The 56,130-nt window shown below is 52.0% G+C and carries 61 protein-coding genes and 1 tRNA gene (1 of these 62 only partly in view); 36 read left to right on the top strand and 26 right to left on the bottom strand.

Translation table 11 applies throughout. From position 1 onward, the window contains the following. Positions 1 to 21 precede the first annotated feature (21 nt). A tRNA-Ser gene (locus AAIG39_RS20720) sits at positions 22 to 109 on the bottom strand. Between the two features lie 271 nt (positions 110 to 380). Between AAIG39_RS20720 and ghrA the strand changes: the two genes are divergently transcribed. From ghrA to AAIG39_RS20740, 4 genes are all read left to right on the top strand, one after another. Next, positions 381 to 1,319 (top strand): glyoxylate/hydroxypyruvate reductase GhrA, encoded by a 939-nt coding sequence (gene ghrA / locus AAIG39_RS20725; protein WP_343194634.1) that lies wholly within the window; start codon positions 381 to 383, stop codon positions 1,317 to 1,319. A gap of 83 nt (positions 1,320 to 1,402) precedes the next feature. Beyond that, a complete protein-coding gene (locus AAIG39_RS20730) occupies positions 1,403 to 2,140 on the top strand; it encodes a phosphatase (RefSeq protein ID WP_343194635.1) in 738 nt (245 codons plus the stop codon). Positions 2,141 to 2,160: 20 nt separating this feature from the next. Beyond that, on the top strand, positions 2,161 to 2,715 hold the full coding sequence (locus AAIG39_RS20735; RefSeq protein ID WP_090087991.1) for a TorD/DmsD family molecular chaperone: 555 nt from the start codon (positions 2,161 to 2,163) through the stop codon (positions 2,713 to 2,715). Positions 2,716 to 2,817: 102 nt separating this feature from the next. Beyond that, positions 2,818 to 3,300: a DUF1097 domain-containing protein gene (locus AAIG39_RS20740; RefSeq protein ID WP_139223075.1), complete on the top strand. Its 483-nt coding sequence runs from the start codon at positions 2,818 to 2,820 to the stop codon at positions 3,298 to 3,300. A gap of 36 nt (positions 3,301 to 3,336) precedes the next feature. Here AAIG39_RS20740 and csgG read toward each other — a convergent pair whose 3' ends face one another. Genes csgG through csgD form a run of 4 tightly spaced genes read right to left on the bottom strand, consistent with a single transcriptional unit; the run spans position 3,337 to position 5,683 of the window. Beyond that, positions 3,337 to 4,173: a curli production assembly/transport protein CsgG gene (csgG, locus tag AAIG39_RS20745; RefSeq protein ID WP_090087988.1), complete on the bottom strand. Its 837-nt coding sequence runs from the start codon at positions 4,171 to 4,173 to the stop codon at positions 3,337 to 3,339. Between the two features lie 26 nt (positions 4,174 to 4,199). After that, on the bottom strand, positions 4,200 to 4,613 hold the full coding sequence (csgF, locus tag AAIG39_RS20750) for a curli production assembly/transport protein CsgF (protein WP_090087986.1): 414 nt from the start codon (positions 4,611 to 4,613) through the stop codon (positions 4,200 to 4,202). Positions 4,614 to 4,639: 26 nt separating this feature from the next. Then, on the bottom strand, positions 4,640 to 5,029 hold the full coding sequence (gene csgE / locus AAIG39_RS20755; protein ID WP_047369817.1) for a curli production assembly/transport protein CsgE: 390 nt from the start codon (positions 5,027 to 5,029) through the stop codon (positions 4,640 to 4,642). A gap of 3 nt (positions 5,030 to 5,032) precedes the next feature. Then, complete coding sequence (csgD, locus tag AAIG39_RS20760; RefSeq protein WP_090087985.1) at positions 5,033 to 5,683, bottom strand: biofilm master transcriptional regulator CsgD; 651 nt, start codon at positions 5,681 to 5,683, stop codon at positions 5,033 to 5,035. Positions 5,684 to 6,447: 764 nt separating this feature from the next. On the opposite strand from csgD, the gene csgB reads away from it, so the two are divergent. The 6 genes from csgB to AAIG39_RS20790 all read left to right on the top strand — a co-directional run bounded on the left by csgB (position 6,448) and on the right by AAIG39_RS20790 (position 10,659). Next, on the top strand, positions 6,448 to 6,903 hold the full coding sequence (gene csgB / locus AAIG39_RS20765) for a curli minor subunit CsgB (RefSeq protein ID WP_343194636.1): 456 nt from the start codon (positions 6,448 to 6,450) through the stop codon (positions 6,901 to 6,903). Positions 6,904 to 6,943: 40 nt separating this feature from the next. Then, positions 6,944 to 7,387, top strand: a complete 444-nt coding sequence (gene csgA, locus AAIG39_RS20770; RefSeq protein WP_090087981.1) for a curli major subunit CsgA — start codon at positions 6,944 to 6,946, stop codon at positions 7,385 to 7,387. A 56-nt stretch (positions 7,388 to 7,443) separates the two neighbouring features. After that, on the top strand, positions 7,444 to 7,773 hold the full coding sequence (csgC, locus tag AAIG39_RS20775; RefSeq protein ID WP_139223074.1) for a curli assembly chaperone CsgC: 330 nt from the start codon (positions 7,444 to 7,446) through the stop codon (positions 7,771 to 7,773). 160 nt (positions 7,774 to 7,933) lie between these two features. Next, positions 7,934 to 8,242 (top strand): hypothetical protein, encoded by a 309-nt coding sequence (locus AAIG39_RS20780; protein WP_343194637.1) that lies wholly within the window; start codon positions 7,934 to 7,936, stop codon positions 8,240 to 8,242. A gap of 103 nt (positions 8,243 to 8,345) precedes the next feature. Then, a complete protein-coding gene (ymdB, locus tag AAIG39_RS20785) occupies positions 8,346 to 8,888 on the top strand; it encodes an O-acetyl-ADP-ribose deacetylase (protein ID WP_343194638.1) in 543 nt (180 codons plus the stop codon). A gap of 286 nt (positions 8,889 to 9,174) precedes the next feature. Next, positions 9,175 to 10,659, top strand: coding sequence for a phospholipase D family protein (locus tag AAIG39_RS20790; RefSeq protein WP_343194639.1), 1,485 nt, complete (start codon positions 9,175 to 9,177; stop codon positions 10,657 to 10,659). A gap of 22 nt (positions 10,660 to 10,681) precedes the next feature. On the opposite strand, the gene mdoC is transcribed toward AAIG39_RS20790, so the two are convergent. Beyond that, positions 10,682 to 11,830, bottom strand: coding sequence for a glucans biosynthesis protein MdoC (mdoC, locus tag AAIG39_RS20795; RefSeq protein ID WP_249572158.1), 1,149 nt, complete (start codon positions 11,828 to 11,830; stop codon positions 10,682 to 10,684). 273 nt (positions 11,831 to 12,103) lie between these two features. On the opposite strand from mdoC, the gene mdoG reads away from it, so the two are divergent. The 3 genes from mdoG (at position 12,104) to AAIG39_RS20810 (ending at position 16,461) form a co-directional block, all read left to right on the top strand. Continuing rightward, the gene (mdoG, locus tag AAIG39_RS20800; protein WP_090087973.1) at positions 12,104 to 13,639 is read left to right on the top strand and encodes a glucans biosynthesis protein MdoG; all 1,536 of its coding nucleotides are present in this window, start codon (positions 12,104 to 12,106) and stop codon (positions 13,637 to 13,639) included. Further along, positions 13,632 to 16,160 (top strand): glucans biosynthesis glucosyltransferase MdoH, encoded by a 2,529-nt coding sequence (gene mdoH / locus AAIG39_RS20805; protein WP_090087972.1) that lies wholly within the window; start codon positions 13,632 to 13,634, stop codon positions 16,158 to 16,160. The genes mdoG and mdoH overlap by 8 nt, the downstream gene beginning before the upstream one ends. Positions 16,161 to 16,233: 73 nt before the next feature. Further along, positions 16,234 to 16,461 carry a YceK/YidQ family lipoprotein gene (locus AAIG39_RS20810; RefSeq protein WP_249572160.1) on the top strand — a complete coding sequence of 76 codons (228 nt, stop codon included), beginning with the start codon at positions 16,234 to 16,236 and terminating at the stop codon, positions 16,459 to 16,461. Here AAIG39_RS20810 and AAIG39_RS20815 read toward each other — a convergent pair whose 3' ends face one another. The 3 genes from AAIG39_RS20815 to AAIG39_RS20825 all read right to left on the bottom strand — a co-directional run bounded on the left by AAIG39_RS20815 (position 16,462) and on the right by AAIG39_RS20825 (position 19,234). After that, positions 16,462 to 16,836, bottom strand: coding sequence for a MysB family protein (locus AAIG39_RS20815; protein WP_047369826.1), 375 nt, complete (start codon positions 16,834 to 16,836; stop codon positions 16,462 to 16,464). A gap of 94 nt (positions 16,837 to 16,930) precedes the next feature. Beyond that, a complete protein-coding gene (mdtG, locus tag AAIG39_RS20820) occupies positions 16,931 to 18,163 on the bottom strand; it encodes a multidrug efflux MFS transporter MdtG (RefSeq protein WP_343194640.1) in 1,233 nt (410 codons plus the stop codon). Positions 18,164 to 18,313: 150 nt separating this feature from the next. Beyond that, positions 18,314 to 19,234, bottom strand: coding sequence for a Kdo(2)-lipid IV(A) acyltransferase (locus tag AAIG39_RS20825; RefSeq protein ID WP_090087966.1), 921 nt, complete (start codon positions 19,232 to 19,234; stop codon positions 18,314 to 18,316). Positions 19,235 to 19,453: 219 nt separating this feature from the next. Between AAIG39_RS20825 and trhO the strand changes: the two genes are divergently transcribed. Beyond that, on the top strand, positions 19,454 to 20,503 hold the full coding sequence (trhO, locus tag AAIG39_RS20830) for an oxygen-dependent tRNA uridine(34) hydroxylase TrhO (protein WP_343194641.1): 1,050 nt from the start codon (positions 19,454 to 19,456) through the stop codon (positions 20,501 to 20,503). A 92-nt stretch (positions 20,504 to 20,595) separates the two neighbouring features. On the opposite strand, the gene AAIG39_RS20835 is transcribed toward trhO, so the two are convergent. The 10 genes from AAIG39_RS20835 to mdtH all read right to left on the bottom strand — a co-directional run bounded on the left by AAIG39_RS20835 (position 20,596) and on the right by mdtH (position 28,145). Continuing rightward, positions 20,596 to 21,171, bottom strand: a complete 576-nt coding sequence (locus AAIG39_RS20835; RefSeq protein ID WP_343194642.1) for a YceI family protein — start codon at positions 21,169 to 21,171, stop codon at positions 20,596 to 20,598. Position 21,172: 1 nt separating this feature from the next. Next, positions 21,173 to 21,739 (bottom strand): cytochrome b, encoded by a 567-nt coding sequence (locus AAIG39_RS20840; protein ID WP_343194643.1) that lies wholly within the window; start codon positions 21,737 to 21,739, stop codon positions 21,173 to 21,175. A 269-nt stretch (positions 21,740 to 22,008) separates the two neighbouring features. Next, positions 22,009 to 22,125 (bottom strand): YceO family protein, encoded by a 117-nt coding sequence (locus tag AAIG39_RS20845; protein WP_090087960.1) that lies wholly within the window; start codon positions 22,123 to 22,125, stop codon positions 22,009 to 22,011. 59 nt (positions 22,126 to 22,184) lie between these two features. Further along, the gene (gene solA / locus AAIG39_RS20850; RefSeq protein WP_343194644.1) at positions 22,185 to 23,303 is read right to left on the bottom strand and encodes an N-methyl-L-tryptophan oxidase; all 1,119 of its coding nucleotides are present in this window, start codon (positions 23,301 to 23,303) and stop codon (positions 22,185 to 22,187) included. Between the two features lie 116 nt (positions 23,304 to 23,419). After that, positions 23,420 to 23,674 (bottom strand): biofilm formation regulator BssS, encoded by a 255-nt coding sequence (gene bssS / locus AAIG39_RS20855; protein ID WP_041851759.1) that lies wholly within the window; start codon positions 23,672 to 23,674, stop codon positions 23,420 to 23,422. 270 nt (positions 23,675 to 23,944) lie between these two features. Continuing rightward, the gene (dinI, locus tag AAIG39_RS20860; protein WP_090087956.1) at positions 23,945 to 24,190 is read right to left on the bottom strand and encodes a DNA damage-inducible protein I; all 246 of its coding nucleotides are present in this window, start codon (positions 24,188 to 24,190) and stop codon (positions 23,945 to 23,947) included. A 76-nt stretch (positions 24,191 to 24,266) separates the two neighbouring features. Then, entirely contained in the window at positions 24,267 to 25,313 is a 1,047-nt protein-coding gene (gene pyrC / locus AAIG39_RS20865) for a dihydroorotase (RefSeq protein ID WP_343194645.1), read from the bottom strand. A gap of 235 nt (positions 25,314 to 25,548) precedes the next feature. Then, positions 25,549 to 26,109: a lipoprotein gene (locus AAIG39_RS20870; RefSeq protein ID WP_249572164.1), complete on the bottom strand. Its 561-nt coding sequence runs from the start codon at positions 26,107 to 26,109 to the stop codon at positions 25,549 to 25,551. A 115-nt stretch (positions 26,110 to 26,224) separates the two neighbouring features. Next, positions 26,225 to 26,872, bottom strand: a complete 648-nt coding sequence (gene grxB, locus AAIG39_RS20875; protein ID WP_343194646.1) for a glutaredoxin 2 — start codon at positions 26,870 to 26,872, stop codon at positions 26,225 to 26,227. A gap of 64 nt (positions 26,873 to 26,936) precedes the next feature. Continuing rightward, entirely contained in the window at positions 26,937 to 28,145 is a 1,209-nt protein-coding gene (mdtH, locus tag AAIG39_RS20880; protein WP_090087949.1) for a multidrug efflux MFS transporter MdtH, read from the bottom strand. 232 nt (positions 28,146 to 28,377) lie between these two features. On the opposite strand from mdtH, the gene rimJ reads away from it, so the two are divergent. From rimJ to murJ, 4 genes are all read left to right on the top strand, one after another. Continuing rightward, on the top strand, positions 28,378 to 28,962 hold the full coding sequence (gene rimJ, locus AAIG39_RS20885; RefSeq protein ID WP_041851753.1) for a ribosomal protein S5-alanine N-acetyltransferase: 585 nt from the start codon (positions 28,378 to 28,380) through the stop codon (positions 28,960 to 28,962). Positions 28,963 to 28,971: 9 nt separating this feature from the next. Beyond that, complete coding sequence (locus AAIG39_RS20890; protein WP_090087946.1) at positions 28,972 to 29,625, top strand: YceH family protein; 654 nt, start codon at positions 28,972 to 28,974, stop codon at positions 29,623 to 29,625. A gap of 2 nt (positions 29,626 to 29,627) precedes the next feature. Beyond that, positions 29,628 to 30,551, top strand: coding sequence for a Gfo/Idh/MocA family protein (locus tag AAIG39_RS20895; protein ID WP_249572168.1), 924 nt, complete (start codon positions 29,628 to 29,630; stop codon positions 30,549 to 30,551). 106 nt (positions 30,552 to 30,657) lie between these two features. After that, complete coding sequence (gene murJ / locus AAIG39_RS20900) at positions 30,658 to 32,193, top strand: murein biosynthesis integral membrane protein MurJ (RefSeq protein WP_090087943.1); 1,536 nt, start codon at positions 30,658 to 30,660, stop codon at positions 32,191 to 32,193. 60 nt (positions 32,194 to 32,253) lie between these two features. Here murJ and flgN read toward each other — a convergent pair whose 3' ends face one another. The 3 genes from flgN to flgA all read right to left on the bottom strand — a co-directional run bounded on the left by flgN (position 32,254) and on the right by flgA (position 33,732). After that, entirely contained in the window at positions 32,254 to 32,676 is a 423-nt protein-coding gene (flgN, locus tag AAIG39_RS20905; RefSeq protein WP_047369841.1) for a flagella biosynthesis chaperone FlgN, read from the bottom strand. Positions 32,677 to 32,679: 3 nt separating this feature from the next. Further along, positions 32,680 to 32,970, bottom strand: a complete 291-nt coding sequence (gene flgM / locus AAIG39_RS20910) for a flagellar biosynthesis anti-sigma factor FlgM (RefSeq protein WP_090087941.1) — start codon at positions 32,968 to 32,970, stop codon at positions 32,680 to 32,682. Between the two features lie 96 nt (positions 32,971 to 33,066). Continuing rightward, positions 33,067 to 33,732: a flagellar basal body P-ring formation chaperone FlgA gene (gene flgA, locus AAIG39_RS20915; RefSeq protein WP_343194647.1), complete on the bottom strand. Its 666-nt coding sequence runs from the start codon at positions 33,730 to 33,732 to the stop codon at positions 33,067 to 33,069. A gap of 165 nt (positions 33,733 to 33,897) precedes the next feature. Between flgA and flgB the strand changes: the two genes are divergently transcribed. The 11 genes from flgB (at position 33,898) to flgL (ending at position 43,783) form a co-directional block, all read left to right on the top strand. After that, complete coding sequence (gene flgB / locus AAIG39_RS20920) at positions 33,898 to 34,314, top strand: flagellar basal body rod protein FlgB (RefSeq protein ID WP_249572170.1); 417 nt, start codon at positions 33,898 to 33,900, stop codon at positions 34,312 to 34,314. Between the two features lie 2 nt (positions 34,315 to 34,316). Next, complete coding sequence (gene flgC / locus AAIG39_RS20925) at positions 34,317 to 34,721, top strand: flagellar basal body rod protein FlgC (RefSeq protein WP_090087938.1); 405 nt, start codon at positions 34,317 to 34,319, stop codon at positions 34,719 to 34,721. A gap of 12 nt (positions 34,722 to 34,733) precedes the next feature. Further along, the gene (gene flgD, locus AAIG39_RS20930) at positions 34,734 to 35,417 is read left to right on the top strand and encodes a flagellar hook assembly protein FlgD (protein ID WP_090087936.1); all 684 of its coding nucleotides are present in this window, start codon (positions 34,734 to 34,736) and stop codon (positions 35,415 to 35,417) included. 26 nt (positions 35,418 to 35,443) lie between these two features. Beyond that, positions 35,444 to 36,709: a flagellar hook protein FlgE gene (gene flgE, locus AAIG39_RS20935; RefSeq protein WP_090087934.1), complete on the top strand. Its 1,266-nt coding sequence runs from the start codon at positions 35,444 to 35,446 to the stop codon at positions 36,707 to 36,709. A gap of 20 nt (positions 36,710 to 36,729) precedes the next feature. Further along, positions 36,730 to 37,485 carry a flagellar basal body rod protein FlgF gene (locus AAIG39_RS20940; RefSeq protein WP_090087933.1) on the top strand — a complete coding sequence of 252 codons (756 nt, stop codon included), beginning with the start codon at positions 36,730 to 36,732 and terminating at the stop codon, positions 37,483 to 37,485. Between the two features lie 15 nt (positions 37,486 to 37,500). Next, a complete protein-coding gene (gene flgG / locus AAIG39_RS20945) occupies positions 37,501 to 38,283 on the top strand; it encodes a flagellar basal-body rod protein FlgG (RefSeq protein ID WP_041851741.1) in 783 nt (260 codons plus the stop codon). 57 nt (positions 38,284 to 38,340) lie between these two features. Further along, positions 38,341 to 39,039 carry a flagellar basal body L-ring protein FlgH gene (locus AAIG39_RS20950; protein ID WP_090088006.1) on the top strand — a complete coding sequence of 233 codons (699 nt, stop codon included), beginning with the start codon at positions 38,341 to 38,343 and terminating at the stop codon, positions 39,037 to 39,039. Positions 39,040 to 39,051: 12 nt separating this feature from the next. After that, positions 39,052 to 40,146: a flagellar basal body P-ring protein FlgI gene (locus AAIG39_RS20955; protein WP_090087931.1), complete on the top strand. Its 1,095-nt coding sequence runs from the start codon at positions 39,052 to 39,054 to the stop codon at positions 40,144 to 40,146. Next, positions 40,146 to 41,102, top strand: a complete 957-nt coding sequence (gene flgJ / locus AAIG39_RS20960) for a flagellar assembly peptidoglycan hydrolase FlgJ (protein ID WP_343194648.1) — start codon at positions 40,146 to 40,148, stop codon at positions 41,100 to 41,102. The genes AAIG39_RS20955 and flgJ overlap by 1 nt, the downstream gene beginning before the upstream one ends. Positions 41,103 to 41,177: 75 nt before the next feature. Then, on the top strand, positions 41,178 to 42,818 hold the full coding sequence (gene flgK, locus AAIG39_RS20965; protein WP_090087927.1) for a flagellar hook-associated protein FlgK: 1,641 nt from the start codon (positions 41,178 to 41,180) through the stop codon (positions 42,816 to 42,818). A 14-nt stretch (positions 42,819 to 42,832) separates the two neighbouring features. Further along, positions 42,833 to 43,783, top strand: a complete 951-nt coding sequence (flgL, locus tag AAIG39_RS20970) for a flagellar hook-associated protein FlgL (RefSeq protein ID WP_090087926.1) — start codon at positions 42,833 to 42,835, stop codon at positions 43,781 to 43,783. Between the two features lie 76 nt (positions 43,784 to 43,859). On the opposite strand, the gene AAIG39_RS20975 is transcribed toward flgL, so the two are convergent. After that, a complete protein-coding gene (locus AAIG39_RS20975; RefSeq protein ID WP_249572171.1) occupies positions 43,860 to 45,074 on the bottom strand; it encodes an MFS transporter in 1,215 nt (404 codons plus the stop codon). 118 nt (positions 45,075 to 45,192) lie between these two features. Here AAIG39_RS20975 and AAIG39_RS20980 point away from each other — a divergent pair, with 118 nt between their 5' ends. Further along, positions 45,193 to 46,131, top strand: coding sequence for a LysR family transcriptional regulator (locus AAIG39_RS20980; RefSeq protein ID WP_090087922.1), 939 nt, complete (start codon positions 45,193 to 45,195; stop codon positions 46,129 to 46,131). 40 nt (positions 46,132 to 46,171) lie between these two features. Here the strand turns inward: AAIG39_RS20980 and rne are convergent, their stop codons facing one another. Next, the gene (gene rne, locus AAIG39_RS20985) at positions 46,172 to 49,384 is read right to left on the bottom strand and encodes a ribonuclease E (protein ID WP_343194649.1); all 3,213 of its coding nucleotides are present in this window, start codon (positions 49,382 to 49,384) and stop codon (positions 46,172 to 46,174) included. A 571-nt stretch (positions 49,385 to 49,955) separates the two neighbouring features. Between rne and rluC the strand changes: the two genes are divergently transcribed. Then, positions 49,956 to 50,912: a 23S rRNA pseudouridine(955/2504/2580) synthase RluC gene (gene rluC / locus AAIG39_RS20990; protein WP_249572174.1), complete on the top strand. Its 957-nt coding sequence runs from the start codon at positions 49,956 to 49,958 to the stop codon at positions 50,910 to 50,912. Between the two features lie 31 nt (positions 50,913 to 50,943). Here the strand turns inward: rluC and AAIG39_RS20995 are convergent, their stop codons facing one another. Then, complete coding sequence (locus AAIG39_RS20995; RefSeq protein WP_343194650.1) at positions 50,944 to 52,191, bottom strand: MFS transporter; 1,248 nt, start codon at positions 52,189 to 52,191, stop codon at positions 50,944 to 50,946. Positions 52,192 to 52,231: 40 nt separating this feature from the next. Then, entirely contained in the window at positions 52,232 to 52,816 is a 585-nt protein-coding gene (locus AAIG39_RS21000; RefSeq protein ID WP_343194651.1) for a Maf family protein, read from the bottom strand. A 141-nt stretch (positions 52,817 to 52,957) separates the two neighbouring features. Here AAIG39_RS21000 and yceD point away from each other — a divergent pair, with 141 nt between their 5' ends. The 5 genes from yceD to fabD form a co-directional block, all read left to right on the top strand. Beyond that, positions 52,958 to 53,479, top strand: a complete 522-nt coding sequence (gene yceD / locus AAIG39_RS21005; RefSeq protein WP_041851730.1) for a 23S rRNA accumulation protein YceD — start codon at positions 52,958 to 52,960, stop codon at positions 53,477 to 53,479. 51 nt (positions 53,480 to 53,530) lie between these two features. Further along, positions 53,531 to 53,704, top strand: a complete 174-nt coding sequence (gene rpmF, locus AAIG39_RS21010) for a 50S ribosomal protein L32 (protein ID WP_020457446.1) — start codon at positions 53,531 to 53,533, stop codon at positions 53,702 to 53,704. A gap of 64 nt (positions 53,705 to 53,768) precedes the next feature. Next, complete coding sequence (gene plsX / locus AAIG39_RS21015) at positions 53,769 to 54,803, top strand: phosphate acyltransferase PlsX (RefSeq protein WP_090087915.1); 1,035 nt, start codon at positions 53,769 to 53,771, stop codon at positions 54,801 to 54,803. Positions 54,804 to 54,809: 6 nt separating this feature from the next. Continuing rightward, positions 54,810 to 55,763 (top strand): beta-ketoacyl-ACP synthase III, encoded by a 954-nt coding sequence (locus tag AAIG39_RS21020; protein WP_090087913.1) that lies wholly within the window; start codon positions 54,810 to 54,812, stop codon positions 55,761 to 55,763. A gap of 16 nt (positions 55,764 to 55,779) precedes the next feature. Continuing rightward, positions 55,780 to 56,130, top strand: partial view of an ACP S-malonyltransferase gene (gene fabD / locus AAIG39_RS21025; RefSeq protein ID WP_249572176.1) — the 5' portion only. It continues 579 nt past the right edge of the window; only the first 351 of its 930 coding nucleotides appear in the window; its start codon is at positions 55,780 to 55,782; its stop codon lies off the right edge, out of view.

Consider the following 56,130-nt stretch of genomic DNA (forward strand, 5'->3'; position numbering starts at 1 on the left):
ACAGGCTCTTATCTGAAATGATGGCGGTGAGGGGGGGATTCGAACCCCCGATACGTTGCCGTATACACACTTTCCAGGCGTGCTCCTTCAGCCACTCGGACACCTCACCACATTGTCTTCCCGATGTTGTCGGGACGGGCGCTAATGTAGGGAAAACCGGGACTTCCGTCAATCTTCTTTTTCAATAAATTAGTGCGTTTAGACAAACTTGCATCAACTTGCTTCTTAAATGTCCTGAAACTGTCTTTTTTTCCGACGAGACACTTTTCTGAATACTTTCAGTGATATTTGCTAAGGTGATGTGTGGACATAACTGTCCGACAAAGTGACAGATAACCCCGAAGTTGACCGGGAAATCACACCATCAATCTGGAGCAGAAATGGAGATTATTTTTTATCACCCGACCTTTGATCCCGCCTGTTGGCTACCGGGACTACGCAACGCAATACCTGGTGCGAATGTACGTGCATGGCGCAAGGGTGATGATGGCCCTGCCGATTATGCGCTGGTCTGGCATCCTCCTGTTGAGATGCTGCGTGGCCGCGAGTTGAAAGGGGTGTTTGCGTTGGGGGCCGGGGTCGACTCTATTCTGAGTCAACTCCATGCACATCCCGGGATGCTGGCACAGCATATCCCATTATTTCGTCTGGAAGACACCGGCATGGGGCTTCAGATGCAGGAATATGCAGTGAGCCAGGTATTGCACTGGTTCCGCCGGTTTGATGATTACCAGGCACTAAAGCAGCAGGCCAGATGGCTGGAGCTGGAAGAATATCGTCGCGAAGATTTCACTGTCGGCATTCTGGGGGCGGGTGTACTGGGTGCGAAAGTGGCAGCCAGCCTGAGCGCCTGGGGTTTTCCTCTGCGGTGCTGGAGTCGTTCGCGCAAAGATTTGCCGGGTGTCACTAGTTTTGCCGGAACAGAAGAGTTAGGGGAATTTCTGCACGGGACGCGCGTATTGATCAATTTACTACCTAACACCCCTGAAACGGTGGGGCTGATTAATCTCCCTGTGATAAATCAGCTGGCAGATAACAGTTATATTATGAACCTGGCGCGGGGTGTCCATGTTGTTGAAGACGATCTTCTGCATGCGCTTAATAGCGGTAAATTGAAAGGGGCAATGCTGGATGTTTTTAGTCGCGAGCCGCTGCCAGCCGACCACCCGCTCTGGGCGCATCCCCGTGTTGCCATGACGCCACATATTGCGGCCATCACTCGTGCTGATGAAGCAATTGCTTTTATTGCTGCGACGATTGACAAACTTGAACGTGGCGAAATCGTGAAAGGACGGGTCGATCGTGTTCGTGGTTATTAGCGAAGCGCGCGTCAGACCGAGTTTTTCATTAAAAATGGCAGCGATAACTGCTATCCTTGCAGAAACAACTACAGGAGAGTTTCATGTATCCCGTTGACCTGCATATGCATACCGTCGCCAGTACCCACGCCTATAGCACCCTGCAAGATTACATTACCGAAGCAAAGCGAAAAGGGATTAAGCTTTTCGCTATTACCGATCATGGCCCTGATATGGATGATGCGCCCCACCACTGGCACTTCATCAACATGCGTATCTGGCCACGCGTTGTGGATGGCGTAGGCATTCTGCGCGGCATTGAAGCCAACATCAAAAATATTGAAGGTGAAATTGATTGTAGCGGCCCTATGCTAACTTCGCTGGATCTGATTATTGCAGGCTTTCATGAGCCGGTCTTTGCCCCGCATGACAAAGAGACTCATACTCAGGCAATGATTGCGACGATGGCAAATGGTTATGCACATATCATCAGCCATCCGGGGAATCCAAAATATCCGGTCGATATTCCGGCAATTGCCGCCGCCGCCGCAAAGTACAACGTGGCTCTGGAAATCAACAACTCCTCTTTCCTTCATTCGCGCAAAGGCAGCGAAGCGAATTGCCGCGCGATTGCTGCCGCTGTGCGTGATGCGGGCGGGTGGGTGGCACTGGGTTCCGACTCGCATACGGCATTTACGCTGGGTGAATTTGCGCAATGCCGTGAAATCCTGGATGAGGTCGACTTCCCGGAAGACCGTATTCTCAATGTCACGCCGCGCAGGATGCTAAGCTTCCTTGAAGCGCGCGGAATGGCGCCAATTAATGAATTTGCCGACTTTTAATTAGCCACTGGAATCATTGCATGAACGAATTTTCCATCCTTTGCCGCGTACTGGGTTCACTGTTTTATCGTCAGCCACAGGATCCCTTACTCGTGCCGCTCTATACCCTTATACGTGAAGGGAAGCTGGCGCAAAACTGGCCGCTGGAGCAGGATGAAATGCTGGAGCGCCTGCAAAAGAATTGTGATGCGCAGGCGTTGGCCGCCGATTTCAACGCGCTTTTTGTCGGTAGCGAATGCCGCGTTTCCCCCTATCGCAGCGCGTGGGTTGACGGAGCGACAGAGGGCGAAGTACGGGCGTTTCTCTCGTCCCGGGGTATGCCGCTGACGGATGCACCTGCGGATCATTTTGGGACATTGCTGTTGGCAGCCTCGTGGCTGGAGGATCAGTCAGCAGAAGATGAAAGCGAGGCGCTTGAAACGCTTTTTGCAGAATATTTGCTGCCGTGGTGTGGCACATTCCTCGGCAAAGTGGAAGCTCATGCCACTACACCGTTCTGGCGTACGATGGCGCCGCTAACGCGTGATGCTATCTCTGCCATGTGGGATGAATTGCAGGAATCAGAAGAGGAATAAATGTGATTTTTATCACACTTATCCTGCAACAAGAGATGTGATATTGCAATTATTGCGTCTCATATCACATAAAATGGGCGCGTATCTGCTAAGATGCGCGCCATGAACATACTCCTTTCTATCGCTTTAACGACAGGTATTCTCTCCGGTCTCTGGGGATGGGTCGCTGTCTCTCTCGGTCTGATCGGCTGGGCCGGATTTCTTGGCTGTACTGCCTACTTTGCCTGTCCGCAAGGTGGTCTTAAGGGCCTGTTAATTTCTGCCTGCACGTTGATGAGTGGGGTGGCCTGGGCGCAGGTGATTATTCACGGCAGCGCGCTGGCTCCGCATCTGGAGATTGTAGGCTATGTCATGACCGGGCTGGTGGCGTTCCTGATGTGTGCCCAGGCGAAAAATCTGTTGCTTTCTTTCGTTCCGGGCACGTTTATTGGTGCGTGCGCCACTTTTGCAGGGCAGGGCGACTGGCGTATGATCGTGCCTTCGCTTGTCGTCGGATTGTTATTTGGTTATGCCATGAAAAACAGTGGGTTGTGGCTTGCGGCACGTAACGCCGATGGGATAACAAAAGAACAAAAAAAAGCGTGACGATTTAAGTCGTCACGCTTTTATCACTATTTACTATCAGGATTGCGGAGGCATAGCCGCCATCTCACGATATTTGACCAGTACTTCGTTTTTGCTCTCTGCTTTGTTCTGCAGATCCCACAACCCGCGATCGATACCATCATTGATGAGCAAAATTACCCCTGTCTCAATGGCTGACATCAGGCAAAGCATGACCGGTTCGTTAGCCGTGTAGCCCACTTCGCCTTCCAGCAGACGCTGATAATCAATAAAACGGAATACCCCGGCCTGCACTTCATAGGACAAAATAGTCTTGCTGGTATTCACCGACGAGAGCACTTCGCCGGTACTGACGTTGACCACGCGCAGGTTAACAGCGATCTGGTCGAGCTGATATTGCGTGTCAGCACCTATACCGAAATAACGTGCGCCTACGCCTCCAGATTTTACATTGCTTTCATAGCCAATAATCGAGCCCTCAATCATGACGTTCGCAGCGGTCAATGACTGGAGCGGGAAGCGGTTATTAATAGCAACCGTGCCATTTTCCTGCGCTGCGCGAATGATTTTGCGCTCATTCAATAAATTCTGCAGCCCCTGGCGTTCCAGTGGAACAAACCAGCGTGAATCTTTTAGCGCCGTCACCAGCATGGCGGTAGCGCTCTGTGGAACCGCAGTCGAGAAGTTACTGGCCGGGTAGGGTTTAAACTGCCCGGTTTCGTCCTGAATGTTATACACCGACACATATATTTTACCGGAGGGCAGCGGCAAATGTGTTAAATCACTGTAGCTTTGTGCCCGAGGTAATAACGTAGGTTTGGCGGCTTGTTTTGGCGGCGCGGTTAAGCATCCGCTTAATAAACACACGGCCAGAAGTATTAATAAGCGCTGCATGATTATTGTCCTGTAATGGCGATGCCTTAAAAATCGGTTGACCCGTTTTGTAAACCTGAAACCTGAATAGTCGACGTTTTGCCTGTTTTTCTGTCAGTGACATTTAATTGTAACTGTCCATCTTTATTGGCAATATCAACAATAAAGTCGCTGGTTACCATTCGACCTGGTTTTCCGGAATTTATATTTGTTAATAATCCACCCAGTATTTGTGATTGAATAGCTTGAGTGAAATTATCAAGTGCCGATGTTGTCTCAACACCTAAATCTTTATAGCTTGGATCTTTATAAGAGTTTTGTGCCTGTGCGCTATTTAATAAAAATGCGCCGTTATTAGGGTTACCCCCGAAATTAGGATTACGGAACTGGAAAGTCATTTGTCCGGCCCAACTTAATGGCGTTATCAACATTAATGAAATGACGGCATATGCAATACGCATGTTACCCTCCGGATGTTTATCGTGTTTTAGAATTCATCTGTCGCTAAATCGCGGGTACTGAGTAATGCCTGATCAATTTGGCGACGGTCGAGTGCTTCGTGTGTCTGTGCAAGTGCAATATCAACATTCTTGTCAAAATCACGCCGTGTCGGGAACATAAAAGTCTGATAAACAACACTTTGATTAATTGTGATGGTTATCCAGCTTCCCCAGCGAGCACTTGGTCTTTCATTGATAGTTAAATTCCCTGTCCAGGTACTTTCCCATTTATCACTAAAAGCACGATAAAAATCGTGTCCGATCGAAGAAACCGTATGGTCGGTTAGCAAACCGGGAATCTCCACTTCGACAGCGTGCAGATTCCCGGCGGCCAGCAAGAGTGTTGCCGCCGCAAGGTAGTGTGATACGCGTTTCATGGCTTAACGCCTGAGATTGTCGTTAGCCCAGGAGACCGCCTGAGTACGGTTTTTTACTGCTATCTTTTTGAAAAGATTATAAAGATGTGTTTTAACCGTATTCTCGCTGATAAATAGAGAGCGGGCGATTTCAATATTGGACGCGCCTATGCGCAACTTATTCAAAATCTCTTTTTCTCTGTGCGTCAGCAACGCTGATTCCGAACTGCTGTAACGATAATTTCCGGAGTGGGTGATTAAGTAGCTGGCAAGCTTTTGTGAAAAATAGCACTCGCCGCGCAGGACCCCTTGCAACCCCTCAACCATACGGGATTCGTCTTCCGAAACATAAAATACCCCATTGATATGCGGCCAGTTTTCGATATCACGGAATGGATATTCATCTGGTGTATTCATTAACAATAATTTTAAATTATTGTTTTTTCTGGACAAAACGTCCTGCCAGTATTGAATGATTTTCTTATCCGCCTCCATCATATCGAATAACACCAGACAATCGCCGGGAATATCCTCAAGCGAGCGTTGAATATTATGCAATTTCCCGCTCAACGACAGAGAATGTTTCAGATGCTGCAACAAGGCTGTTGCCTGCAAGGAGGGTTTGGTAATTAACAACAATGCATGATTGTACGAACTATGGACTTCACTGAACATGATGAAACCCCGCGTTATAGACATCCGCAGCTTCCCCACCAAAAGGTGGGGAACCAGAAGTACTGACAGATGCTGTGTTGCTGTGTGTAGTAATAAATACTTAATCCCTAACGATTAAGGGAAATTAATAAATCTAAATGAGTGCTGCTAATTCCAATCTAGTCTTTGCCCTTCTTAAAGCAAGTGTTAAACATGTAACTCAATGTAAAAATAAATATTAAAATGTTTCATAATCATTTTTATATTGTTTAGTTTTGATAGGTAAGTTGTACACGGAATCATACTTGCACAAATTTTAAAAATCATACAAATTAATGTAACCTATTGTATTGTAAGTTTTTTAATAATACCATTAAAGTGGTACGGGTAATACCACAACAAAGGTTTTTGTATGAGTGATGATGTTCGGTTTGTGCAGCAAAAAAAAGTTCGGATTGTGAAGGCTGTGAAAAGAAATGTTATCTCCTTCTCAGAACATGTTTGCTCATTACTTCGTTACAACCAAATTGTTATAAGCAAATCCACCTGCTAAAAAAGTCAAACCCCCATTTCTTTATGCGCATAAAGATAATAATGAAAATGTTCATGCTTTGGTATTAAGTGTAAAGTGAAAAATACGAATCACGGGTGAGATATTTTATTTTTCACTCTGACCATACTGATTTCCGTAACGCAGCGTTAACAACTTAATCGAATGTGTTATTGCTGACGGAACAAATATTTAAACTGTCTTTTTAATAAATGACCAGGTCCAGGGTGACAACATGAAAAACAAGTTGTTATTTATGATGTTAACAATGCTGGGTGCACCTGGGTTTGCCGCTGCTGCAGGTTATGATATGGCCGGTTCGGAATATAACCTGGCGGTGAATGAATTAAGCGCCGCTGCCTACAATAAAGCGGCAATTATTGGTCAATCCGGTGTAAATAATAACGCACAAATTAGCCAGGCAGGCTCGAAGTTATTGTCAGTTATTTCCCAGAATGGCGGGAGCAATTCGGCAAAAATTGACCAGTCAGGAGCATATAACCTTGCTTATATCGATCAGTCAGGCAGTGCTAATGACGCGAATATTACGCAAGGGGCTTACGGCAATACCGCAATGATTATCCAAAAAGGGTCGGGTAACAGAGCGAGCATTACACAGTACGGTACACAGAAAACAGCAGTCGTTGTCCAGAGACAGTCACAAATGGACATACGCGTTATTCAACGGTGATGTCATTGTGGCTTTAAAATCAATCCGATGGGGGTTTACCATGAAACTTTTCAAAGTGGCAGCAGTAGCAGCAATCGTTGTTTCAGCCAGCGCTTTTGCAGGCAGCGTCCCGCAATTCTCAGGTCATGGCGGTCATAACTATGGTGGTCCGGATTCAGAACTGAGTATCTACCAGACCGGTAGCAGCAACTCCGCGCTGGCACTGCAATCCGATGCTCGCGACTCTTCCACTACAATTCGTCAGAATGGTTCAAGCAACGGCGCTGATGTTGGCCAGGGTTCTGATGACAGCACCATCAGCCTGTCACAAAATGGTTTCCATAACAGTGCAACCATTGACCAGTGGAATAGCAGAGATTCTACCATTTCTGTAAGCCAGTATGGTGGTGGTAACGGCGCGCTGGTTAACCAGACTGCTTCTGGCTCTACCGTTAACGTACATCAGGTTGGTTTCGGCAACAACGCCACTGCCAACCAGTACTAACAGACCTATTGTTTGAAGAGACAGGGCTACGGCCCTGTTTCTTTTTGGGAGGCGTTATGAACACATTGTTATTACTCGCCGCTCTGTCCAGCCAGATTACCTTTGATACGACCCGGGTCGGCGATATGTACACGATTACCCCACAGGTCTTATTGACTGAAAATTGCGTCTGTCAGGTAGAGATTCTGGCAACACGAGAGGGGGAGGGCGGCCAGAGTCGGACCCGGCAGCGCAAGACTGTACAATTTATCGCGAATCAACCGGCCTCGTTGATGCGTTTAAGCATGAACATTGAAGCGCAAGATAGTGTCGATATTGTTGTTACCGTCACAGATGGTCAGTCAGTGAATTTATCCCGGCACTGGACTTCACAGCAAAAGCTGTAACTCATTCATTACATGAATGTTTCTTGCTAAAAATAATCCGTTGCGACACTGTTAAATTTGATTAATTAATGTATACATAAAGTTGACATCTTGTTATTTACAGGTGTCTGCGCGGTGCCACTCTCACCACCTGCAAAGACCACCCAATATTGAGGTTTATATGTCAGCTTCCTGTATGCTGTTTGTTCCAGCACTCCTTTTGTCTGCTGTATGCAGTTCTGTTGCAATAGCGGCAACCGGCGGTGTTATCTATTTTGAAGGGGCTATTGTCGAAAGCCCATGCGATGTCAGTGTGGATGCTCATAAGGCGACGATGGCATGCGACCGCCAGGGACAGGCTAAAACTCAACAATTCTCCCTACAAGAACTTACCCAGGGCCAGAGTGGTTTCGGCAATCTTGTGGCAATGAAAATCAACTACCTCAATCCGGCGCATACGCTGGCTGTGATGGACATTACCTATAACTAATCTTCTACAGGCTCTATTTGCGAAATAATGCAGACCGGGCCTGATCAAATTTCATACCTGGCTGCGCTACACTTGAGAGAAGAGAAAGCCACGAGGCAGGAACATGCAAGCGACAATGCAGGTTATTCAAGGGGATATCACCACCGTCAGCGTGGACGTTATCGTTAATGCGGCGAATTCATCACTGCTTGGCGGCGGTGGGGTGGATGGGGCTATTCATCGTGCGGCCGGCCCGGCATTGCTGGAGGCCTGTCGACGCGTACGCCAGGAGCAAGGGGATTGTCCGCCCGGACATGCGGTGATCACCACCGCTGGTAATTTACCGGCAAAAGCCGTGGTGCATACTGTCGGTCCGGTATGGCATGGCGGCGATGATAATGATGTTCACTTGCTGGAAGATGCCTATCGCAACAGCCTGATGTTGGCCGAAGCCAATAACTTTGAATCCATTGCCTTTCCGGCAATCAGTACCGGGGTCTACGGTTATCCGAAAGCGGCCGCAGCAGAGATCGCCATCAATACTGTCGTGGCATTTCTGGCTGACCATCCGCAAATACGTCGCGTAGTGTTTGTCTGTTTTGATGATGAGAATGCCGCGCTCTATCGGCGATTGCTGACACAGCGCGGAACTGAAACGGATGCCTGAGGATAAAACGCTGACAGGTTACCGCTGCGTTAACCCTGGAAGGACTTATGGCTATCTGCACGGAAAAATCGCTTCGGGCAGAATATGCGCCCCGGACCGCCCTGACTCACGGGATAAGGGATTTACCCGTTCATCGCTTCGATATTTTCACTGTGTATATCGTTTTTCTTTTTAAAGTTAACGGGAAACATTCGCGGAACTAATGCAGACGCAGCACGTCTGCGGCGATGCGTTTCGGATTTTCTAACCCACCTGACGCGGCGCTGGCGGATATACTTTGACAGCTATGACCATAAAAATATCCGATGAACCTGATTTCCCCACGCAAGAGCGCGTAACCCCGCCGCAGGATACCCGGCTGGGGCGGGCTGTTACGCCATTGTGCGAGGCACACCCAGGCTTGTGTGGACTGGTGGCGCTTGATGACAGTCTGGATGCCTTTGTAGCGCGTTACCGCCTGGCGGAAATGGCGCAGCGGACTCTGGATGTACAATATTACATCTGGGAGGATGATATGTCCGGGCGGCTGCTATTACTGGCGCTGCTTGAGGCCGCGGAGCGTGGTGTTCATGTCCGGTTGCTGCTGGATGATAATAATACGCTTGGCATGGATGGCATTTTACGCCAGCTTGACGCCCATCCGCATATCGAGGTTCGCCTGTTCAATCCCTTCTCATTTCGCACACTACGTGCGCTGGGATATCTCACTGATTTCGCTCGCCTCAACCGTCGTATGCACAATAAAAGTTTTACGGCCGATGGTGTGGTGACGCTGGTTGGCGGACGTAACGTCGGGGATGCCTATTTTGGCGCCGGGGAAGAACCTTTATTCACCGACCTTGATGTCATGGCGATAGGTCCGGTAGTGCGTGACGTCAGCGATGATTTTTCCCGCTACTGGCACTGTGAGTCCGTGTCACCGCTACATGCGGTGCTGGACTTGCCACGTGAAGAGATAGCCGGGCGCATCCGTTTGCCGGAGGCCTGGTATCAGGACATTACCGCAGTGCGCTATCGCAACAAGCTTGAATCCACCCCTTTTGCCAGCCAACTGGAGGCCGGCACCCTACCGATTGTGTGGGCAAAGACCCGGCTATTAAGCGATGATCCGCGTAAAGGGCAGGGTAAAGCACGTACGCATACTTTGTTGCCGGAGCGTCTGAGTAATGTGATGGGAACGCCTGAACGGCAGGTGGATATTATCTCGGCCTATTTCGTGCCGGGACGTCGGGGGGTTGCCCAACTCATTCGCCTTGCGCGCAAAGGCGTAAGTATCGCGATTCTGACTAACTCACTGGCAGCAAACGACGTTTCTGTGGTGCATGCGGGTTATGCACGCTGGCGCAAAAAACTGCTTCGCCACGGAATAGCATTGTATGAACTAAAGCCAACCCGGGATGAGACGCATCCTGTTCATGACCGTGGGCTGACAGGGAACTCCGGTTCCAGTCTGCACGCCAAAACATTCAGTATCGATGGCGAAAAGGTGTTCATCGGTTCGTTTAATTTTGATCCACGTTCGGCAATGTTGAACACCGAAATGGGCTTTGTGATCGATAGTGCTGATTTGGCGCAGCGTATTCACCACCGGTTTTTACGCAGTCAGCGCGCGGCGGCATGGCAACTACGCCTTGATCGTTGGGGACGTATTAATTGGGTTGAGTTGCAGAACGGCAAGGAGACGGTGCTGAAAAAAGAACCGCAGACGCGGTTCTGGCAGCGGATGCTGGTACGGCTGGCGTCGCGGCTTCCGGTGGAGTGGCTGCTCTGATTTTCAGGCAGCCATTGTCCCATTAACGCGCCGTAGCATGCGTATTGCTGGTTTTACTTTCCGGCTTGCCCGAGAAGAGGAAACGCAATACCGGAATACGCAGGTGCGCCTCATAGAGCAGTAGCGCAGAGCCAATCACAAACACCAGGCCGGTGGTGAATCCCAGCAAATTGGAATGTATATGTGGAGTTATCCACGCGCCAAACAGCAGTGTTAACGGATGGTGCACCAGATAGATAAACAGCGATGCATTAACAAAATAGTTCACGCGCGCAGACTGGAAATTGAGCATTCGATGACCCAATGAAAAGACGACATTCACCATCCACAGACCCAGCAGCATGGTAATCACCGACTCGGTTTCATACATCCAGGCATCGCCGCTGCCATAGTGTTGATTCAGAAGATACGCGGCAAAGCCGATAAGCGAACCAGCAAAGCAGGCAGGGGAGGGATTAATAAACAGCGATTTTAGACGCGGGTTAATAAAGGTCAGCGCGCCCAACAGGAAAAACGGGATATAAAACAGCGATTGCATGACGGCGAAATTGAACAGCCCGTCACGTAATATATCAGGATAAATTATGAATACGAGTCGACGGAATGCCGCATAAAGGATGCCGAATGCCAGGAACGCAAAGGAAAGTTTGCTCAGCGTTATGTTATCGAGCAGGCGCGCCGCATCGCTTTTAATTTTGCGAAATAGCCACATGCTGACGGTGGTGAGGACAACCAGCACCAACAAAAACCAGAGATGAGAAATCAGCTCCCACACCAGGGTATTGAATTTGTCATAAGGCGATAGCGTATGCCAGTCCTGGGTACGTCCGTTGACATATTGCAACATAATAAATTGCGGAAGCGTGAGCAGTGGAATGGCGGTCAGCATAGGAATGCCAACACGCTCTACACGCACCGTCCACCAGCGTTGTAGCGGATAGCGCAGATAAAGCATATAAGAGAAGTAACCGGAAATGACGAAAAAAACCTGCATACGGAAGGCGTGGATCGCGTCATTGAACAAGGTCAGCCACCACGACGGGTGCGCGCTATTCACGTGCCACATATGACTCGAATAAATCAGCGAAATGTGAAAAGGGATCCCAAGCAACATTAACCACGCCCGGATGGAATCAAGGAAATATTCACGTTGTGCGGGTATTCTGCTCATATGACTCCTTTAACTCTCAGACTTTTCGTCTTATCCATAAGACAAATAATGATTACATTCCTAATCAACCCTACACTATGACCGATAGACTGTCTCCAGGATAAGTACGCAAAACGATAAAGGGTTAGTTTCATTTGCTTATTCACTGAGCCAGCGCGCTGAACAAAGCGGGGATTCAGTTGTCGGAATGCCAAAGTTTCCATTAAAATGGATCGGATCGATTTAAGCACACAAAGGGGGAAGTGCTTAGTTATTATGAAACCTAAATTACGAATGATGAAAATGCGTTGGTTGGGTGCTGCGGTACTGTTGTCACTTTATACGTCATCAGGCTGGGCTTTTTCCATTGACGATGTCGCAAAACAGGCACAATCCTTAGCAGGCAAAGGTTACGAAGCGCCAAAAAGCAATCTGCCGTCCGTATTCCGTGAGATGAAATATGCGGATTATCAGCAGATCCAATTCAACCATGATAAGGCCTACTGGAACGCCATTAATACCCCATTTAAGCTTGAATTTTATCATCAGGGCATGTACTTCGACACGCCAGTTGCTATCAATGAAGTGACTGCCACCGCTGTTCGCAAAATTAAATACAGCCCGGATTATTTTAACTTTGGCAACGTGCAGCACGATAAAGACACGGTCAAAGATCTCGGATTCGCCGGTTTCAAAGTCCTCTACCCCATTAATAATAAAGATAAAAACGATGAAATCGTCAGTATGCTGGGTGCCAGCTACTTCCGTGTAATTGGCGCAGGCCAGGTGTATGGTCTTTCTGCCCGTGGTCTGGCGATCGACACGGCTTTACCGTCAGGGGAGGAGTTCCCTCGTTTTAAAGAGTTCTGGATCGAACGTCCAAAACCGACGGACAAACGCCTGACCATTTTCGCCCTGCTGGATTCTCCGCGTGCCACCGGTGCTTATCGCTTTGTGATTATTCCAGGACGCGATACCGTCGTTGACGTACAGTCAAAAGTCTATCTGCGTGACAAAGTAGGCAAACTGGGTGTTGCGCCGCTGACCAGTATGTTCCTGTTCGGGCCATCGCAGCCGTCGCCGGAAACCAACTATCGCCCGGAACTGCATGACTCTAACGGGTTGTCTATGCTGGCCGGCAACGGTGAGTGGATTTGGCGTCCGTTGAATAACCCGAAACACCTGGCGGTAAGCAGCTACGCCATGGAAAACCCGCAGGGCTTTGGTCTGTTGCAGCGTGGTCGTCAGTTCTCGCGTTTTGAAGATATTGATGACCGTTACGACCTGCGTCCAAGCGCCTGGATCACCCCGAAAGGCGACTGGGGCAAAGGGAAGGTTGAGCTGGTGGAAATTCCGACCAACGACGAAACCAATGATAATATCGTCACTTACTGGACGCCGGATCAACTACCGGAACCTGGTAAAGAGATGAATTTCAAATACACCATCACCTTTAGCCGCGACGAAGACAAGCTGCACGCCCCGGATAACGCATGGGTGATGCAGACCCGTCGCTCTACCGGCGACGTCAAACAGTCCAACCTGATTCGTCAACCGGATGGCACACAGGCCTTTGTGGTGGACTTCACCGGTCAGGATATGAAGCAACTGCCGAAAGACACCCCCGTCACCGCGCAGGCCAGTATCGGTGACAACGGCGAAATCGTTGAAAATACCGTTCGCTATAATCCTGTAACACAAGGCTGGCGCTTAATGCTGCGTGTGAAGGTTAAAGATCCGAAGAAAACCACCGATATGCGTGCCGCACTGGTCAATGGCGACAAGACCCTGAGTGAAACCTGGAGTTATCAGCTACCTTCCAATGAATAAGACAACTGAGTATATCGACGCGCTGCCGCTTCCGGATGCGGAAAAGGCAGTGCTGCCGACAGAGAGTATTCGTGCCGTGCATGAAGCCCTAGACGAGGAACGTCATAGCTGGACCCGTGATGATGATTCGCCGCTGGGTTCTGTGAAAGCACGTCTTGAGCACAGTTGGCCTGATTCCCTTGCGAAAGGTCAACTCGTTAAAGACGACGAAGGGCGTACGCAACTGGAGGCCATGCCGAAAGCGAAGCGTTCTTCGATGTTCCCTGATCCCTGGAGAACTAACCCGATTGGGCGCTTCTGGGATCGGCTGCGTGGTCGCGATGTTCAGCCGCGCTATATGTCGCGTTTGACCAAAGAAGAGCAGGCCAGTGAGCAAAAATGGCGTACTGTGGGCTCTATACGCCGTTATATCTTGTTGCTGCTGACCCTGTCGCAAACGGTAGTTGCTACCTGGTACATGAAGACCATCCTGCCTTACCAGGGCTGGGCGCTGATTAACCCGTCGGACATGGTGGGGCAGAATCTGCTGGTTTCCTTTATGCAGCTACTGCCGTATGTGCTGCAGACCGGTATCCTCATTCTGTTTGCCGTGCTGTTCTGTTGGGTGTCTGCGGGTTTCTGGACCGCGCTTATGGGCTTTTTACAATTGCTGATAGGCCGGGATAAATACAGTATCTCCGCTTCGACGGTAGGTGACGAGCCGCTTAATCCTGCGCACCGTACTGCGCTGATCATGCCTATCTGTAACGAAGATGTTGATCGCGTTTTTGCGGGACTACGTGCGACCTGGGAGTCGGTTAAAGCGACCGGTAACGCTGAACACTTTGACGTTTACGTACTGAGTGATAGTTACAACCCGGATATCTGCGTTGCTGAGCAGAAAGCCTGGATGGAACTTATCGCTGAGGTGCAGGGTGAAGGGCAAATTTTCTACCGTCGCCGTCGCCGTCGTGTGAAACGTAAAAGCGGTAACATTGATGATTTCTGCCGTCGCTGGGGCAGCCAGTATAGCTACATGGTGGTGCTGGACGCTGACTCCGTGATGACCGGTGATTGTCTGACCGGGCTGGTGCGTCTGATGGAAGCGAATCCGAATGCGGGTATCATTCAGTCGTCGCCGAAAGCGTCCGGTATGGATACGCTTTACGCCCGCTGCCAGCAGTTTGCTACGCGCGTGTATGGCCCGCTCTTCACCGCAGGTCTGCATTTCTGGCAGTTAGGGGAATCGCACTACTGGGGGCATAACGCAATCATCCGCGTGAAGCCGTTTATTGAGCACTGCGCGCTGGCACCGTTGCCGGGCGAAGGCTCTTTTGCCGGTTCGATTCTTTCGCATGACTTCGTTGAAGCCGCGCTGATGCGCCGTGCGGGATGGGGCGTCTGGATTGCCTATGACCTGCCAGGCTCTTACGAGGAATTGCCGCCGAACTTGCTCGATGAGCTCAAACGCGACCGCCGCTGGTGTCACGGCAACCTGATGAACTTCCGTCTGTTCCTTGTCAAGGGGATGCACCCGGTGCATCGCGCGGTCTTTCTGACGGGGGTGATGTCCTATCTCTCCGCGCCGCTGTGGTTTATGTTCCTGGCCTTGTCGACTGCGCTGCAGGTGGTGCATGCCTTAACGGAGCCGCAGTACTTCCTGCAACCGCGGCAGCTATTCCCGGTATGGCCGCAGTGGCGTCCGGAACTGGCTATCGCGCTCTTTGCCTCAACGATGGTTCTGCTGTTTTTACCGAAACTGCTGAGTATCATTCTGGTGTGGTGCAAAGGGCCGAAAGAGTACGGCGGTTTTATCCGTGTAACGCTCTCCCTGCTGCTGGAGGTGTTGTTCTCTGTACTGCTTGCGCCGGTGCGTATGCTGTTCCATACGGTATTCGTGGTCAGCGCATTCCTCGGCTGGGAAGTGGTCTGGAACTCACCGCAGCGTGACGATGATTCGACCCCATGGGGTGAAGCTTTCATGCGTCATGGTTCTCAGCTGTTGCTGGGTCTGGTGTGGGCAGTGGGTATGGCATGGCTGGATCTGCGCTTCCTGTTCTGGCTGGCGCCGATCGTCTTTTCGCTGATCCTGTCTCCGTTCGTATCGGTCATTTCCAGCCGCTCAACAACGGGACTGCGCACCAAGCGCTGGAAGCTATTCCTGATCCCGGAAGAGTACTCTCCGCCGCAGGTGCTTGTGGATACCGATAAATATCTGGAGCTGAACCGCAGTCGTTCACTGCAAGATGGCTTTATGCACGCCGTGTTCAACCCGTCGTTTAACGCTCTGGCAACGGCAATGGCAACCGCACGTCACCGTAGCGGGCATATTCTGGAGATCGCTCGTGAGCGTCATGTTGAGCAGGCGCTGAACGAGACGCCGGATAAGCTTAACCGTGACCGTCGACTGGTGCTGCTGAGTGACCCGGTCACCATGGCGCGTTTGCATTATCGCGTATGGGCATCACCCGAGAAGTATCTTTCGTGGGTTAACTTTTATCAGGATGTGAAGCTCAATCCGCTTGCTCTCAAGACAAAGTAAGCCGACAGTAAGGAAAATACCGGCCACTGGGCCGGTATTTTTTTAAGCAAATATTGATATGTGAGGTTGTTGAGTGAGAATTCTCATTGTGGCACTTATGGCATGCCTGCTCTGCGGATGCGGTAGCATCATCAGCCGGACGATCCCAGGCCAGGGGCATGGCAATCAATACTACCCTGGTGTCAAATGGGATGTCCGCGACTCCGCATGGCGCTACGTTACCGTACTCGACCTGCCATTCTCGCTGGTGTTCGATACACTCTTACTGCCCATTGATGCACACCATGGCCCGTATGAGTAATTAACGCTCGTCCCACTCATCCGCCGCAGCCTGGCCCTCCTCAGTATCAAGTGGAGGCTCAAGCTGGAATTCCCCCTCATCCCACTCATGCAGCGTGTTTTCTTCGAGCCACTCCTGACGTAGCTCTATCTCATCAAAATCGCCGTCAAACACACTCTGTGCGGCTTCGCCCGATAACATTGGCAAACACTCGCCTTCCTCTTCGTCTGTTGCGAAGAATTCAGCCTGCCACATAATGTCTCCGTCCTGGAGAACGTATTTCTGGACGTTGAATTGCTGCACACTGGCATCTTCTTCCTCCACGCCTGGGTTATTGGCCAGGAACTCTTCGCGAGCAGCATCAATTGCTTCTTCGAGCGTAGCGTACATAGTCATAAATTTCTCCCTGTGGTTTGACGAGGTATTCAGGGAAAGAATAGTTGAATATGAGGTTTTGCAAGTGTCAGAACAAAAAAATCAGTCGTCGGTGTTAATCATCGACGGCGCGGTCAGCAACTCTCTGGCGGGCAGGACGTTGTAGACTGACCCAGGAGTAAAAAGCATTAAACAGGACGATATCAGCCGTCACGCAGAATACTGCGCGAAAACTGTAGTTTGCCGAGACCGCTGCGCCGAGCAGGGGACCTGTCACATTACCGATATCGCGAAATGACTGGTTGTAGCTGAATACGCGGCCTGCAATCTGTTGGGTAGTGTTATAGACCAGCAGTGTTTGCACCGCGGGGAGGAGTGCGCCATCGGCGGCACCAAGGAGAAAACGCAGTAACCCAAGCTGCCAGGGTGTTTGTACGAAGGCCATCGGCACCAGCAGCAAGACGGAAATGAGCAGTGCGGCAATTAAGATCTTCTCCGGGCCGATACGATCGCCAAGACGACCAAGGCGCGGTGCGCTCATCAGCGCCGCCATGCCGGGAACCGAAGCAATCATGCCGCTGATAAACGCGATATTACCGACGTTACCTGCCAGCTCACGGACATAAAGCGTCAGGATAGGGGCGATAGACCCAGTGGCGACCTGAATGATCATTGTCGTGACAAACAGACTGAGTACGAGGCGTGGGCTTTTCAGCGAGGCGAAAACCTCTTTTGCATGGAGCATCTCTTTTTTCGCCACCGGGGTGAAATTTTCCCGGATGCAAAAGAGCGTTAACAAGAAGCAGATAAACAGAACCGAGGCGGTGATAAAAAAGACCATCCGCAGCCCATACGTATCGGCCAGCAGACCGCCCGCCAGCGGACCAAGAAGTGCTCCCGCTACGCCGCCAGTAGATAAGGTGCCCATCGCCCATCCACTACGGTTTCGTGGCATCTGTGTCGCAATCAGCGCGTTGGCATTCGGAATAAAGCCGCCGAGCAAGCCAAGCAGGGCACGCAATACAAGAAATTGCCAGATAGTTTGCGCAAGCCCCATCAGGGCCATGACAACAGCCATCCCCAGCGCAGAACGCAGGAGCATAATTTTACGCCCTTTACGGTCAGCGAGGCCGCCCCAGAAGGGGGAGGCTATTGCGGAAAAAAGAAAGGTAATACTAAAGACCAGACCGGACCACATGTTAAGCGCGCTATGCCCGGTAACGCCAAGTAGCTCAACGTAGAGAGGCAAAAAAGGCATAACCAGACTAAATGCCGCGCCAGTTAAGAAACAGCCGATCCAGGCCACGGTCAGATTACGTTTCCAGTTTATGGGAGCAGGAGATGACATTACCGTTCACGTTACGCGTATCACACGCGAAGAATAAATAATTGAAAATAATAAGCCTGCTAATTATGCGCCTGAGTGATAAAAGCTGCAACGGAAAGCATGTACAGAAATGCAACAAGCATAGCCCGGCGAAGCGGGCTATGCAGGAGGTTAATAGCGGGAAGGGACACCTTCAGGGCGGGTTTTGAAGCGACGATGCAGCCACATATATTGCTCGGGGGCCATCAGAATGCAGCGCTCAACGACCTTATTCATCCAGGCAGCGGTCTCTTCTGCACTCTCCAGCGGTGGAGTGGTTTCACCTTCCAGCATCACCAGCTCATACCCTTTACCGTCCGGTTTACGACGTGGTACGAAAGGTACCAGGCAAGATTTAGACATCTTTGCCAGCATCCAGGTGCCGGTAGTGGTAGCGGTCTGCTCTACCGCAAAGAAGGGCACAAAGACGCTGGAACGTGGGCCGTAGTCGTGGTCTGGCGCGTACCAGACAACGTCGCCGCTTTTCAGTGCGCGTACCATCCCCTTCAGATCTTTACGATCTATCATCGTCTTGTTTGAGCGCAACCGCCCCCATGTCTGTAGCCAGTCCAGCAGTGGATTGTCATTGGGTCGGTATACGCCAATGCCCGGGATATGCATACCGAAAACGCGCGCTCCCAACTCAAGCGTTAAGAAGTGCACGCCGATAAGCAAAATCCCCTTACCTTCAGCGAAGTGTTTCTGAGTGTTTTCCATCCCGATGACATCAACCCAGCGATTGATCCGTTTGTCTGGCCAGAACCACGCCATCCCGGTTTCCATCACCCCCATCCCAACGGACTCAAAGTTCTTTTTGACCATTTCCTGACGCTCTTGCTCCGGCATTTGCGGGAAACAAAGCTCAAGGTTGCGATGTGCGATACGGACGCGGCGCTTCATCAGGCGCATTGCCAGCCGTCCGATACCGCAACCCAGGCGATAAATGGCCGGATAAGGCAGTTGTACCACCAGCCACAACAGTCCAATTCCGCACCAGGTTAGCCAGTAGCGCGGATGTAGTAGTGACAGGGAAAATTTAGGTAAATGCGTCATATCGTTCCTTTACTCAGCAAAAATCTCCTGCATTGTCGCATTTTTTATTGAGTCAACCAAAACCACCAGCAGTTGAATGCGTAATTGCCAGGCTATTGTTATTGAAAGATGATTTTAATGAGGGAAATGTAGCGCAAATTGTGTGGATGTAAATTGCCACTAATTGCTTTATGATGCCGCCCGATTTTATTGATTACCGCATTGCAGGATACGTACACCATGCCAGTGTTACACAACCGCATCTCGAATGATGAACTGAAAGCGCGCATGCTTGCAGAAACCGAGCCGCGCAAGACCGTCTCATTCTATAAATATTTCTCGATCGTTAACCCGCAGGCCACGCGCGACGTACTTTACACCGCCCTAACAAAGCTGAATGTATTTGGCCGCGTATATCTGGCTCATGAAGGGATTAATGCGCAAATCAGCGTGCCGGAAAGCCAGTTTGAAGCCTTGAAAGCGTATCTTTACAGCTTCGATCCTGCCCTGGATGGCCTGCGTATGAACATTGCCATTGACGATGACGGCAAATCATTCTGGGTCCTGCGTATGAAAGTGCGCGATCGCATCGTCGCGGACGGGATCGAAGATGCTTCGTTTAATGCCAGCGATGTCGGCGAGTATCTGAAAGCCGCTGAAGTGAATGCGATGCTGGACGATCTGGATGCGATTTTTATCGACATGCGTAACCACTATGAATACGAAGTGGGCCATTTTGATGGTGCGCTGGAAATTCCTGCCGACACTTTCCGCGAGCAACTGCCAAAAGCGGTCGAAATGATGCAGGAACACAAAGACAAAAAAATCGTCATGTACTGCACAGGCGGGATCCGTTGTGAAAAAGCCAGCGCCTGGATGAAACACAACGGCTTTAACAAAGTCTGGCACATCGAAGGCGGGATCATTGAATATGCCCGTCGCGCTCGTGAACAGGGACTGCCGGTACGTTTTATCGGTAAGAACTTTGTTTTTGATGAACGTATGGGAGAGCGTATCTCTGATGACGTGATTGCCCATTGCCATCAGTGCGGTGCGCCATGTGACAGTCATACCAATTGTGTGAACGATGGCTGCCATTTACTGTTCATTCAGTGCCCGTCGTGCGCTGAAAAATTCAAAGGATGCTGTAGCGAAGCCTGCCTGGAAGAGAGCCAGTTACCGGAAGAGGAACAGCGCAAGCGGCGAGCCGGACGGGAAAATGGCAACAAGATTTTCAACAAATCTCGTGGTCGTCTGAATACAAAACTCGGTATTCCGGACCCTGAATAAAAGCCTTTCGCCTGCGTGAGCAATATGTTCACAGGCTACGCTCCAGGGGCGGATCATCGTCAGTGATCCGCCCCTGATGTTTCTGCGGGTTGTTACTTCTGCTGTACGCCTTCCACAGAGATGATCAATTCGACCTCCTGCGATGCAGGGCCAAGGTCGGTAGTGATATTAAAGTCTTTAAGTTTAATTTTCCCTTCCGCTTCAAAACCAGCGCGTTTACCGCCCCACGGGTCATCGCCCTTACCAATCAGTTTGGCTTCAAGCTTCACCGGTTTTGTCACGCCGTTTAAGGTTAGATTGCCGGTGATATCCAGCTCATCACCATCTTTTTTAACCTCGGTTGAGGTGAAGGTTGCCTGCGGATGTTTCGTTACATTGAGGAATTCACCACTACGAAGGTGTTTGTCGCGTTCCGCATGGTTGGTATCGACACTATTAGTATTGATGGTGACATTGACCTTATCAGCAGAAGGATTGGCCTCATCAAAGGTAAACGAGCCGTCAAAATCTTTAAATGTGCCGTACAACCAGCTGTAACCGAGGTGCTGGATGCGGAAATTGATGAAGGCGTGTTGACCTTCTTTGTCGATTTTGTATTCCGCTGCCATCGCGGAACCCGCAGAGAACAGTAACGAAGCGAGAGTGAAACCCAGCAGGCTTTTCTTCATGTCATACTCCAGAGTCAGATGACGATTTCCCCAGCATGCGCTTTAGGGTGTCGTCTTTATCAATGAAATGGTGTTTAAAGGCGGCAAGGCCGTGTAAGACAGAAAGGATCACGACCATCCATGCCAGCCACAGGTGAATATCTCCGGCGAGGTCTGCCTGCGAGCCTGCATCGGCGATCGTGGCAGGCACATCAAACAGGCCGAAAACGCTGATGGGTTTCCCGTCAGCGGTGGAGATGAGGTAGCCACTGAACAGAATGGCGAACAGCAGCAAATAAAGCGCGACATGTGCGATAACCGCGCTGATGCGTGTCAATCGCGAGTAGCTTGCGAGTGGGGCGGGTGGCGGGGAGAGACGCCGCCAGATAAGGCGAATCACCAGTACCAGCATCAGGACAATACCAATGCTTTTATGCAGTTCGGGCGCCTGGTGATACCAGCCGTCATAATAGCTGAGCGTGACCATCCACAAACCCAGCGCAAACATGCCGTAGACTGCAATTGCGACCAGCCAGTGCAGGACAACAGAAATTGCGCCATAGCGAAATGGAGAATTACGAAGTTGCATAATGTGAACCGCGAGAGTGTTAAAGTTAATTTAAAATGGCGTCAGAAAAATAATATTGCAACTTAAAAATAACAATTAATAATCCTGATTTTTCAATATCATAAATTTTGAATAACTACCCGTGTTTATGTTCAACTGATTCGAGCGCAAAGGAGCGTTTTATGCTTGAGAGGCCTAAGTGATGGGGGTCGAGTGTGGGGTTTTTATTTCAAAAAATCTGTCGTAATTTTAAGTTTTTTTAAAAGAATGTCAGTAAATGTCAATATTCGTTATTCGGCCCAGACAATATAAATGAGATCCACAAGGGCGATAATTGACCATAAAACGATATATACCATTAAATGCTCGCGGACATTATTAACTAAAAAAAAGAACAGGCGGCGCATAATCTCTCCAGATAATCGGCCAAAGAAAAGGCGACCCACAAAGGGGTCGCACAAAGAAATTATCCCGCAAAGCGTGCTAAAGAGAAGGGGGTTAAATCAAACTTACTGCTTTCCCCCTTCGCGAACAGGCTCGCAATTTCCCCCAGTACTGGCGCAAACTTGAAGCCGTGTCCGCTCAGCCCTGTGACCAGCAAGACATCAGATGAGTCGGGGAGGGTATCGATAATAAAGTCTTCATCAGGTGAATTATCATAAGTACAAGAGGCTCCGTACAGACAGCCGCCGATGCCGGGTAAGAACTGGCGAAGGAAGTTGAAGCATTCTGAACCATCAGAAGCCACTGCGCCAAACGGTAGACGTTCGCTGGGCTCGTTAATTAACTGGCCGCCGTTATGCTTGCCGATTTTTAACGCATCGTCCTCAGCGGGAAAACCATAGTACTGGGAGCCATCTGCCATTTCACTGGTAAAGGCCGGGAAACGATTTCGGGCACTGTAACGACCATCGGCCTGGAACCAGGTAAAGACTTTGCGTACCGGCTGGACAGGTAAGCCCGGAACCAGTCGCGCAACCCATGTGCCGCTACTGACCAGGATCTTTTTCGCGCTGAATGTGCCCTCTGACGTATCGATACTCACGCCATCATCTGCTGTATGCAAGGCTGTCACCGGGCAGTTGAACAGTTGTGCGCATCCGGCTTCTTGTGCCAGGCGAATCCAGGTTTTAATTGCCAGTTCGCTGCGAAGTACGCCGGAATCGGCTTCGAACAAGCCGATGTAGTCATCCGGGACGGCGATTTCTGGCCAGCGTGCCATCAGCGATGGCGCATCAAGTTTTTCTACGGCCAGATCCCAGCGCAGCGCACTTTGCGCGACATTCGCCAGGAAAGAGGAGTGCGCCGGGCCAAGATTGAGAACCCCGGTGCGCTCAAATACGGCTTCGCCGCTTTCAGCAACCAGCTGATCCCACAGTTCCTGGGCGCGCAGAACCAGCGGAACGTATTTTTCCCCTTCCCCATAAGCATGGCGGATTAAGCGGGTATCGCCATGATGGCTCCCTTCCTGATGCGGCGGCAGGTGCGCATCGGTCATCAGTACGTTGAGACCGGCACGGGATGCATAATAGCCCGCCGCTGCACCGACAGAGCCGCTGCCAATGATGATCAAATCGTATTTCATGTTGTTCTCCATCAAGTGCGTAGGCAGGAGAGTAAATAACCGGGAGGCGTTATACAAGACGGGAAATAATTAAGGCACCACATGGGTGCCTGTTGAGTGATTATTGAGCATTATTGCTAATGCCTGCGATACTCATTTTCCTGGTACTCGCCTGATTCTATTTTGGCGATACCCGCTTCTAAAATCGAAATAAACTGGCGGGCAACTTCGGTCGTTAACCACAACGTCTGGCCTACTTCGGTATCCTGTGAAGCGGCTCTGTTTGGGGTCTGGTAATGTAAGCGCAACATCAGTGCGTCGTAACTGTCCACTGTGCTGATATCCCATCCAACCAGAGGATGGGTCTGGATGACTTCATTATTCTTTTCCATCATAACCCCCTTATGCGTGTTAAATGACAACGACTTTCGAGGTTCAATGCGTGTTTTGTGAAGCCTTTTCAGTATACCAATATTTAACCTTGCTGATCGAATAAATAACACTCTGCAACATAATTTTATTGCAGTTGGATTTTTTTGAACAAGAAAGCGCTAACTTACGCGTTATTTTTAAGCAGGTTAGGTGAGGAGTAAGATTTTTGCTTAAAAAAAAACAAAAAAGCCGGGGCGACCCGGCAAAACATGCACAATACAGATTATTTTTTAATCCCGGATAAACCAGTCGTCTGCGCTTTCCCAGGTTTCCTGCAAAATTTCACTGACGCGCTCTTTATCTTCTTTTGCTCCGCCCATCACGGACAAGTTATTTGCTGCCGCATAACGAACCGTAATTTTATTTTCGCTATCGGGGTAATAATTATTCAGTCGGCGGGATAACTCGCTCGCCAGCGCATCGATAGCACCTGGCGGGAGTGGTGTAGTTTTGGCAATAGTCACTTCAATGCGCATGGCAACCCCCTGTGTTATATACTGTGTATTTATACAGTTACCTTAAAAGGTTTACAACAGGGGGTTGTAAAAAAAATCAGGATTTCACTGTCCAGTGCACGGTCTCACCGGCAAGGAACGGGATGATTGTATCTTCCGGCAAGTCAATACTGTCAATGACCGTGGAATCTTCACGCACCAGTTCAATAAAAGACTCATTCACCGGCAAGCCATAAAAACGCGGACCGTTGAGTGAACAGAAAGCTTCAAAATGCTGTAGTGCATTCATCTCCTCAAACACGGTGGCATAACTTGCCAGCGCGGTCGGCGCGTTGAAGCAACCTGCACAGCCACAACTGGCCTCTTTACGATGGCGGGCGTGCGGCGCAGAATCCGTGCCGAGAAAGGCGCGAGTAAAGCCGCTGGCAACCAGTTCACGCAACGCCTGCTGATGCACGTTGCGTTTCAGAATGGGCAGACAGTAGAGATGGGGGCGCACCCCACCAACCAGCATATGGTTGCGGTTGAACATCAGATGCTGCGGTGTGATGGTGGCAGCCAATAGCTCATTACCGTCACGCACATATTCTGCCGCATCTTTAGTAGTGATGTGCTCAAAAACCACTTTCAACCCCGGCAGACGCTGGTGAAGCGGTTCCATGACCGTCTCGATAAAGCGGGCCTCGCGATCGAAGATATCGATCTCCGCATGGGTCACTTCACCGTGAACCAGCAGTGGCATCCCCAGCTTTTCCATACGCTCAAGCACCGGCATGATGGCATCAATGCTGGTCACTCCGTGGCTGGAGTTAGTGGTTGCATTGGCAGGATAGAGCTTGGCAGCGGTAAAGACATTCTCGCGAAAACCGCGTTCCACTTCGTCAGGATTGAGCGAGTCGGTCAGATAGCAGGTCATCAGCGGAGTAAAGTCATGTCCGGCAGGCACGGCATCAAGGATGCGCTGGCGGTAAGCGATAGCCGCATCGACGCTGGTCACCGGCGGGACAAGGTTGGGCATGACGATGGCGCGAGCATAGGTTTCGCTGGTCCAGGGCACGACGGTTTTTAACATTTCGCCGTCACGTAAATGAACGTGCCAGTCATCAGGGCGGCGGATTTTTAAAACCTGGGATTGTGCTGTCATCAGAGTGCTCCGGCTGGGTGAGAATCAGTCAATATGGCTGGTTTTTTGCCGGGCACTAAGAATAAGCGTATACCCGTCATACTTCAAGCTGCATATGCGTTGGCTTCTCTCATCCCGGTCACTGACCTGAGTAAGCTTCCGGGAGTTTACTGGCTCGACGCTTATCAGCAAGACTGATTATTTTGGGTATATAAACGTCTGCGTTTGCCTCTTTTTCTGAAAAAGCCTCACGGGCTTAATCGGTGAGAGGGATGATAATTTCACCCGGTTTCACTTCGATACCTTTGGCATATTTTTTCGCCAGCGCTTCGCCTTTACTGCTGTCTTCACGCAGGATATAAGCAGGGTGCTGATTAAAGTAGGTCTGCAGGGACTGGTTCAGATAGGGCATCAATGTTTGCAGAATGGACTGCATTTTTTGCGGCATGACGGTTGCGTCGACCACTTCCATCTCCTGGAGGTAGATTGCCCCCTTTTCTTTATCAAAGACAGGCAGCGCCTTCATTTTGAGTTTCATGGTGGCTTTCTGGCTACCGAAAAGGGAGTTCATATCCAGGCTGGCATCGCCAGAAAGAGTAATTTTATTCGGTTCCTCACGTCCAATCTGGCTTGCCAGATTGCTGAGGACAATATGTGCATCCGCCACGCCAGGCAGGCCGATATCTTTGGCGAAATTATTGTGTTTTTGCAGTGACTGGTTAATTTCCTGCTCGCTGATGCTGTACTGTGTTAGCTGGTTACAACCCACCAAAACGCCGCTTAAAATCAGTGCTGCGGCGAGAATAATCTTTTTCATTATGTTCCTCAACAGAGTGCCTGTGTATTCATCCTTGTCTGTAGCATCAGTCCAGGGCACAGGATAAGCCAGCAGAAAAAGCTGAAAGCGGAAGCGAGCGCTTCCGCCTGTGGCATTATATCGCTATTGATGAGAGCAAGTTAATTTGAGTCTGTTTCGCCATATTATCGCGGTAGTCGGCCACGCGCGTAGGCCAGTTAATGCCCGCAACAATAGTCAGATTCCTCAACAAGGGGAACAGGTGAATATCATCATCTGACAGTTCACCGTTTACTGCATTTGGCTGAACAATTAGCTTATCCAGTGCACGTAAATCATCGCTGATATTTTTGATTAGCCCCGATGAATGGGCCATATGCTCAGCAAAGTTGCCGATGGCAGCCTCTTTTTTAGCGACAAAGTACGCTCTCGCTTCAGGCGTTGCGAACTCATCAAAGGCGCTTTTCGCAAAGCGCGGGATGAGCAGGCGGTTAACGTAGCTATTCACTTTTCTGAGCCAGGTTTCGAGGGCCGGATTCTGCTTCCCGGTCAGCAGTGGCTTACCGTCAGACTTGTCGACGTAATGCACAATATCCATGCTTTCTGGTAGATAACGGCTGTCATCTTTTTGCAGGATCGGCGCCATTTTTTGACCAATCATACGGGTCGGCGTTGCTTCGTCATCATTGAGCAAGACGTTGAGTTCTACGGGGATATTCTTGAGACCGAAAATCATGCGGGCCTTAACGCAGAACGGGCAGTGATCATAAATGTAGAGTTTCACGATTCTCCTCCATACTGATTGTCCATCACAAAAAAGTATGGAGGAGATTAAAAGGAGTGGCAAATTACGCGCCGGGTTCGAGCAGGCGGGCAGGGGTGCGTTTTTGCGCGAATTGCCACAGCAGGGCGAAAAAGGTGATAAGACCAATCAGCGCCAGCATCATCCAGGGTAACGCCGGTTGACTTAGCGCTTTACCCACGTCAAACAGCCAGCCACCGCCGGTATATCCCAGCGCACCGCCAAACGCCAGGCCCAGACGACTGAATCCCATATAACTGCCGCGGGCACGCGAGTCAGCCAGCGCCGCACTTAAGGTTTCACGCGCTGGTTCAGCAATAATCGATCCGATATAAAAGGTGCAAATCAGCGTAAACAGTTGCTGCAGGCTGGTGACCAGACCTATCGGTAACAGGCTAAATGACATACAAACCAACCCGGCCATTAGCCGATGTTCCAGGCGAAAACGCTTTTCACTCCAGCGGGCTATAGGATAAAGCAGCGTCAGCGACAGGCTGGCCTCGATGGCGTACATCCATTTAACAGCCGCCGGCGAACCGGCAATATCATTCACCATGATAGGCAGCATCAGCATCACCTGTACCGCCAGCATATAATACCCGGTGAGCGTCAGCACATAGGTGACAAAGCGTTTGTCACGTAACACGCGACTGAGTCCTTCGCGCACCGGCGTTTTTACTGTCGATAATTTCCAGGCGGGCAGTAGCCAGGCATTAAAGCCTGCGCAAAGAACAAATACAGCGGCGCCGACGACACAGACCAGACGAAAATCGTATTGCAGCAGCCAACTGCCAATCAGTGCACCAATTACCGCACCCGCGCTGTCCTGCATCATCAGGATTGAGAAGAAGCGTCCACGCTGGGATGGGCGAATCAGCTTGACCACCAGCGCTGTACGCGGCGGGTCAAAGAGCGTACCGCCCAGTCCGGATAATATGCACGAGCACCACAGTAGCCAGGGGTCATGGGCGATGCCCATCGTGGCAAAACCCGCCGCACGCATCAGCATGCCGGTGACGATCAGTGGTTTGGCGCCAAAACGGTCGGCGATGGCGCCGCCGAAAACCCCCAGCCCTTGCTGCACAAATTGCCGTAACCCAAGGGCAATGCCGACCATTAAGGCAGCCCAGCCGAGTTGATCAACAAAACGTATAGAAATAAGCGGGAAAACGACGAAAAAGCCCAGCACCACCAACATATTATCGACGAGCAGGAAATATTTACCCAGGCTCCTTGCCTGCGATACGCGTGACATTCCCCCTCCCGGGAAATAATAGAAAGTACTTTCATATTCTGCCGGGTCGCCTGATGTTTTCCCATCGTCGGGGCGACAATATTTTTTTATCAAAAGCGGGCTTTAATTCAGAGTTCTCATCGAAAAAACGTATGGATTGCGAAAATGCAGGTTGTTGTTTTCACAGAGTGGCCGAGCAAATGTATAGTAAAGGGAAGGGGTTGAGAGAAGTAACCGGAAGGAGAAGGAATGAATGTTTGGCTATCGCAGTAATGTGCCGAAAGTACGCCTGGTCACTGACAGGCTGGTGGTTCGCTTAGTCCATGAGCGGGACGCCTGGCGGCTTGCGGACTATTACGCTGAGAACCGTCAATTTTTAAAACCCTGGGAACCGGTTCGTGACGAGAGCCATTGCTATCCGTCTGGTTGGCAGGCCCGCCTGGGTATGATTAACGAATTCCATAAACAAGGAACCGCTTTTTACTTCGCGCTACTCGATCCAGAAGAAAAAGAAATCATTGGCGTGGCGAATTTCTCCAACGTGGTACGCGGTTCGTTTCATGCCTGCTATCTGGGGTATTCCATCGGGCAAAAATGGCAGGGGCAGGGGTTAATGTTTGAAGCGTTGACGGCAGCCATTCGCTATATGCAACGAACGCAACATTTGCATCGTATTATGGCGAATTATATGCCGCACAATAAACGCAGCGGCGATTTACTGGCACGCCTTGGTTTTGAAAAAGAGGGTTACGCAAAAGCGTATCTGCTGATTGATGGACAGTGGCGTGATCATGTATTGACGGCATTGACCACCAAAGACTGGACCCCGGGTCGTTAAGGAGAAAACATGAAGTATCAGCTCAGTGCCACGGAAGCGCGCGTCATCGGATGTTTGCTGGAAAAACAGGTCACTACACCCGAACAATATCCACTGTCAGTGAATGCCGTGGTGACCGCATGTAACCAAAAAACCAACCGTGAACCGGTCATGAACCTCAGCGAGCATGAGGTACAGGACGTACTGGATACACTGGTTAAGCGCCACTATTTGCGCACAGTCAGTGGTTTCGGTAATCGCGTCACTAAATATGAGCAGCGTTTCTGTAACTCCGAATTTGGCGACCTGAAACTTACCTCAGCTGAAGTGGCACTCATTACCACGCTATTGCTGCGCGGCGCGCAAACGCCGGGTGAACTGCGCGGACGCGCGGCGCGGATGCATGAATTTAACGATATGGGGGAAGTTGAAAGCGCGCTGGAGAATCTGGCTCAGCGCGAAGATGGCCCCTATGTTGTGCGTTTACCGCGAGAGCCGGGCAAACGGGAAAGCCGCTATATGCATCTGTTTAGCGGTGATGTGGCGACGCTGATTAACGTTGTGGAGGCGGTAAGCCCGCTTGATAGCGACAACGATCTGGCTTCACGTGTCGAAGCGCTGGAAAATGAGGTCGCTGAACTGAAACAGCGTCTGGCTTCACTACTCGAACATCCGGGAGATTAATCGTGGCGGCATTACGTATTGGAGTGGTGGGATTAGGCGGCATCGCGCAAAAAGCCTGGTTACCGGTACTGGGAGCGGCGAGCGACTGGACGCTGGCGGCAGCCTGGTCACCCACGCGAGAAAAAGCGCAGCGCGTGTGCGATACCTGGCGTATACCTTATGCCGGGTCGTTAGCCGATCTCGCCGCGCAGTCCGACGCGGTCTTTGTCCATACCTCCACCGCCTCGCATTACGCGGTGGTGAGTGAACTTCTTAATGCAGGTGTCCATGTTTGCGTCGATAAACCCCTGGCAGAAAATTTAACGGACGCGGAAAAACTCATTGAACTGGCGGCGCGTAAAAAGCTGACGTTGATGGTGGGGTTTAATCGCCGTTTCGCGCCGCTGTACCGTCAGTTAAAAAGTCATTTGCCGCAGGCTGCCTCGCTGCGTATGGATAAACATCGCAGCAACAGCGTTGGCCCACACGATCTGCGCTTCACCTTACTTGATGATTATCTGCATGTAGTGGATACAGCGCTCTGGTTAGCCGGGGGCAATGCGTCGCTTGCCAGTGGCACATTACTGACCAATGACGAGGGCGAAATGATTTACGCCGAGCACCACTTTGCACAGGGAGCGTTGCAAATCACCACCAGTATGCATCGCCGTGCCGGTAGCCAACGTGAGTGGGTGCAGGCGGTAACGGACGGCGGGCTCTATGACGTTACTGATATGCGTGAATGGCGTGAAGAGCAGGGGCAGGGAGTAGTGACACCAGCAATACCTGGCTGGCAGAGTACGCTGGAGCAGCGGGGCTTCGCCGGCTGCGCGCGTCATTTTATTGAATGCGTGCAAAATCAGACGGTTCCTGAAACAGCAGGGGAACAGGCCATTCTTGCCCAGCGCATCGTCGAAAAACTCTGGCGCGAGGCGATGAGCGAATAACCCTCTGTAACATATGGCGGTAGAAATTCGCGTTATTCCAGGTAGACTAAGCGCTTCGCGATACCAACGCCTGCTTTGTGCAGGCGTTGTGTTTATGGAACCCTAAATGAACTTATTAAAATCGCTGGCGGCCGTCAGCTCAATGACCATGTTTTCTCGCGTGCTGGGTTTTGCACGCGATGCCATTGTGGCGAGGGTATTTGGTGCGGGGATGGCGACTGACGCCTTCTTTGTAGCCTTTAAACTGCCAAATCTCTTACGACGTATTTTTGCCGAAGGGGCATTTTCTCAGGCCTTTGTCCCTATTCTTGCGGAATATAAAAGTAAACAAGGCGAAGAGGCGACGCGGGTTTTTGTTGCTTATGTTTCGGGGCTGTTAACGCTGGCGCTGGCTATTGTCACCCTTGCCGGGATGCTGGCGGCGCCCTGGGTCATTCTGGTTACGGCGCCGGGCTTTGCCGACACTGCTGATAAATTTGCATTAACCTCTCAGCTTTTGCAGATAACGTTCCCCTACATTTTGCTGATTTCACTGGCGTCGCTCGCGGGGGCGATCCTGAATACCTGGAACCGCTTCTCTGTCCCGGCATTTGCGCCCACATTTCTTAATATCAGCATGATTGGTTTTGCCCTGTTCGGCGCGCCGTATTTCCATCCGCCAGTACTTGCGCTGGCATGGGCGGTAACGGTGGGCGGTGTGCTGCAACTGGTGTATCAACTGCCGCATCTGAAAAAAATTGGCATGCTGGTGCTGCCGCGCATCAGTTTCCGCGATGCAGGTGCGATGCGGGTGATGAAACAGATGGGGCCGGCGATCCTCGGCGTATCGGTCAGCCAGATATCCCTGATCATCAATACTATTTTTGCCTCCTTCCTGGTCTCCGGTTCGGTCTCGTGGATGTATTACGCTGACCGCCTGATGGAGTTTCCCTCCGGGGTGCTTGGCGTGGCGCTGGGGACGATTTTGTTGCCGTCACTCTCGCGAAGTTTTGCCAGCGGTAATCATGATGAGTATTGCCGCCTGATGGATTGGGGACTGCGGTTATGCTTTTTGCTGGCGCTGCCAAGCGCCGTGGCGTTAGGCATTCTCGCAAAGCCGCTGACGGTTTCGCTCTTTCAGTATGGGAAATTCACCCCGTTTGACGCCCAGATGACGCAGCGCGCGCTTATCGCCTATTCGGTTGGCCTGATGGGCCTCATTGTGGTGAAAGTGTTGGCGCCAGGGTTCTATTCACGACAGGACATCAAAACGCCGGTAAAGATTGCCATCGTCACCCTGGTGATGACGCAGCTAATGAACCTGGCGTTTATCGGCCCGCTTAAACATGCTGGTCTGTCACTCTCGATTGGCCTGGCGGCATGCCTGAATGCCAGTCTGCTCTACTGGCAGTTGCGCAGGCAGAATATTTTTACCCCACAGGCTGGCTGGGGGCGTTTCCTGACACGTCTCATCATTGCGGTGATAGTAATGGCCGCGGCGCTGCTGGGCATGCTGTATGTGATGCCAGACTGGGCGCAAGGCAATATGGCGCATCGACTGATTCGGTTAATGGCCGTGGTGGCGGTAGGTGTTGTGGCTTATTTTGCAACGCTGGCGCTGCTGGGGTTCAGAGTGAAAGATTTCGCCCGCCGGATAGCGTAAGCGCAAAAGGGAGTCGACCATAACAGGCGACTCCCGCGAAGAAGAATGTGAACGCGACAGCTAGATGGAAATCTTTTTTCCGCCCCTGCTACCCGTAAAGGTCTGTCCATTCGCACCATAGAGCCCTGGCTCCTGGTGAGGTTTCAGTACCTCGAGCGCTTTTCGATTAAGGGCAATTTGCCCTTCGAGCAACCAGCCATTGTGCTGGTTCAGATCGCGCAGGTGTTGCGTTTTTCGTGTGATTATCTGCCAGCGATCGGCAATATCGTCGTTCGCGCTACTTTGTACTTTCTGCGCTTCACGCCGTTGCTGCTCAAGATAATCCAGTGTGGCAAGCAATGAGCTTTTCTCTTCCGTGATGCGCTGCAGCGTGCTGCTATGCACATGGCCCACAGAGAGTTGTTTCTGCTCAGCATCCATCACGTCTTTTAACGCGTTCAGGATAACTGTCATTTGATCAAGGATATCTGACAGTTGATTCATACATTATTTACTCAAGTAACTCTGCACTTCGTTAATCAGGGCATCAGCGATTTTGCCGGTGTCCATTTTTAGCTCTCCATTACGGATTGCCGTTTTCAATTGTTCAACGCGTTCCATATTGACGTCGCTGCTGCCCGGCTGCATCAGTTTGGATTGGGCATCACTCAGCGTTACGCTCGTGCTGTTGGCGGTCTTCGATTTTTCCAGACGTACTTTCTGTGCCTGGGTGTCGCTGGTTTCACGTGTTTGAACGGTGCTAACCGGCTTTAAAGGCGATGTACGATCAATGCTCATAGTGTGTTGTCCTCATAGAGGTTTTCCGGCGTTTTGGGTCTGCCATCTTCAGTCGTTGCTTATTTATCGGCAGATGCCGCAGATTCTTTAAAAAGATTATAGGTTAATCAGAATATTCCCATCAGCGCCGACAATTCCACTTACAATTTGACCTGAAGACATGCGTACCCGGGCACTTTGCGACACTGCCGCATTGTTCAGTGCCTGGCCTTCACTATTGACACTAAAGCCTTCGCCATTTGCTACAACCATCACACGCTGACCCGCTTTTACTCGCCAGGCCTGGCGCAGCATTGAGAGCTGAACCGGTTGATCGGGTGAGAGATCGCGCAGGCTTACGGCGTCTTGTGCCTGAGAAATATCGAGCATTGTTTTCGGCGGTAACTGATCGAGCCTGCCGCGTTTAAGCGCTACGCTTCCCGGCGTCAGAACAGTGCCACGGGCAATCGCCTGAGCGGCGACAACATAATTCCCCGTTGCCTGGACGTTTACCTGCAAATAGCGTTTTTCGTTACCGCAGTTCGTCAATACGTTGACGTTTCCCCAAAGCTGAGCGTACCCCGTCAAACTTAAGGCTGGCTGCTCGCAGGTGGGATAAAGATTTTTCGGCGTGCGTATTGTTACCACCACCTCGTCACTAAAGCCAGCCAGTCGTTGTGCAAAAAACGCGGTGAGCTGCGCTTTTAAGTCTTGCGCCAACACTTGCGGGCTTAAAATCAAAAACAGCAATGCCGCGGCTAAACCGCTTTTCAACGTGTACATCGCAGACCCCTGCCTGTTGTTTGTTGAAGAGATGACAGGATTCTACCCGCCACGCAAATCTATCAACGGAATAAATAGCGACGCATTTTGCGCTTATTCCGACGATAAGGCGCGCGTAAGGAGATTTAAGCTGTTGACTAAATAATTGTCATCAGCGGGGAAGCCATGCTCGATAAACTTGATGCCGCGTTACGGTTCCAGCAAGAAGCACTGAATCTGAGCGCGCAGCGCCAGGAAATCCTGGCCGCCAATATTGCGAACGCCGATACCCCGGGGTATCAGGCACGTGATATGGATTTTTCCAGCGAACTGAAAAAGGTGATGGAACGTGGCCGGGCAGAGAACTCAGGCGTCTCGCTGGCGTTAACTTCCAGTCGCCATATTCCGGCGCAAGCCATCTCCACCCCGTCTCCGGACCTGCTCTACCGTATCCCGGATCAGCCTTCCGCAGATGGCAACACCGTGGATATGGATCGCGAGCGTACACAGTTTGCGGATAACAGCCTTAAGTATCAGACAGGGCTGACCGTGCTGGGCGGGCAGATTAAAAGCATGATGTCCGTGTTGCAGGGGAATAACTAACTATGGCATTGCTGAATATTTTTGATATCTCCGGCTCCGCGCTCACCGCGCAGTCTAAACGTCTGAACATGGCCGCCAGTAACCTGGCGAACGCCGACAGCGTCGCCGGTCCGGACGGACAACCTTATCGCGCTAAACAGGTCGTTTTTCAGGTGGATGCTGCACCTGGTCAGGCAACGGGCGGCGTAAAAGTGGCGGGTGTTGTTGAAAGCCAGGCACCCGACAAGCTGGTTTATGAACCCGGCAACCCACTGGCGGATGCGAAGGGCTACGTCAAGATGCCTAACGTTGATGTTGTCGGTGAAATGGTGAACACCATGTCCGCGTCCCGCAGCTATCAGGCGAACGTGGAGGTGCTCAACACCGTTAAAAACATGATGCTTAAAACGCTTACCCTCGGCCAGTAAAAGGAGACTTAAATGTCTATCGCCGTAAATGTGAATGACACATCCAGCAGCAGTGTCAACTCCACCAGCAGCAGTAGCTCCTCTCCGCTGACCACGAGTAGCGCGTCAGATCTACAGAGCAGCTTCCTGACCCTGTTAGTCGCACAGTTAAAAAACCAGGATCCGACCAACCCGTTGCAGAACAACGAACTGACCTCGCAGCTTGCGCAGATCAGTACGCTGAACGGGATTGAAAAACTGAACACCACGCTGGGATCTATCTCCGGTCAGATCGACAGCAGCCAGGCGCTGCAGGCGAGCAATCTGGTGGGTCACGGTGTGATGATTGAAGGCACAACAATTCTGGCCGGTAACTCAACCACAACACCGTTTGGTGTTGAACTGACTCAGGCAGCGGACAAAGCGACTGCGACCATCACCAGCAAAGACGGCACTGTAGTACAGACCGTTGACCTGGGGCCGCTGACCGCCGGCGTCCACACCTTTAGTTGGGACGGCAAGCTTTCGGACGGTACTACCGCCCCCGATGGTTCTTATAAAGTTTCTATCGCCGCCAGTTCAGGCACTACGCAACTGGTTGCTCAGCCGCTGCAATACGCTCTGGTTCAGGGTGTAACGCTGTCGGATTCAGGCAACAAGTTAGATTTAGGTACCTACGGCACCACTACGCTCAACGAAGTTCGGCAGATTATTTAAGCCTTAACACTTATCAGGAGTAAGTCATGGCCTTTTCACAAGCGGTCAGCGGTCTGAATGCTGCGGCCACCAACCTCGATCTTATTGGTAACAACATCGCCAACTCCGCTACGTATGGCTTTAAATCCAGTACTGCGTCCTTCGCCGATATGTTCGCGGGATCTAAAGTAGGTCTGGGCGTTAAAGTCGCCGGTGTTACCCAGGATTTTAATGACGGCACCACCACCAATACCGGACGTGGTCTGGATGTCGCGATTAGCCAGAACGGCTTCTTCCGCCTCGTTGATACCAACGGTTCTGTTTATTACAGTCGCAACGGTCAGTTCACCCTGGACGAAAACCGCAACCTGGTGAACATGCAGGGTTTGCAAGTGACAGGTTTTCCGGCAAGCGGCACGCCTCCGACTATCCAGTCTGGCGCTAACCCAACGGCGATCACTATCCCGACGACGCTGATGTCAGCACAAATCACCACGACGGCCACGATGCCAGTTAACCTGAACTCGTCTTCCAAGACGCCGACAGTGACACCGTTCGACCCGACTAATGCTGACAGTTATAACTTAAAAGGGCCGATCACCGTTTACGATAGCCAGGGTAACGCTCATGACATGAACGTGTTTTATGTCAAAGCCGCAAACAATACCTGGGATGTCTACACACAGGATTCCAGCGTAACGGGCTCTACGGCGACCAAAGCGGCGCGAATGATTTTTAATCAGAACGGTAGCCTGGACAGTGTTTACAACTGGACCCCGAATGCTACGACCGGTGGCTATGATCTGGCCACAACAGCAAACGCTAACCCGGCTATTACGGTCACTTCTGGTACGCTTAGCGGCGCGACTCCCGCGACATTTTCCCTGAGTTTCCTGAACTCCATGCAGCAGAACACCACCAGCGCTGTCGTGACCACCACGCAGAACGGTTACAAGCCGGGTTCCATGGTGAGCTATACCATTAACGATGACGGCACCGTAGTGGGTTCCTACTCCAACGAACAGAAACAGGTGCTGGGTCAGATTGTCCTGGCGAACTTCGCCAACAACGAAGGCCTGAAATCTGAGGGTGACAACGTTTGGTCTGCCACGAACGCATCCGGCGTTGCGCTGCTGGGCACGGCAGGTACCGGAAACTTCGGTTCGCTGACCAATGGCGCGCTCGAAGCCTCTAACGTGGATCTGAGTAAAGAACTGGTCAATATGATCGTCGCGCAGCGTAACTATCAGTCGAACGCGCAGACCATCAAAACCCAGGATCAGATCCTTAACACGCTGGTTAACCTGCGTTAATCGGCTGACGGGATGGTCTAATGGATCACGCAATATACACAGCGATGGGTGCGGCAAGTCAGACTCTGAACCAGCAGTCTGTCACCGCCAGCAACCTGGCCAACGCTTCAACACCGGGTTTCCGTGCGCAGCTTAATGCGCTGCGAGCGGTGCCGGTAGAAGGGCTGTCGTTGCCGACCCGTGTACTGGTCGCCGATACCACACCTGGCGCTGATATGACGCCGGGTGACTTGAACTTTACGTCACGACCACTGGATGTTGCTGTGCAACAGGATGGCTGGCTGGCGGTGCAGAGCGCGGATGGGTCCGAAGGGTATACCCGCAACGGTAACATTCAGGTGACACCGACAGGGCAACTGACCATCCAGGGGCATCCGGTGATGGGTGAAAACGGGCCAATTGCGGTGCCGGAAGGTTCACAGGTCACCATTGCTGCGGACGGGACCATTTCCGCTCTGACGGCCGGTGATCCGCCGAACACAGTTTCTCCGGTTGGCAAACTGAAACTGGTGAAAGCGAACGGTAGCGAAGTGGTACGTGGTGATGACGGTCTTTTCCGTGTCAGCCAAAGCGCGCAAGCCACCCGTGGTCAGACGTTACAGCCGGACCCAAATATTCGTGTGATGTCAGGCGTGCTGGAAGGCAGTAACGTCAAACCTATGGCGGCGATGGCCGATATGATCGCCAGCGCCCGCCGCTTTGAAATGCAAATGAAAGTCATTGGTAACGTTGATGAGAATGCGCAGCGTGCCAACCAGTTACTGTCCATGAGCTAATAAACAGGATTTCCTATGATAGGTTCATTATGGATCGCTAAAACCGGCCTCGACGCCCAGCAAACCAATATGGACGTCATCGCCAACAACCTGGCGAACGTCAGCACTAATGGTTTCAAGCGTCAGCGCGCGGTATTTGAAGATTTGCTTTACCAGACGATTCGTCAGCCTGGCGCGCAATCTTCTGAACAGACTACGCTGCCTTCTGGCCTGCAGATTGGTACCGGTGTTCGCCCGGTGGCCACTGAACGTCTGCACAGTCAGGGCAACCTCTCCCAGACCAATAACAGTAAAGATGTGGCTATCAAAGGTGAGGGCTTCTTCCAGGTCCTGCTGCCGGACGGCACCTCTGCTTATACCCGCGATGGTTCATTCCAGGTTGACCAGAATGGCCAACTGGTAACGTCGGGCGGCTTCCAGGTTCAGCCTGCTATTACCATTCCGGCTAATACCCTGAGTATTACCATTGGTCGTGACGGTGTGGTCAGCGCCACGCAGCAGGGGGCGACAGCACCTGTGCAGGTTGGGCAACTTAACCTGACAACCTTTATGAACGACACCGGTCTGGAAAGTATCGGTGAAAACCTGTACCTCGAAACGCAGTCTTCCGGTACGCCGAACACCACGACGCCGGGGCTGAACGGGGCAGGTCTGCTGTATCAGGGGTATGTGGAAACCTCGAACGTAAACGTGGCGGAAGAACTGGTGAACATGATCCAGGTTCAGCGCGCTTATGAAATTAACAGCAAAGCGGTATCGACCACCGATCAGATGCTGCAGAAACTGTCGCAACTCTAAGGCGTTATCCGGTGTGGCGCAGGCTACACCGGAACCCTGATTTCGAAGATGAATGTAATGCAAAAAAACGCCGCGGGCCGCTACCCCCTGTTAGCTTTACTGGCACTGATGTTGAACGGATGTGCCTGGGTTCCCTCAACACCGCTGGTGCAGGGCGCAACGACCGCTCAACCGATGCCGGGACCCGTTCCGGTCGTCAATGGCTCTATTTACCAGACTGCGCAGCCTATCAACTACGGCTACCAGCCGCTGTTTGAAGACCGTCGTCCGCGTAACGTTGGGGATACATTGACGCTGGTGCTGCAAGAAAACGTGAGCGCCAGTAAGAGTTCATCAGCGAATGCCAGCCGCGATGGCAAAAGCAGCTTCTCAATGGATACGACGCCACGCTACCTAGAAGGGTTGTTCGGTAACGCGCGCGCAGATCTGACAAGCGAAGGCAGCAATTCGTTCAACGGGAAAGGCGGCGCCAACGCCAGCAATACATTTAGCGGCACGTTGACCGTCACGGTCGACCAGGTGCTGATTAACGGCAATTTACATGTGGTGGGTGAAAAGCAGATCGCCATCAACCAGGGCACTGAATTTATCCGCTTCTCAGGTGTTGTGAACCCACGCACCATCAGCGGCAACAATACGGTTCCGTCCACACAGGTGGCGGACGCGCGAATCGAGTATGTCGGCAACGGCTATATCAACGAAGCGCAGAATATGGGCTGGCTGCAGCGTTTCTTCCTTAACTTATCGCCGATGTAACCGGGGTGAATTATGTTTAGATTTCTGGCTGGAATAGCGTTAGTGCTGGTGGCGTGCGTCGCCCAGGCCGATCGCATCCGGGATCTCACCAGTGTACAGGGCGTACGTGAAAACTCCTTAATTGGCTATGGCTTAGTGGTTGGCCTTGACGGAACGGGTGACCAGACCACCCAAACGCCATTCACTACCCAGAGCCTCAATAACATGTTGTCGCAAATGGGGATCACCGTCCCGGCCGGCACCAACATGCAGCTCAAAAACGTTGCGGCGGTCATGGTTACCGCCCAGCTTCCGGCGTTTGGCCGGCAGGGGCAGACCATTGATGTGGTGGTCTCTTCTATGGGTAACGCTAAAAGCCTGCGTGGCGGTACGCTGCTGATGACTCCGCTAAAAGGGGTGGACAGTCAGGTGTATGCGCTGGCGCAGGGGAATATTCTGGTCGGTGGCGCAGGGGCCTCCGCGGGTGGCAGCAGCGTGGCGGTTAACCAGCTTAACGGTGGACGTATCACTGGCGGGGCTGTGATTGAACGTGAACTGCCTTCCCAGTTTGGTAATGGCAACACCATCAACCTGCAACTGAATCAGGACGACTTCACGATGGCACAGCAGATTGCTGACACCATCAACCGTCGTGGCATGGGTGGCGCAACTGCGCTGGATGCTCGTACAGTTCAGGTGCGCGTGCCACAAGGCGGCAGTTCGCAGGTGCGCATGCTGGCGGATATCCAGAACCTGGAAGTGGGCGTCGCGCCGCAGGATGCTAAAATTGTTATCAACTCCCGTACCGGTTCTGTGGTTATGAACCGCGAGGTGACACTCGATAACTGTGCCGTTGCACAGGGGAACCTTTCTGTCACGGTCAACCAGTCTGCTAATGTTAGCCAGCCGAATACACCGTTTGGCGGTGGTCAGACCGTCGTCACCCCTCAGACACAGATTGATCTGCGTCAGAGTGGCGGCTCCCTGCAGAGCATTCGTTCCAGCGCTAACCTCAACAGCGTGGTACGCGCACTGAATGCGCTGGGTGCTACGCCCATTGATCTGATGTCCATTCTGCAATCAATGCAGAGCGCAGGGTGCCTGCGCGCTAAGCTGGAGATCATCTAATGCTGACTGACAGCCGCTTGATGGCGAGCGCGGCATGGGACGCGCAATCGCTTAATGATCTGAAAACCAAAGCCGGCCAGGATCCGCAGGCTAACCTGCGGCCTGTGGCGCGCCAGGTTGAAGGGATGTTCGTGCAAATGATGCTCAAAAGTATGCGCGAAGCCCTGCCGAAAGACGGTATTTTCAGTAGCGATTCCACGCGGATGTACACCAGCTTATATGACCAGCAAATTGCTCAGCAGATGACGGCAGGCAAAGGGCTTGGTCTGGCAGATATGATGGTCCAACAGATGTCCGGCGGACAGGCGCCGGTTCCTCCGGGTGACCAGATGCAGCAAGTGCCGATGAAGTTCGACCGCGAAACTATCAACACCTATCAAAGCCAGGCTATAACGCAAATGGTGCGCAAAGCGCTACCGAAAGCGCCGGAAAGTAGTGACGAGCCGCTGAGCGGCGACAGCAGAGACTTCCTGGCTCAGCTCTCTCTGCCTGCCCGACTTGCCAGTCAACAAAGCGGGGTGCCTCACCACCTGATCCTGGCGCAGGCTGCGCTGGAGTCCGGTTGGGGCCAGCGACAAATTACCCGTGAAAACGGCGCTCCGAGCTTTAACATCTTCGGCGTGAAGGCGACGTCAAGCTGGAAAGGGCCGACCACCGAAATCACCACCACAGAATATGAAAATGGCGAAGCCAAAAAGGTCAAAGCCAGGTTCCGTGTCTACAGCTCGTATCTGGAAGCGCTCTCTGACTATGTCAGTATGCTAAGCCGCAATCCGCGTTATGCGGCGGTAACGACAGCGGCGACGCCGGAACAAGGCGCACAAGCGCTGCAGAACGCGGGTTATGCCACCGATCCGAAATATGCGCAGAAACTGACGACGATGATTCAGCAGCTTAAGTCTATGGGCGAGAAGGTTAGCAAAGCCTACGGCAATGATATTGAAAATCTGTTCTGAAACGACTCAAGTTCAGCTCCAGGTTGCCGATAATCGTTAGCAGGACTTATGTCTCAAAGTTTATAAGGAACCTCAATGGCCAACTTGATTAATACCGCAATGAGTGGGCTCAGCGCAGCCCAGGCGGCGCTTAATACCACCAGTAATAACATTTCAAGTTATAACGTGACGGGCTATACCCGCCAGACAACAGTCCTGAATGCGGCGAATAGCACCCTGGGTGCTGGTGGGTGGATTGGCAACGGCGCGTTAGTCTCTGGCGTACAGCGTGAATATGACTCTTTTATCACCAACCAATTACGCGCAGCGAATACTCAGAGCAGCAGCCTGACGACCCGTTATAACCAGATGTCAAAAATTGACAACATGCTGTCGGGTTCAACCAATACACTGGCTACTGCACTGCAAGGTTTCTTCTCCAGCGTTCAGACGCTGGTCAGTAACGCCGAGGATTCATCATCCCGTCAGAGCGTACTGGGTAAAGCCGACGGTCTGGTTAACCAATTTAAAGTGGCTGATCAGTACCTGCGCGATCAGGACAAACAGGTCAATACCTCGATCTCATCAAGCGTCGACCAGATTAATAACTACACCACCCAAATCGCTAATCTGAACGACCAAATTTCACGTCTGACGGCAGTAGGCGGTGGCGCATCGCCGAACGACCTGCTGGATCAGCGCGACCAACTGGTGAGTGAGCTGAACGGCATTGTGGGTGTTGAAGTCAGTATCCAGGACAACAGCACTTACAACATCACAATGGCGAATGGCTACACCCTGGTTCAGGGCAGTACTGCCCGTCAGCTGGCCGCGGTGGCTTCCAGTGATGATCCGGCCCGTACGACAGTTGCCTATGTTGATCCCACAGCAGGGAATATTGAAATTCCGGAAAAACTGCTGACTACCGGCTCACTGGGGGGCGTGCTGACCTTCCGCTCTCAGGATCTGGATAAGACACGCAACACCCTGGGTCAACTGGCTTATGCTTTCGCCGATGCATTCAATGCGCAGCATAAACAAGGCTATGATGTCGAGGGTGATCAGGGTACTGACTTCTTCACGATTGGCACGCCGTCCACTCTGAGCAATGCAAAGAACACCGGTACTGGCGCACTGACAGCAACCATCAGTGACCGCACCAAAGTGCAGGCGACGGATTATAAACTGATTAAAACGGATACGGGCTGGAATGTGACCCGACTGGCGGATAACACGGCGTTTGCCGTTGCACCTGATGCCAGCGGCAATCTCAGTTTTGACGGTCTGACTGTCAACGTTTCCGGTACAGCGAATAAAAACGACAGTTTTACGGTGAAACCGGTCGTGAACGCGATTACCAATATGAGCGTTGCCATCACCGATGAGTCGAAAATTGCCATGGCGGCCAGTGCGACATCAGGTAAAAGCGACAACACCAATGGCCAGGCGCTGTTAAATCTGCAAAACAGCAAAGTCATCGGCAATACCAAAAGCTTTAACGATGCCTACGCGTCAATGATCAGCTATGTCGGTACGACAACGTCAACGCTGAAAACCAGCAGTACTACGCAGGCGAATGTGGTTACGCAGCTTTCTGATCAGCAGCAATCGATTTCTGGCGTCAACCTTGACGAAGAGTACGGTAACTTGCAGCGTTACCAGCAATATTATCTCGCAAATGCGCAGGTGTTGCAGACGGCAAACACGCTGTTCGATGCGATACTGAACGTACGCTAAGTAAGGGGTAAGAGATGCGTATTAGTACTCAGATGATGTATGACCAAAACATGCGCGGGATCACCAATTCACAGACTAAGTGGATGGATTATGGCCTGCAAATGTCGACTGGCCAGCGCGTGAACAAGCCCTCAGACGATCCGATTGCCGCCTCCCAGGCTGTAGTGGTTTCGCAGGCGCAGCAGCAGAACGAACAGTATAAAACCGCGCGTACTTTCGCTACCCAGAAAGTTTCGCTGGAAGAAAACGTGCTGTCACAGGTGACTACTGCGGTGACGTCGGCGCATACCTCCCTGGTTGCGGCAGCGAATGGCACATTGAGCGACGATGACCGTGCGTCTATGGCAACGGAGCTACAAGGTATTCGCGATCAATTGCTTAACCTGGCAAACAGCACTGATGGTAATGGCCGCTATATTTTTGGTGGTTATAAAACCGACACCCCACCGTTTAATTCAGCCGGTGCTTATAATGGCGGCAGCGTGGCTATCACTCAGCAGGTGGATGCGTCCCGTAGCATGGTGATCGCCCATACGGGTGACCAGGTTTTCAATAGCATTACCAGCAACGCGATCCCCGAACCTAATGGTGGGACTTCGCAAACCAACGTGTTCAGTATGTTAGATGATGCGATTGCGGCGCTGAAAGTCCCGGTTTCGGGAGATGAGGCAGCACAGGCTGTTTCACAGGCAGCACTGGATAAAGCCAACCGTGGCCTGACCAACTCACTGAACAACGTTTCGACCGTTCGAGCGCAGTTGGGTACACAGTTACAGGAGCTGACCAATCTCGATGAGTTGGGAGATGACCGTTCGCTTTCGCTGAAAACGCAGATGAGCGATCTTGTTGACGTAGACTGGAACTCGGTAATCTCGTCTTACACCATGCAGCAGACGGCATTGCAGGCATCCTATAAAACATTTAGCGACATGCAAGGCATGTCGCTGTTCCAGCTCAATAAGTAATCTTCGCTTTAGAACATGTCTGGAAACTGGAACATGTTCTGTGTGCCTGCACCGGTATCCGGTGCGGGCCTTTTTTTTATCCGATATTTCGCGACTCTGCGGCAACACGACGGTTATCGACTAAGCGGATTGCCAGGGCGACTGCGCCGGTCAACGTTGCCAGCGCCACCACGCCAGGCCAGGCGGCGATAGTGTAGACCTTACTGCCCAGCGCAGAACCGAGCGCCATCCCAACGAACACGACGGTAAAGAGCAGCGCATTGAGGCGACCACGTGCCTTTGGCTCCAGGCCATACACCAGATTCTGGTGTGCGACGAGACTGGATTGTAAGCCAAGATCAAAACCAACCGCTGACAGCGCTATCAGCGCCAGTTGGCCATGAGGTGGCAATACCGGCAGCGCGAACATCAGCGCAAAGGAGAGGGTGACCAGCGCCGCACCCAGTTGGGTCACTTTTTCGGCACCGACTTTATCAGCCAGCCCCCCGGCCAATGGCGCCGCCAGTGCGCCTGCTGCGCCTGCAATACCAAACATACCTGCGACTGCGCTTCCGAGATGATATTTTTCCAGCAACATAACAGCGAGCGTTGACCAGAAAGCGCTAAACGCGATGGATAAAAAGCCCTGCGCAAACGCAGCACGGCGTAGGGCAGGGTAACGTTGCCAAAGGTGCGCCATCGTTTTCATTAACGCTGGATAACTCAGCGTTGAATGGGCGGCGAAACGCGGCAATACAAACCACATCAGAACAGCAATAAAAGCAATGCTGACAGCCGCAAGCTGGAACATAATGCGCCAGCCAAATGCCGCGCCGACAACACCGCTCACGGTACGAGAAAGTAAAATACCCAACAGTAAGCCAGTCATCACGGTACCGACGGTTTTCCCCTGCTTACCCTCAGGCGCAAGGATGGCGGCGGCGGGAACGATATCCTGCGCCATGGTTGCCGCCATCCCTATCAAGAGACTGATCAACAATAATCCAGGTAACTGTGTCATCAGGCTACAGGCCAGTAGCAGTAAGGCCAGCGCAGCGCTTTTGGCAAGAATAAGATGGCGACGATCGTAACGGTCACCCAGCGGTAATAAAAAGAGGATGCCCAGCGCGTAGCCTGCCTGGGTTAGCGTTGGAACCAGCCCCATTCCGTTAACGGTTAAATGCAGGTCGCTGCCCATCAGCGGTAATAAGGGTTGTGCATAATAAATCGCCGCGACGCTAAAACCCGCCCCCAGCGCCAGCGCAAAGATAATCCACTGCGCCGGATTTATCGATTGAGAATGACGGTTCATAACTTTTCCTCAAACATATTCATAGTTGGTGTGAATGTATTTTTGACGAATCCAGCGTGACGCGGTAGCCAGTGGAGTGGTAAAACGGTTATACGTGAAACGTATAATGAGAATTTAAATGCAGCGTACAGAACGTATAGATCGCGTTGATTTGATGCGTACGCTGGTGCGCATTGTCGAGGCGGGGTCGTTATCAGCCGCGGCGCGCCAGCTCAATACCACCCAGGCCACGGTAAGTCGACGCCTGCAATCGCTGGAAACCATGCTCGGGGTCAAGCTGGTTCTTCGCACCACCCATGCGATGAAACTTACCGACGATGGCGAGCGCTGCTATCAGCATGCCAGACGCGTCATCGATTCCTGGCTTGCACTGGAAGATGAGCTGAGCCAGACAGAAGATGAGCCCGTCGGGATGCTTCGTGTACGGGCGCCTCATGCTTTCGGCCAGGAGCAGCTTCTTGCCCCGCTGACACATTTTCTTGAGCGCTATCCTCAGCTTTCGGTGCAATGGATGCTGAACGATAAAATAGTTAATTTTCTCAGTGACAACATTGATTGCGCGATTCGTGTCGGGGCTGAGGTGGACCCGGCGACAGTTTCGGTCCTGCTTGCCGAAGTTCCGCGCTGCATCGTCGCATCGCCGACGCTGCTGGCCCGCTTTGCGGAGATTCGCACGCCGCAGGATCTCGCTGCGTTACCATGGATTGCGTTAAGTACCTTCTATCAGCATAACGTAACTCTCACAAACGCGCTGAGCGGTGAAACAGAGCAAGTCATCATCGCCCCCAGACTCTATACCGACAGTTTATATGTGACTCGCAATACGGCGTTGACGGGACTGGGTGTCGCTATTGTCTCAAGCTGGACGGTACAACAGGATATCGAGCAAGGCAGACTGGTAGTTTTACTGCCTGAATGGCAGATTCCACCGTTACCCGTGCATCTGGTCTATCCGTGGGCGCGTTATTATCCGGCGCGTTTGCGGATGTTTCTCCAGTTGATGCGCGAAGTGATGCCAGGCCTGAGTGGAATGCGGCAGCCTGCGTTGAAAGCATAAAAAAGCCGACCCGGAGGTCGGCTTTTTAACAGCGTAGTGCTTATTCTGTGACGTTCGGACGCGTAGCCGGAGCGGTTGCCGTATGCGTGGCGCTGTGACCGCCTGCTGACCCTTTACCGTCAAAGTTGAATTGTGGGCGGACCCAGTCACTGTGACGCGGCGCTTCCGGCACATATGCAGGTGCAGGTGCTTTAGTCATCGGCGCAGTAGCATGGTTGTTCTCGCTGGCTGCAACAGGTACTGCTGCGTGCTCAGTCGCTGCTGTTACCGGAGCTGCGGATGCAATAACCGGTGCTACCGGAGTAGCTTCTGGCTGTTTTTCCACGGCAGCGGCAGGCGCTTGTGGTTGCTCTGCAACAGGTGCTGCTTCTTCGACAACTGGCGTAACGACCGCAGGTTCAGCGGCTTGTGCCACCTCTTCGGCAACCGGGCGGTCTTGTTCTGCAATCAGTTCCGGCTGCGCCTCAACCGGCGCTTCGATCACTTCCGGATGCGTGGTTTCAACCACAACCGGTTCTGGTTCAATGACCGGCGCCTGCGGTGTGACTTCAACCGCTTCTGCGCCCGGTGACTGAGCCTCAGCCACTACTGGCTGTTGTTCTTGCTGTGCGGCAAAAACAACCTGTTCAGCTTCGGCAATCGCAGGTGCGACATCGGTAGCTACGGCAGTGTTTTGCTGCTCAACAGTCGGCGCTTCTTGCACCTCGTCCTGAGGACGGGCAACCGGGTAACGAACCCATACTTTACCCGACGCCATCTCCGGAGAAGCACAGGCAATCTCCAGCGGCATTGCGGACTGGGTCGGGTAACGCTCATCGCGGTAACGGCGACGACGCTGACCACTGACGCGCAGATGACGCGGCGAACGGCGAGAACGACGAGGCATGCCTGCGGTATCACGGTTTTCCGCGGTTTCTTCCTGCTCTGCGGTGTTTTCAACAACCACCGGCAGGTCAAGTTTCGCCAGATCGGTACGTTGTGCAGCCGCTTCCGTGGTTTTCGGTTCTGCTGCAACAATCTCTTCACTTGCGCTTGTCTGAGCATCATCGATACGGATTTTTTGGTTCAACTGACGCTGTTTACGACGCGGCATCACCTGAACGCGCTCTTCCTGTTCAGTTTCCTGCTCAGGCTGTTCTTCACGGTTCAGCGCTTTTGCATCCTGCTGTGCCTGGCGTTTTTCGTCACTATTACGACGACGGTTACGTTCACGGCGGGAAGGTTGCTGCTCATCGCGCTGTTTCGTTTTTTCCGTCTCTTCCGCGGCTACCGTTACTGGCTGGCGAGCTTCGCGCGCCTCGGCATTTTGCTGCGGTTTTTCACGGCGATTACGACGATTTTCATCGCGATTATCACGCGTTTCATTGCCTTCTGCGCGCGGCTCACGACGTTCGTTACGATCGCGACGGTTGCCCTGACGCGATTTACGACGATCTTGCTGGCGCTCCTGCTTCTCTTCTTTCTTCTCTTCCTTAACTTCGGCTGGCGCGGCAGTTTCAGCACCAGCAAACAGATTTTTCAGGGCGAAGAAGAAACGGCTCAGAAGACCCGGAGCAGCAGGTGCTGCGACGGCAGGCGCGTTGCTGGCAGTCGGTTGAGGTTTCGATACTGGCGCTTCCGGAGCGGCGGCAGGTGCAGGCGGAACATCCGGCATGACGAAGGTCGCCAGTGCAGGCTGTTCAGGACGTTTCCGCTCAGCAGACTCTTCATCTGACGGCATCGCCATCTCTTCTTCATGCAGCTTCGGCAGCATGTAGCTCAGAGTGGTTGTCTCTTCGCCTTTACGTACGCGCAGAACAGAATAGTGCGGTGTTTCCATCTGATCGTTCGGTACGATCACGCAACGTACGCCACCCTGACGAGTTTCAATAGCGCTTACGGCGGCGCGTTTTTCGTTCAACAGATATGAGGCAATCGGCACCGGAACGATGGCATGCACTTCCTGCGTATTCTCTTTCAGCGCTTCTTCTTCGATGAGACGCAGAATAGAAAGTGACAGGGATTCGTTGTCACGGATAGTCCCGGTCCCGCTACAGCGCGGGCACACATGATGACTGGACTCGCCGAGTGACGGACTCAGACGCTGACGGGACATCTCCAGCAGGCCAAAGCGAGAAATATGGCTGATTTGAATACGCGCACGGTCCTGACGAACGGCTTCGCGCAGACGGTTCTCCACCGCACGCTGATGGCGTACCGGCGTCATATCGATAAAGTCGATAACGATCAGGCCGCCGAGGTCACGCAGACGCAACTGTCGTGCAATTTCGTCGGCTGCTTCCAGGTTAGTGTTAAAGGCGGTTTCTTCGATATCACCACCGCGGGTTGCTCGCGCGGAGTTGATATCGATGGCGGTCAACGCTTCGGTGCTGTCGATAACGATAGAACCGCCGGACGGCAGACGAACTTCACGCTGGAAGGCGGATTCAATCTGCGATTCGATTTGGTAGTGGCTGAACAGCGGAATTTCGCCGGTGTAGAGCTTAATTTTGCTGCTGAAATCAGGACGACCCAGTGCCGAGATATGCTGGCGAGCCAGCTCAAGTACTTTCGGGTTATCGATAAGGATTTCACCGATATCCTGACGCAGATAATCACGGAAAGCACGAACGATGACGTTACTTTCCTGATGGATCAGGAACGGAGCAGGGCGGTTTTCAGCGGCTTTCTGAATCGCTTCCCAGTGTTTGAGACGGAAACTCAGATCCCACTGCAGGGCATCGGCAGACTTACCGACACCGGCGGTGCGGACGATCAGACCCATGCCATCCGGCAATTCGAGGCTGGCCAGCGCTTCTTTCAGTTCTGTACGGTCATCGCCTTCAATACGGCGAGAAATGCCACCCGCGCGCGGGTTATTCGGCATCAGTACCAGATAGCTGCCTGCCAGGCTAATAAAGGTAGTCAGCGCAGCGCCTTTATTGCCGCGTTCTTCTTTATCAATCTGGACGATAACTTCCTGACCTTCGCGCAATACATCTTTGATGTTCGGACGGCCATGAGAGTTGTAATTGGCAGGGAAATATTCGCGGGCAATTTCTTTGAGGGGAAGGAAACCGTGACGTTCAGCGCCGTAATCAACAAATGCAGCTTCCAGGCTCGGTTCAATACGGGTGATTTTGCCTTTGTAGATGTTTGCTTTTTTCTGCTCGTGTCCAGGACTTTCAATATCCAGATCGTACAGACGCTGCCCATCAACAAGGGCGACACGCAACTCTTCTTGCTGAGTTGCGTTGATTAACATTCTTTTCATCGTAACTTACTCATTATTCTTACATTGACGACTAAGCTGCGGGCATGATGACGCCTTTCCGGGGGAGAACCGATGGCCTCGTGTCTGTTCACGTCGCCAACCTCACGGTTGTCGCTCGCTTAAGAGGCGCAGTGTGTCGGTTGCCTGTATTTCCTGTGGAAAACACAGCGCAATTATCAGGGGAACAGCCTGGGAAAAACTCTCCAGAGAAGATTCCATCTACCGGTAAGGACTGCAACCCGCAGCCCGCTAACTGCCTGAAAGTCCAATACGTCTTACGCCATTGCTGCGTGTATGGTCGGACAGGCAAAACTGGTCATTCCGCACAATTGCTTGTTAGAACAAGATCCAACGCGGAAAACTGCAACATTATTCCCTGCGAACCCTGTTATAGCAAGCTGACTTTTACCTTTTATCACCCGGTTACTCACAGTTTTTTCACTTTTGCCTGGCGATTGGTTTAATAACCGCCAAACATCTATGTAGAACGAAGCAGACCAGGATCAAAAGTAAATATAAGCATATAAAAATGAGTGGCGCTATTCATCGACGCTATTTAGAATCGCCTCCCATGAAAACTGAGACACCTTCCGTAAAAATTGTTGCTATCGCCGATGACGAAGCGGGGCAACGCATCGATAACTTTTTGCGCACCCAACTGAAAGGCGTGCCAAAAAGTATGATTTACCGCATCTTGCGTAAAGGCGAAGTCCGCGTGAACAAAAAACGCGTGAAGCCGGAATATAAGCTTGAAGCTGGCGATGAAGTGCGCATCCCACCTGTTCGCGTTGCGGAACGGGAAGAGGAGGCCGTTTCGCCGCATCTGCAAAAAGTCGCCGCGCTTAGCGACGTTATTCTGTATGAAGATGATCATATCCTGGTGCTGAATAAGCCCTCTGGCACCGCGGTACACGGTGGCAGTGGTTTAAGTTTCGGCGTCATTGAAGGGCTGCGCGCATTGCGTCCGGAAGCGCGCTTTCTGGAACTGGTGCACCGTCTGGATCGCGACACTTCCGGCGTGTTGCTGGTCGCCAAGAAGCGTTCTGCGCTGCGTTCGCTGCACGAGCAACTGCGTGATAAAGGCATGCAGAAAGATTATCTGGCGTTGGTGCGCGGTCAGTGGCAGTCCCACGTTAAAGTGGTGCAGGCGCCTCTGCTGAAAAATATTCTCCAAAGCGGTGAACGTATTGTACGCGTGAACCAGGAAGGTAAACCGTCGGAAACCCGTTTTAAGGTGGAAGAGCGCTATGAGGTTGCGACACTGGTGCGTTGTAGCCCGGTAACCGGGCGTACGCATCAAATTCGCGTTCATACTCAATATGCGGGTCATCCGATTGCCTTTGATGACCGCTATGGTGACCGTGAGTTTGATAAACAGCTGGCAGGCACCGGGTTAACGCGGCTGTTTCTGCATGCCGCAGCGTTGAAATTTACCCACCCCAATACCGGCGAAACCATTCGCATTGAAGCACCTCTGGACGAGCAGCTCAGGCGCTGTCTGCAAGTACTGCGTAACCAGAAAGCATAAGCAAGGGCGGTCAGCATGACCGCCTTTCTTTTTATGCGCGAGTCGGTTTAAGAGGCGCGGCTGTGCTCTTTTCCTTGATTGGCAAATTGACCAGCGCTGCCAGGAGGGTCAGGACGATATCTGTATACCATACCCAGTCGAGATTCCCTGCGTATTCCATGGCCAGCCCCCCCAGCCATGCGCCAAAGAAAGCGCCGACCTGATGTGAAAACAAGGTAAAACCAAATAGCGTCGCCAGATAACGGGTACCGAACAACTTTCCTACAATACCTGCCGTTGGCGGCACAGTGGCAAGCCATGTCAGGCCAATCGCACAGGCGAAGATGTAGAACGCCATCGGCGTCTTGGGTGACAGCAAAAAAGCGATAATCAGGATTGCACGTGACGCGTACAGCACGGCGAGGATATATTTCATCGGGAATCGCTTTCCAAGAACACCCGCGAAAATACTGCCTGCGATATTACACAGACCAATCAGCGAAAGGCTAATGGCAGAGACCGAAGCATCGTGCCCGCAAAGGCTGACTTCACCTGGTAAATGTGTGGTGAGAAACGCCACGTGGAAACCACAGGTCAAAAAACCTGCGTGCAGAAGCAGGTAGCTGGGATGGCGAAATGCCGCACGAATTTGCTGTTTAAGACCCGGGTCATCTGATGACGCAGGTTGAGCCTGCATGGGGGAGGGTTTTTCGCTTTTCCGGCACAGGAACCATGATGGAATTATTGTCGACAGCGCGGCGAGGGCCAGGAAAACCAACCCTGCGGCGAAACCACGCAGGCTGATAATGAGTTGTATCAGCGGAGCGAAGATGAATTGTCCCATGGAGCCACCGGCATTGATCATACCGCTGGCAACAGAGCCTTTATCGGATGGCAATCTGCCCGCAACGATGCCAATCAATACAGAGAAGCTACCGGCGGCAGCGCCAGCCGGGCTTAACAGTCCCTGCGCGAGGGTCAGCGGTAAAAACGAAGAGGCCCACAGCGTGCTAAGTTGCCCCAGCGCCATGAGGATAGCGCCGATGACCAACACATTGAAAGCGCCTCGCTTATCCGCCCACGCACCGAACAGTGGCTGAAATGCTCCCCACATCAGTTGGCCTATCGCCAGCGCCATACTGACTTCGGCAATACTCAGGGTGGTGGAATGGACGATAGGGTGGACAAACAGCCCCACCGTCTGCCGTACCCCCATGGTTATCATTAAAATCAGGCTTGCCAGCGCTATCAATGACCACAACCCCACAGAGGGCTGTTGAGATACGTGACCTTTTTCCACCGGGGTTTCCTTAAATAATATCAGTCCATCGGTAGATCTATTAGCGCGATAGCGGGTTACATCCTTCCCGGCGCAGCATCTGGCACAGCGCGATCAGCGGCAGGCCAACCAGGGTATTAGGATCGCGACCTTCGAGGCGGTCAAACAGGGCGATTCCCAATCCTTCACTTTTAAAACTTCCCGCGCAGTGCAGTGGATTTTCTTTGAGCACGTAGTCTTCTATTTCCTGGGCGCTTAAGTGGCGAAAATGCACATCGAAAGGTTCGCACTCAGTTTGTAAATGGCCCGTTGCCGAATTAAACAGCGCCAGCCCGGTATAGAACGTCACAATATTTCCACTTGCCCTGGTTAATTGCCGGCGGGCATTTTCTTCGGTTAGCGGTTTGCCGGTAATTTCACCTTCCAGCATGCACACTTGATCAGAACCAATGATCAAGTGATGAGGAAAACGCTGGGCCAGAGACTGGGCTTTCTCTTGCGCCAGGCGCAGCACCAGGTGGCGGGGGGATTCCCCGGGATGCGGGGTTTCGTCGGTCAGCGGTGCTGCGCATTCAAACGCCAGTCCGAGCTTCTCTAACAGCGCACGACGCCAGGGCGATGTCGATGCAAGAACAATATCTGACATATTTTTTTCACCAAATATGGCTTAACCATGACAGGCATTTTAAACTGTAGGCCGCAATGTGTGCGAATTATTGGCAAAAGGCAACCTCAGGCTGCCTTTTTCTTTGACTCTATGACGTTACAAAGTTAATATGCGCGCCCTATGCAAAAGGTAAAATTACCCCTGACTCTCGATCCGGTTCGCACGGCTCAGAAACGCCTTGATTATGAGGGCATCTATCTGCCCAATCAGGTTGAGCGTGTCGCCGAGTCTGTAGTCAGTGTGGACAGTGATGTGGAATGCTCCATTTCGTTCGCCATCGACAACCAACGCCTCGCGGTTATAACCGGTGATGCGAAGGTAACGGTGTCCCTCGAATGCCAGCGTTGCGGCAAGCCGTTTACCCATCAGGTTCACACAACATATTGTTTTAGTCCTGTCCGTTCAGACGAACAGGCTGAAGCACTGCCGGAAGCGTATGAACCGATTGAGGTTAACGACTTCGGTGAAATCGATCTGCTTGCAATGGTTGAAGATGAAATCATCCTCTCCCTGCCAGTAGTTCCGGTGCATGATTCTGAACACTGTGAAGTGTCCGAGGCGGACATGGTCTTTGGTGAACTGCCTGATGAAGCGCAAAAGCCAAACCCATTTGCCGTATTAGCCAGCTTAAAGCGTAAGTAATAGGTTTTCCCCGCTCAAACGGGGGTAAATCGTAATTAAGGAGTAAGGTCCATGGCCGTACAACAGAATAAACCAACCCGTTCCAAACGTGGCATGCGTCGTTCTCATGACGCGCTGACCGCAGTCACCAGCCTGTCTGTAGACAAAACCTCTGGTGAAACCCACCTGCGTCACCACGTTACCGCCGACGGTTTCTACCGCGGTCGCAAGGTAATCACTAAGTAATCACGCGCAAGCGTGATCAAACTTAGTGAGGATTTCCCCGTGAAAACGGGGATATACCGATACCTTGACTCGTCTAACCCTGGCGTTAGATGTCATGGGGGGCGATTTTGGCCCTTCCGTGACAGTGCCTGCAGCTTTGCAGGCACTGAACTCTAATTCGCATCTTAATCTTCTTTTAGTCGGCGATCCCGACGCTATCACACCATTGCTCGCCAAAGCTGATTTCGAGCAACGCTCGCGCTTGCTTGTCATTCCCGCACAGTCAGTTATTGCCAGCGATGCTCGCCCCTCGCAAGCTGTCCGCAACAGTCGCGGCAGTTCAATGCGGATGGCGCTGGAGCTTGTAAAAGAAGGTCGTGCCGAGGCCTGCGTCAGTGCCGGTAATACCGGTGCGCTGATGGGGCTGGCGAAAATGTTGCTCAAACCTATTGAGGGGATTGAGCGCCCCGCGCTGGTTACTGTTCTACCGCACCAGCAGAAAGGGAGAACGGTGGTGCTCGATTTGGGTGCCAACGTCGACTGCGATGGTAAGATGCTGGCGCAGTTTGCGGTCATGGGTGCGGTGATGGCAGAAGAGGTTGTGGGGATCGCAAATCCTCGCGTGGCGCTTCTGAACATTGGTGAAGAAGAGACCAAAGGTCATGACAACATTCGCGATGCCGCAGCGATTTTGAAAGCAGTTCCGGCGATTAACTATATTGGTTATCTGGAAGCGAACGAATTACTCACTGGTAAAACGGATGTACTGGTTTGTGACGGTTTTACGGGAAACGTCACATTAAAAACGATGGAAGGTGTTGTCAGAGTGTTTCTTTCGCTGCTGAAATCTCAGGGCGAAGGAAAAAAACGGTCGTGGTGGCTGATTTTATTAAAGCGTTGGTTACAAAAAAGCCTGAGCAGGCGATTCAGTCACCTCAACCCCGACCAGTATAATGGCGCCTGTCTGTTAGGATTGCGCGGCACGGTGATTAAGAGTCATGGTGCCGCCAATCAGCGAGCGTTTACCGTCGCGATTGAACAGGCAGTGCAGGCGGTGCAGCGGCAAGTTCCCCGGCGAATTGCCGCTCGCCTGGAATCTGTGTTACCGGAAAAAGACTGAGCGTACATGTATACGAAGATTATTGGTACCGGCAGCTATCTGCCTGAACACGTGCGAACTAACGCCGACCTGGAAAAAATGGTGGATACGTCTGACGAGTGGATTGTCACCCGCACAGGTATTCGTGAACGCCGTATAGCTGCGCCAGATGAAACCGTCTCCACCATGGGCTTTGAAGCGGCAAAGCGCGCCCTGGAGATGGCAGGTATCAGTGCGGATGAGATTGGTCTGATTATTGTCGCGACCACCTCCGCCACGCATGCATTCCCCAGCGCCGCATGTCAGGTGCAGAATATGCTGGGCGTAAAAGGTTGTCCGGCATTTGATGTTGCAGCTGCCTGCGCAGGGTTCACTTACGCGCTAAGCATCGCCGATCAATATGTGAAATCGGGTGCGGTGAAAAATGCGCTGGTTATCGGTTCCGATGTTCTGGCTCGTACCTGCGATCCTGAAGATCGTGGCACCATTATTATTTTTGGTGATGGCGCGGGCGCGGTTGTGCTCGGGGCATCCGAAGAGCCGGGTATCATCTCTACGCATCTGCATGCTGACGGTCGCTACGGCGAACTGTTAACGCTGCCGAATGCCGATCGTGTTCATCCAGAGAATCCCATTTTCCTGACAATGGCAGGAAACGAAGTCTTTAAAGTGGCGGTGACTGAACTTTCTCGCATCGTCGATGAAACCCTCGAAGCGAATAATTTGCAGCGCAGTGAGTTGAACTGGCTGGTGCCGCATCAGGCAAACCTGCGTATTATCAGCGCGACAGCAAAAAAACTGGGTATGTCGCTGGATAACGTTGTGGTGACACTCGATCGCCACGGTAATACTTCTGCGGCGTCTGTTCCTTGTGCGCTGGATGAAGCGGTTCGCGACGGGCGTATTCAGCGCGGCCAATTGATTCTGCTGGAAGCCTTTGGCGGTGGTTTCACCTGGGGTTCTGCGCTGGTTCGTTTCTAGTATTAAGGATAAAAACATGACGCAATTTGCATTTGTGTTCCCGGGACAGGGCTCTCAAACCGTGGGTATGTTGTCTGACATGGCAGCAAGTTATCCGGTTGTTGAAGAGACATTCCGTGAAGCCTCTGCGGCACTTGGCTATGATCTGTGGACGCTTGTTCAACAAGGGCCAGCGGAAGAACTGAATAAAACCTGGCAGACGCAGCCTGCATTATTGACGGCTTCCGTTGCTTTATGGCGCGTGTGGCAACAACAGGGCGGCAAAACACCAGCATTAATGGCTGGTCATAGTCTGGGTGAATACTCTGCGCTGGTCTGTGCAGGCGTTATCCCGTTTGCAGACGCAGTACGTCTGGTAGAGCTGCGC

It is taken from the genome of Phytobacter palmae (assembly GCF_039409775.1).
Taxonomy (GTDB): domain Bacteria; phylum Pseudomonadota; class Gammaproteobacteria; order Enterobacterales; family Enterobacteriaceae; genus Phytobacter; species Phytobacter palmae.

Coding starts and splice junctions, on each gene's coding strand:
- ghrA (WP_343194634.1), top strand. CDS start 381: ATGGAGATTATTTTTTATCACCCGACCTTTGATCCCGCCTGTTGGCTA.
- AAIG39_RS20730 (WP_343194635.1), top strand. CDS start 1,403: ATGTATCCCGTTGACCTGCATATGCATACCGTCGCCAGTACCCACGCC.
- AAIG39_RS20735 (WP_090087991.1), top strand. CDS start 2,161: ATGAACGAATTTTCCATCCTTTGCCGCGTACTGGGTTCACTGTTTTAT.
- AAIG39_RS20740 (WP_139223075.1), top strand. CDS start 2,818: ATGAACATACTCCTTTCTATCGCTTTAACGACAGGTATTCTCTCCGGT.
- csgG (WP_090087988.1), bottom strand. CDS start 4,173: ATGCAGCGCTTATTAATACTTCTGGCCGTGTGTTTATTAAGCGGATGC.
- csgF (WP_090087986.1), bottom strand. CDS start 4,613: ATGCGTATTGCATATGCCGTCATTTCATTAATGTTGATAACGCCATTA.
- csgE (WP_047369817.1), bottom strand. CDS start 5,029: ATGAAACGCGTATCACACTACCTTGCGGCGGCAACACTCTTGCTGGCC.
- csgD (WP_090087985.1), bottom strand. CDS start 5,683: ATGTTCAGTGAAGTCCATAGTTCGTACAATCATGCATTGTTGTTAATT.
- csgB (WP_343194636.1), top strand. CDS start 6,448: ATGAAAAACAAGTTGTTATTTATGATGTTAACAATGCTGGGTGCACCT.
- csgA (WP_090087981.1), top strand. CDS start 6,944: ATGAAACTTTTCAAAGTGGCAGCAGTAGCAGCAATCGTTGTTTCAGCC.
- csgC (WP_139223074.1), top strand. CDS start 7,444: ATGAACACATTGTTATTACTCGCCGCTCTGTCCAGCCAGATTACCTTT.
- AAIG39_RS20780 (WP_343194637.1), top strand. CDS start 7,934: ATGTCAGCTTCCTGTATGCTGTTTGTTCCAGCACTCCTTTTGTCTGCT.
- ymdB (WP_343194638.1), top strand. CDS start 8,346: ATGCAAGCGACAATGCAGGTTATTCAAGGGGATATCACCACCGTCAGC.
- AAIG39_RS20790 (WP_343194639.1), top strand. CDS start 9,175: ATGACCATAAAAATATCCGATGAACCTGATTTCCCCACGCAAGAGCGC.
- mdoC (WP_249572158.1), bottom strand. CDS start 11,830: ATGAGCAGAATACCCGCACAACGTGAATATTTCCTTGATTCCATCCGG.
- mdoG (WP_090087973.1), top strand. CDS start 12,104: ATGATGAAAATGCGTTGGTTGGGTGCTGCGGTACTGTTGTCACTTTAT.
- mdoH (WP_090087972.1), top strand. CDS start 13,632: ATGAATAAGACAACTGAGTATATCGACGCGCTGCCGCTTCCGGATGCG.
- AAIG39_RS20815 (WP_047369826.1), bottom strand. CDS start 16,836: ATGACTATGTACGCTACGCTCGAAGAAGCAATTGATGCTGCTCGCGAA.
- mdtG (WP_343194640.1), bottom strand. CDS start 18,163: ATGTCATCTCCTGCTCCCATAAACTGGAAACGTAATCTGACCGTGGCC.
- AAIG39_RS20825 (WP_090087966.1), bottom strand. CDS start 19,234: ATGACGCATTTACCTAAATTTTCCCTGTCACTACTACATCCGCGCTAC.
- trhO (WP_343194641.1), top strand. CDS start 19,454: ATGCCAGTGTTACACAACCGCATCTCGAATGATGAACTGAAAGCGCGC.
- AAIG39_RS20835 (WP_343194642.1), bottom strand. CDS start 21,171: ATGAAGAAAAGCCTGCTGGGTTTCACTCTCGCTTCGTTACTGTTCTCT.
- AAIG39_RS20840 (WP_343194643.1), bottom strand. CDS start 21,739: ATGCAACTTCGTAATTCTCCATTTCGCTATGGCGCAATTTCTGTTGTC.
- AAIG39_RS20845 (WP_090087960.1), bottom strand. CDS start 22,125: ATGCGCCGCCTGTTCTTTTTTTTAGTTAATAATGTCCGCGAGCATTTA.
- solA (WP_343194644.1), bottom strand. CDS start 23,303: ATGAAATACGATTTGATCATCATTGGCAGCGGCTCTGTCGGTGCAGCG.
- bssS (WP_041851759.1), bottom strand. CDS start 23,674: ATGGAAAAGAATAATGAAGTCATCCAGACCCATCCTCTGGTTGGATGG.
- dinI (WP_090087956.1), bottom strand. CDS start 24,190: ATGCGCATTGAAGTGACTATTGCCAAAACTACACCACTCCCGCCAGGT.
- pyrC (WP_343194645.1), bottom strand. CDS start 25,313: ATGACAGCACAATCCCAGGTTTTAAAAATCCGCCGCCCTGATGACTGG.
- AAIG39_RS20870 (WP_249572164.1), bottom strand. CDS start 26,109: ATGAAAAAGATTATTCTCGCCGCAGCACTGATTTTAAGCGGCGTTTTG.
- mdtH (WP_090087949.1), bottom strand. CDS start 28,145: ATGTCACGCGTATCGCAGGCAAGGAGCCTGGGTAAATATTTCCTGCTC.
- rimJ (WP_041851753.1), top strand. CDS start 28,378: ATGTTTGGCTATCGCAGTAATGTGCCGAAAGTACGCCTGGTCACTGAC.
- AAIG39_RS20890 (WP_090087946.1), top strand. CDS start 28,972: ATGAAGTATCAGCTCAGTGCCACGGAAGCGCGCGTCATCGGATGTTTG.
- murJ (WP_090087943.1), top strand. CDS start 30,658: ATGAACTTATTAAAATCGCTGGCGGCCGTCAGCTCAATGACCATGTTT.
- flgN (WP_047369841.1), bottom strand. CDS start 32,676: ATGAATCAACTGTCAGATATCCTTGATCAAATGACAGTTATCCTGAAC.
- flgM (WP_090087941.1), bottom strand. CDS start 32,970: ATGAGCATTGATCGTACATCGCCTTTAAAGCCGGTTAGCACCGTTCAA.
- flgA (WP_343194647.1), bottom strand. CDS start 33,732: ATGTACACGTTGAAAAGCGGTTTAGCCGCGGCATTGCTGTTTTTGATT.
- flgB (WP_249572170.1), top strand. CDS start 33,898: ATGCTCGATAAACTTGATGCCGCGTTACGGTTCCAGCAAGAAGCACTG.
- flgC (WP_090087938.1), top strand. CDS start 34,317: ATGGCATTGCTGAATATTTTTGATATCTCCGGCTCCGCGCTCACCGCG.
- flgD (WP_090087936.1), top strand. CDS start 34,734: ATGTCTATCGCCGTAAATGTGAATGACACATCCAGCAGCAGTGTCAAC.
- flgE (WP_090087934.1), top strand. CDS start 35,444: ATGGCCTTTTCACAAGCGGTCAGCGGTCTGAATGCTGCGGCCACCAAC.
- AAIG39_RS20940 (WP_090087933.1), top strand. CDS start 36,730: ATGGATCACGCAATATACACAGCGATGGGTGCGGCAAGTCAGACTCTG.
- flgG (WP_041851741.1), top strand. CDS start 37,501: ATGATAGGTTCATTATGGATCGCTAAAACCGGCCTCGACGCCCAGCAA.
- AAIG39_RS20950 (WP_090088006.1), top strand. CDS start 38,341: ATGCAAAAAAACGCCGCGGGCCGCTACCCCCTGTTAGCTTTACTGGCA.
- AAIG39_RS20955 (WP_090087931.1), top strand. CDS start 39,052: ATGTTTAGATTTCTGGCTGGAATAGCGTTAGTGCTGGTGGCGTGCGTC.
- flgJ (WP_343194648.1), top strand. CDS start 40,146: ATGCTGACTGACAGCCGCTTGATGGCGAGCGCGGCATGGGACGCGCAA.
- flgK (WP_090087927.1), top strand. CDS start 41,178: ATGGCCAACTTGATTAATACCGCAATGAGTGGGCTCAGCGCAGCCCAG.
- flgL (WP_090087926.1), top strand. CDS start 42,833: ATGCGTATTAGTACTCAGATGATGTATGACCAAAACATGCGCGGGATC.
- AAIG39_RS20975 (WP_249572171.1), bottom strand. CDS start 45,074: ATGAACCGTCATTCTCAATCGATAAATCCGGCGCAGTGGATTATCTTT.
- AAIG39_RS20980 (WP_090087922.1), top strand. CDS start 45,193: ATGCAGCGTACAGAACGTATAGATCGCGTTGATTTGATGCGTACGCTG.
- rne (WP_343194649.1), bottom strand. CDS start 49,384: ATGAAAAGAATGTTAATCAACGCAACTCAGCAAGAAGAGTTGCGTGTC.
- rluC (WP_249572174.1), top strand. CDS start 49,956: ATGAAAACTGAGACACCTTCCGTAAAAATTGTTGCTATCGCCGATGAC.
- AAIG39_RS21000 (WP_343194651.1), bottom strand. CDS start 52,816: ATGTCAGATATTGTTCTTGCATCGACATCGCCCTGGCGTCGTGCGCTG.
- yceD (WP_041851730.1), top strand. CDS start 52,958: ATGCAAAAGGTAAAATTACCCCTGACTCTCGATCCGGTTCGCACGGCT.
- rpmF (WP_020457446.1), top strand. CDS start 53,531: ATGGCCGTACAACAGAATAAACCAACCCGTTCCAAACGTGGCATGCGT.
- AAIG39_RS21020 (WP_090087913.1), top strand. CDS start 54,810: ATGTATACGAAGATTATTGGTACCGGCAGCTATCTGCCTGAACACGTG.